This is a genomic window from Desulfovibrio sp. ZJ200 (assembly GCF_011039095.1).
GTDB lineage: Bacteria > Desulfobacterota > Desulfovibrionia > Desulfovibrionales > Desulfovibrionaceae > Desulfovibrio.
Genome location: NZ_JAAKEH010000018.1, coordinates 1 through 55,630 on the forward strand (window position 1 = coordinate 1; position 55,630 = coordinate 55,630).

The 55,630-nt window shown below is 59.3% G+C and carries 48 protein-coding genes; 34 read left to right on the forward strand and 14 right to left on the reverse strand.

All coding sequences use genetic code 11. The features are described from left to right. Together G7Y52_RS06940 and G7Y52_RS06945 are read right to left on the reverse strand one after the other, a co-directional pair. Window positions 1-230 (reverse strand): helix-turn-helix domain-containing protein (locus G7Y52_RS06940; RefSeq protein ID WP_165065509.1); only part of this gene is annotated, 230 nt, incomplete at its 3' end. 36 nt (window positions 231-266) lie between these two features. Beyond that, complete coding sequence (locus tag G7Y52_RS06945) at window positions 267-593, reverse strand: hypothetical protein (RefSeq protein ID WP_165068775.1); 327 nt, start codon at window positions 591-593, stop codon at window positions 267-269. A 101-nt stretch (window positions 594-694) separates the two neighbouring features. On the opposite strand from G7Y52_RS06945, the gene G7Y52_RS06950 reads away from it, so the two are divergent. The 4 genes from G7Y52_RS06950 to G7Y52_RS06965 all read left to right on the forward strand — a co-directional run bounded on the left by G7Y52_RS06950 (window position 695) and on the right by G7Y52_RS06965 (window position 5,387). Next, a complete protein-coding gene (locus G7Y52_RS06950; protein WP_165068779.1) occupies window positions 695-3,325 on the forward strand; it encodes a DEAD/DEAH box helicase in 2,631 nt (876 codons plus the stop codon). Window positions 3,326-3,327: 2 nt separating this feature from the next. Then, entirely contained in the window at window positions 3,328-4,335 is a 1,008-nt protein-coding gene (locus G7Y52_RS06955; protein WP_165068784.1) for a hypothetical protein, read from the forward strand. After that, window positions 4,332-4,757: a hypothetical protein gene (locus G7Y52_RS06960; protein ID WP_165068788.1), complete on the forward strand. Its 426-nt coding sequence runs from the start codon at window positions 4,332-4,334 to the stop codon at window positions 4,755-4,757. The genes G7Y52_RS06955 and G7Y52_RS06960 overlap by 4 nt, the downstream gene beginning before the upstream one ends. 378 nt (window positions 4,758-5,135) lie before the next feature. Continuing rightward, entirely contained in the window at window positions 5,136-5,387 is a 252-nt protein-coding gene (locus tag G7Y52_RS06965) for a GlsB/YeaQ/YmgE family stress response membrane protein (protein WP_165068792.1), read from the forward strand. 148 nt (window positions 5,388-5,535) lie between these two features. On the opposite strand, the gene G7Y52_RS06970 is transcribed toward G7Y52_RS06965, so the two are convergent. Beyond that, window positions 5,536-7,017: a sigma-54 dependent transcriptional regulator gene (locus G7Y52_RS06970; protein WP_165068797.1), complete on the reverse strand. Its 1,482-nt coding sequence runs from the start codon at window positions 7,015-7,017 to the stop codon at window positions 5,536-5,538. Between the two features lie 333 nt (window positions 7,018-7,350). On the opposite strand from G7Y52_RS06970, the gene G7Y52_RS06975 reads away from it, so the two are divergent. The 3 genes from G7Y52_RS06975 to G7Y52_RS06985 all read left to right on the forward strand — a co-directional run bounded on the left by G7Y52_RS06975 (window position 7,351) and on the right by G7Y52_RS06985 (window position 8,779). After that, window positions 7,351-7,560, forward strand: coding sequence for a hypothetical protein (locus tag G7Y52_RS06975; protein WP_165068802.1), 210 nt, complete (start codon window positions 7,351-7,353; stop codon window positions 7,558-7,560). Between the two features lie 20 nt (window positions 7,561-7,580). Further along, on the forward strand, window positions 7,581-8,366 hold the full coding sequence (larB, locus tag G7Y52_RS06980) for a nickel pincer cofactor biosynthesis protein LarB (RefSeq protein WP_241159633.1): 786 nt from the start codon (window positions 7,581-7,583) through the stop codon (window positions 8,364-8,366). 95 nt (window positions 8,367-8,461) lie between these two features. Further along, a complete protein-coding gene (locus tag G7Y52_RS06985) occupies window positions 8,462-8,779 on the forward strand; it encodes a hypothetical protein (protein ID WP_165068834.1) in 318 nt (105 codons plus the stop codon). A gap of 142 nt (window positions 8,780-8,921) precedes the next feature. Here G7Y52_RS06985 and G7Y52_RS06990 read toward each other — a convergent pair whose 3' ends face one another. After that, window positions 8,922-10,466 (reverse strand): M23 family metallopeptidase, encoded by a 1,545-nt coding sequence (locus G7Y52_RS06990; protein WP_165068840.1) that lies wholly within the window; start codon window positions 10,464-10,466, stop codon window positions 8,922-8,924. Window positions 10,467-10,936: 470 nt separating this feature from the next. Between G7Y52_RS06990 and G7Y52_RS06995 the strand changes: the two genes are divergently transcribed. The 6 genes from G7Y52_RS06995 (at window position 10,937) to purF (ending at window position 21,198) form a co-directional block, all read left to right on the forward strand. Beyond that, entirely contained in the window at window positions 10,937-12,283 is a 1,347-nt protein-coding gene (locus tag G7Y52_RS06995; RefSeq protein WP_165068845.1) for a DnaA/Hda family protein, read from the forward strand. Between the two features lie 149 nt (window positions 12,284-12,432). Then, complete coding sequence (dnaN, locus tag G7Y52_RS07000) at window positions 12,433-13,587, forward strand: DNA polymerase III subunit beta (RefSeq protein WP_165068849.1); 1,155 nt, start codon at window positions 12,433-12,435, stop codon at window positions 13,585-13,587. Window positions 13,588-13,655: 68 nt separating this feature from the next. Further along, window positions 13,656-16,064 carry a DNA topoisomerase (ATP-hydrolyzing) subunit B gene (gene gyrB / locus G7Y52_RS07005; RefSeq protein WP_165068853.1) on the forward strand — a complete coding sequence of 803 codons (2,409 nt, stop codon included), beginning with the start codon at window positions 13,656-13,658 and terminating at the stop codon, window positions 16,062-16,064. Between the two features lie 187 nt (window positions 16,065-16,251). Next, the gene (gene gyrA, locus G7Y52_RS07010; protein WP_241159634.1) at window positions 16,252-18,819 is read left to right on the forward strand and encodes a DNA gyrase subunit A; all 2,568 of its coding nucleotides are present in this window, start codon (window positions 16,252-16,254) and stop codon (window positions 18,817-18,819) included. A 17-nt stretch (window positions 18,820-18,836) separates the two neighbouring features. Then, window positions 18,837-19,754, forward strand: a complete 918-nt coding sequence (locus G7Y52_RS07015; RefSeq protein WP_241159635.1) for a hypothetical protein — start codon at window positions 18,837-18,839, stop codon at window positions 19,752-19,754. Between the two features lie 31 nt (window positions 19,755-19,785). After that, a complete protein-coding gene (gene purF / locus G7Y52_RS07020; RefSeq protein WP_165068858.1) occupies window positions 19,786-21,198 on the forward strand; it encodes an amidophosphoribosyltransferase in 1,413 nt (470 codons plus the stop codon). Between the two features lie 115 nt (window positions 21,199-21,313). Here the strand turns inward: purF and G7Y52_RS07025 are convergent, their stop codons facing one another. After that, complete coding sequence (locus G7Y52_RS07025) at window positions 21,314-21,541, reverse strand: hypothetical protein (protein ID WP_206215228.1); 228 nt, start codon at window positions 21,539-21,541, stop codon at window positions 21,314-21,316. Window positions 21,542-21,660: 119 nt separating this feature from the next. On the opposite strand from G7Y52_RS07025, the gene hisS reads away from it, so the two are divergent. The 7 genes from hisS (at window position 21,661) to G7Y52_RS07060 (ending at window position 29,037) form a co-directional block, all read left to right on the forward strand. Next, window positions 21,661-22,926, forward strand: a complete 1,266-nt coding sequence (hisS, locus tag G7Y52_RS07030) for a histidine--tRNA ligase (RefSeq protein WP_165068870.1) — start codon at window positions 21,661-21,663, stop codon at window positions 22,924-22,926. Next, window positions 22,919-24,796, forward strand: a complete 1,878-nt coding sequence (gene aspS, locus G7Y52_RS07035; protein ID WP_165068875.1) for an aspartate--tRNA ligase — start codon at window positions 22,919-22,921, stop codon at window positions 24,794-24,796. The genes hisS and aspS overlap by 8 nt, the downstream gene beginning before the upstream one ends. Window positions 24,797-24,811: 15 nt before the next feature. Further along, window positions 24,812-25,330 carry a peptide deformylase gene (def, locus tag G7Y52_RS07040; protein WP_165068878.1) on the forward strand — a complete coding sequence of 173 codons (519 nt, stop codon included), beginning with the start codon at window positions 24,812-24,814 and terminating at the stop codon, window positions 25,328-25,330. Between the two features lie 5 nt (window positions 25,331-25,335). Beyond that, entirely contained in the window at window positions 25,336-26,295 is a 960-nt protein-coding gene (gene fmt / locus G7Y52_RS07045; protein WP_241159636.1) for a methionyl-tRNA formyltransferase, read from the forward strand. Window positions 26,296-26,529: 234 nt separating this feature from the next. Further along, window positions 26,530-27,360, forward strand: a complete 831-nt coding sequence (locus G7Y52_RS07050) for a DUF116 domain-containing protein (protein WP_165068884.1) — start codon at window positions 26,530-26,532, stop codon at window positions 27,358-27,360. 68 nt (window positions 27,361-27,428) lie between these two features. Next, window positions 27,429-28,775, forward strand: coding sequence for a transcription antitermination factor NusB (locus tag G7Y52_RS07055; protein WP_241159637.1), 1,347 nt, complete (start codon window positions 27,429-27,431; stop codon window positions 28,773-28,775). After that, a complete protein-coding gene (locus G7Y52_RS07060; protein ID WP_165068890.1) occupies window positions 28,750-29,037 on the forward strand; it encodes a hypothetical protein in 288 nt (95 codons plus the stop codon). Before G7Y52_RS07055 ends, G7Y52_RS07060 begins: the two co-directional genes overlap by 26 nt. Here the strand turns inward: G7Y52_RS07060 and G7Y52_RS07065 are convergent. Together G7Y52_RS07065 and G7Y52_RS14945 are read right to left on the reverse strand one after the other, a co-directional pair. Continuing rightward, window positions 28,961-29,881 carry a ParB/RepB/Spo0J family partition protein gene (locus tag G7Y52_RS07065; protein WP_165068893.1) on the reverse strand — a complete coding sequence of 307 codons (921 nt, stop codon included), beginning with the start codon at window positions 29,879-29,881 and terminating at the stop codon, window positions 28,961-28,963. The genes G7Y52_RS07060 and G7Y52_RS07065 overlap by 77 nt on opposite strands. 248 nt (window positions 29,882-30,129) lie before the next feature. Further along, complete coding sequence (locus G7Y52_RS14945) at window positions 30,130-30,282, reverse strand: hypothetical protein (RefSeq protein ID WP_206215229.1); 153 nt, start codon at window positions 30,280-30,282, stop codon at window positions 30,130-30,132. Window positions 30,283-30,462: 180 nt separating this feature from the next. Here G7Y52_RS14945 and G7Y52_RS07070 point away from each other — a divergent pair, with 180 nt between their 5' ends. After that, window positions 30,463-30,867 (forward strand): hypothetical protein, encoded by a 405-nt coding sequence (locus tag G7Y52_RS07070; protein ID WP_165068896.1) that lies wholly within the window; start codon window positions 30,463-30,465, stop codon window positions 30,865-30,867. Window positions 30,868-30,892: 25 nt separating this feature from the next. Here G7Y52_RS07070 and G7Y52_RS07075 read toward each other — a convergent pair whose 3' ends face one another. Next, window positions 30,893-31,681, reverse strand: coding sequence for a ParA family protein (locus tag G7Y52_RS07075; RefSeq protein ID WP_165068899.1), 789 nt, complete (start codon window positions 31,679-31,681; stop codon window positions 30,893-30,895). Between the two features lie 342 nt (window positions 31,682-32,023). Here G7Y52_RS07075 and G7Y52_RS07080 point away from each other — a divergent pair, with 342 nt between their 5' ends. Next, window positions 32,024-32,422: a response regulator gene (locus tag G7Y52_RS07080; protein WP_165068903.1), complete on the forward strand. Its 399-nt coding sequence runs from the start codon at window positions 32,024-32,026 to the stop codon at window positions 32,420-32,422. A gap of 235 nt (window positions 32,423-32,657) precedes the next feature. After that, window positions 32,658-33,443, forward strand: coding sequence for a thioredoxin domain-containing protein (locus G7Y52_RS07085; RefSeq protein ID WP_241159638.1), 786 nt, complete (start codon window positions 32,658-32,660; stop codon window positions 33,441-33,443). A 51-nt stretch (window positions 33,444-33,494) separates the two neighbouring features. Here G7Y52_RS07085 and G7Y52_RS07090 read toward each other — a convergent pair whose 3' ends face one another. The 5 genes from G7Y52_RS07090 to G7Y52_RS07105 form a co-directional block, all read right to left on the reverse strand. Next, window positions 33,495-34,082 carry a MerR family transcriptional regulator gene (locus G7Y52_RS07090; RefSeq protein WP_165068911.1) on the reverse strand — a complete coding sequence of 196 codons (588 nt, stop codon included), beginning with the start codon at window positions 34,080-34,082 and terminating at the stop codon, window positions 33,495-33,497. A gap of 413 nt (window positions 34,083-34,495) precedes the next feature. Next, window positions 34,496-34,693: a hypothetical protein gene (locus G7Y52_RS14950; RefSeq protein WP_206215230.1), complete on the reverse strand. Its 198-nt coding sequence runs from the start codon at window positions 34,691-34,693 to the stop codon at window positions 34,496-34,498. Window positions 34,694-35,025: 332 nt separating this feature from the next. Next, window positions 35,026-35,523, reverse strand: coding sequence for a C40 family peptidase (locus G7Y52_RS07095; RefSeq protein WP_165068915.1), 498 nt, complete (start codon window positions 35,521-35,523; stop codon window positions 35,026-35,028). A 400-nt stretch (window positions 35,524-35,923) separates the two neighbouring features. Further along, complete coding sequence (locus G7Y52_RS07100; protein WP_165068920.1) at window positions 35,924-37,495, reverse strand: ammonia-forming cytochrome c nitrite reductase subunit c552; 1,572 nt, start codon at window positions 37,493-37,495, stop codon at window positions 35,924-35,926. Continuing rightward, entirely contained in the window at window positions 37,488-37,955 is a 468-nt protein-coding gene (locus G7Y52_RS07105; protein ID WP_165068924.1) for a NapC/NirT family cytochrome c, read from the reverse strand. The genes G7Y52_RS07100 and G7Y52_RS07105 overlap by 8 nt, the downstream gene beginning before the upstream one ends. A gap of 230 nt (window positions 37,956-38,185) precedes the next feature. Here G7Y52_RS07105 and G7Y52_RS07110 point away from each other — a divergent pair, with 230 nt between their 5' ends. The 11 genes from G7Y52_RS07110 (at window position 38,186) to traI (ending at window position 55,055) form a co-directional block, all read left to right on the forward strand. Beyond that, entirely contained in the window at window positions 38,186-40,510 is a 2,325-nt protein-coding gene (locus G7Y52_RS07110) for an ATP-binding protein (protein ID WP_165068927.1), read from the forward strand. 63 nt (window positions 40,511-40,573) lie between these two features. Then, the gene (locus tag G7Y52_RS07115) at window positions 40,574-42,001 is read left to right on the forward strand and encodes a sigma-54 dependent transcriptional regulator (RefSeq protein WP_165068931.1); all 1,428 of its coding nucleotides are present in this window, start codon (window positions 40,574-40,576) and stop codon (window positions 41,999-42,001) included. A 103-nt stretch (window positions 42,002-42,104) separates the two neighbouring features. Beyond that, window positions 42,105-42,902: a tetratricopeptide repeat protein gene (locus G7Y52_RS07120; protein ID WP_241159639.1), complete on the forward strand. Its 798-nt coding sequence runs from the start codon at window positions 42,105-42,107 to the stop codon at window positions 42,900-42,902. 379 nt (window positions 42,903-43,281) lie between these two features. Beyond that, window positions 43,282-47,955: a HAMP domain-containing sensor histidine kinase gene (locus G7Y52_RS07125; RefSeq protein WP_165068939.1), complete on the forward strand. Its 4,674-nt coding sequence runs from the start codon at window positions 43,282-43,284 to the stop codon at window positions 47,953-47,955. An 85-nt stretch (window positions 47,956-48,040) separates the two neighbouring features. Continuing rightward, complete coding sequence (locus G7Y52_RS07130; protein ID WP_165068943.1) at window positions 48,041-48,208, forward strand: hypothetical protein; 168 nt, start codon at window positions 48,041-48,043, stop codon at window positions 48,206-48,208. A gap of 265 nt (window positions 48,209-48,473) precedes the next feature. Then, window positions 48,474-48,899: a universal stress protein gene (locus G7Y52_RS07135; protein WP_165068946.1), complete on the forward strand. Its 426-nt coding sequence runs from the start codon at window positions 48,474-48,476 to the stop codon at window positions 48,897-48,899. 26 nt (window positions 48,900-48,925) lie between these two features. Continuing rightward, a complete protein-coding gene (gene cls, locus G7Y52_RS07140) occupies window positions 48,926-50,341 on the forward strand; it encodes a cardiolipin synthase (protein ID WP_165068993.1) in 1,416 nt (471 codons plus the stop codon). Window positions 50,342-50,523: 182 nt separating this feature from the next. Then, window positions 50,524-51,690 carry a site-specific integrase gene (locus G7Y52_RS07145; protein ID WP_165068951.1) on the forward strand — a complete coding sequence of 389 codons (1,167 nt, stop codon included), beginning with the start codon at window positions 50,524-50,526 and terminating at the stop codon, window positions 51,688-51,690. A gap of 296 nt (window positions 51,691-51,986) precedes the next feature. Then, window positions 51,987-52,865 (forward strand): Rha family transcriptional regulator, encoded by an 879-nt coding sequence (locus G7Y52_RS07150; RefSeq protein WP_165068955.1) that lies wholly within the window; start codon window positions 51,987-51,989, stop codon window positions 52,863-52,865. 1 nt (window position 52,866) lies between these two features. Continuing rightward, a complete protein-coding gene (locus tag G7Y52_RS07155) occupies window positions 52,867-53,196 on the forward strand; it encodes a conjugal transfer protein TraJ (RefSeq protein WP_165068959.1) in 330 nt (109 codons plus the stop codon). Further along, window positions 53,193-55,055, forward strand: coding sequence for a TraI/MobA(P) family conjugative relaxase (gene traI, locus G7Y52_RS07165; protein WP_346773711.1), 1,863 nt, complete (start codon window positions 53,193-53,195; stop codon window positions 55,053-55,055). The genes G7Y52_RS07155 and traI overlap by 4 nt, the downstream gene beginning before the upstream one ends. A 161-nt stretch (window positions 55,056-55,216) precedes the next feature. Here the strand turns inward: traI and G7Y52_RS07170 are convergent. Next, window positions 55,217-55,630, reverse strand: a 414-nt coding sequence (locus tag G7Y52_RS07170; protein ID WP_165068458.1) for a transposase, incomplete at its 5' end; no start/stop codon positions are given.

Genomic DNA, 55,630 nt, shown 5'->3' on the forward strand with positions numbered 1-55,630 from the left:
TTTTTATCAAGAAGGGCTTGCAATTCCCGAATCTCCTCGCATGAGAAACAACTTGGGCGATGGCCATTGGGTTTGGCTGATAATCGTTGGTTTTCACGGTAAGCTCTGACCCAATTGCAGATGCTAGCCGGGGTATAACCTAAAATATCTGCCAATTGCCTGGCTGTTGCTTTTCCATCAAGATACGCATGAACAGCCTTGGTTCGGATTTCTTCAGATGCAAATTTCATCTCTGCAATCTAAACGATTTTTAAATAAAATAAAAGTCAAATTGCTCTAGGCCCGGCGTAGGTTTTGCGAAAATCCTCGGGCAGCTTTTCGCCCGATTCAAGCTGTTCACTGTCGATAAGCAGCGTGCGGCTGTGGGCGAGCGCGTTGCCGTTTTCGTCAAAATTGCGGAAAAGTTCAAAACGCCCGTTATGGAATTGCCCGGCCGCGTCCACATAGCCGGAGACAAAATCATAGATCAGCTTTGAGGTCGCCGTGTTGTTGCAGACGATGATAAAGCAGGGATCGACGCCCATCTTTTCCGCCTGCCATGCGGCATAGGTCTCCCTGTAATGCCCATACAGGGCATCCAGGGCATTCTGCAACAGGGTCGGCAGCTTTTGCGGGTTGTTGGCTGTTCTTCTGAGCCAGTGAAGGGCTCTCTTGCGGATATGTGTTTTCTTGCCGTATAAGCAGACACAGGATTATGACCAATCATCAGCAAAAAATTTTCCTTTCTCCGGCGGGTCGGTTGCGCTGGGAAGGCGAGAACAGCTCCGTCTGGCAGGAACAGTGGTTCCGCCTCGGAGCCAGTCGCCGCACGGATACAGATGCGGTTCGGGCCTTTTGGCACACTGTCAGCGCGGCCTGCATCACCGCCCTGTGCCATGTGGCTTCTCCAGACAGCGCGGTTGACGATGAGGCGCGGGGTATCCCGGCCATTCCTCTGCCTGCGGTGTCTGAACAATGGCTGGCCGCCGCTCCCCCCATGCCTGGAGGCGAGTACCTGAACCTGGAAATGCTCCAGACGCTGTGGAAGAAACTGCTCGCCTGGTGCGCCGAAGCAGCGGCGGCACAGGGCGGCATTGCCGCTTTTCTTCAGAAAACTGCGCCGCAGTGGCGGCATGTCGGGCGTCTCTTCTTTCATCTCGCGGAAAACAAGATGGATGCCGAGCGCCCCTTCGCCTTCCTGGCCACCTACGCCACAGGGCTCAATGAAAAAGGGCAACCCCGTCATGTTCCTCTCTCCCATGCTCTGCGACAGTATGCCTCGGCACAGGACAAGCCTGCCCTTCTGCGCCTGCTGGAGCCGTTGCACAAAGCTGCCCGGGCACTGCCCTGGGTGCAGGGTATGGTCGATGACGGCAGCATTTACCAGCCCTGGCCCTGGCGCCCCGACAAGGCCCACATTTTTCTCAAAAGCGCCGACACGCTTGAAGCCTGCGGCATAGGCGTCCGCCTTCCCGACTGGTGGCGGAAGCGCCGTCACCCGGTTGTGAATGCCGTGCTCAACATGCGAGAAGGGGCAATGCTGGGCGCGCAGGCACTGGTGGATGTGGACATCCGGGTCGCCATCGGCGAAGTGGAATGCTCTACAGAAGAACTCGCTCGCCTGCTCAATCAGGCGGAGGACGGGCTTGTCCTTTTCAAGGGGCAGTGGGTTGAGCTGGACAAGGACAAGCTGCGGCAGGCGCTGGATCACTGGAATACTGTGGAAAAATACGCTGATGGAAATCTCACCTTCGCGCAGGGTATGCGTCTCCTTGCCGGTTTTTCCGACAGCGCGGCATCAGACGCGGAGGACGAGGTCATCCGCGCATGGTCTTCGCCCCTGCCGGGAAAAGGTTTCAGGGAACTGCTCTCCGCCACGCGAAGGGAGGCCAGGGCACAAATCCATGGGCTGCGGGCTGCGCTTCGCCCCTATCAGGCCTGCGGCGTGGAATGGCTGTCCTTTCTCGGCAGGCTTGGGCTTGGGGCCTGCCTTGCCGATGACATGGGGCTGGGCAAAACCATGCAGATTTTGGCACTGCTTCTGAAAGAACGCGGCAAGGGCGTCAGCCTGCTCGTTGCCCCGGCTTCCCTGCTGGACAACTGGCAGGCTGAAGCGCGGCGCTTCGCTCCGGCCCTGCGGTGCCTCGTCCTGCATGGTATGAGCAAGGGGGAGCTGAACTCCTGTGCCGCCCCCGGAGCCCTGGACGGCTATGACCTGGTGTTGGTCAGCTATGCAGGGTGCGCTGGCATACCCTGGCTGACCAAACGCGCCTGGAGGCGTGTCATCGCCGACGAGGCGCAGGCCATCAAGAACGCGGCCACAAGGCAGAGCAAGGCCGTCCGGGCGCTCACAGCGGACACGCGTATCGCGCTGACAGGCACGCCTATAGAAAATGGTCTCTCTGATCTCTGGGCGCTGTTTGACTTTCTCAATCCCGGCTTGCTGGGCAGCGCCAGGGCATTTACCGCACACGTCAAAAAAATGAGGCGCTCCGAAGCGCAGTTTTCGCCACTGCGCCGCATCATCGCTCCCTACATCCTGCGGCGCATGAAGACGGACAAATCCGTCATCGATTCCCTGCCCGACAAGACCGAAGTGCCCCTGTACTGCCACTTAACCAGGGGACAGGCACGCATCTATGTTGGCATAACTGCCAGACTGCGCAACACTCTTGAACGCCTGGATGCCTCCTCTGAAGCCCCGCAACAGCGGCGTATGGTGGTTCTGCAAAGCCTCATGCTGCTCAAACAGGTGTGCAACCATCCCGCGCAGGCTGAGGGTGGCGCATACACCCCGGAGGCGTCGGGCAAATTCCAGGCGGTGGGCGACTTGTGCGCAACCCTCGCCGCGCGCCAGGAAAAGTTGCTGGTGTTCACGCAATTTCGGGAAATCGTCGAGCCGTTGGCCCGATACCTGACCGAAATTTTCCATGTGGAGGGTCTGACCTTGCACGGCGGCGTGCCTGTCAGAAAACGCCAGGCTGCGGTGGAAGCCTTCCAGTCGCCGGACGGCCCGCCGTTCATGGTGCTGACTCTCAAGGTGGGCGGCACGGGGCTGACGCTGACGGAAGCCGGGCATGTCATTCATTTTGACCGCTGGTGGAACCCCGCTGTGGAGGATCAGGCCACAGACCGGGCCTATCGCATAGGGCAAAAAAAGAATGTGCTTGTCCACAAGTGCATCACCAGGGGCACGCTTGAAGAAAAAATTGATGCTCTCATTCGAAAAAAACGTGAATTGGCGGATGAAGTTCTCGGAAGTAATGCCGAGTTGAACGTCACGGCCCTGAGCGATGAAGAACTGTTCGATCTGGTTCGCCTGGATGCGGCGCAAGTGCTGGAGTAGGTATGTCGTTTGATTTTCCCGCCTACGTCTCTGTGCAGGAAAAGAGAAAGAAGGCGGAAAAGATGCTTGCCAGGCTGCATGCCAAGGGTATGCAGCCACAGCCTGTAGGCGCTTTCACGGGAGCCCTGGCCAAAACTTTCTGGGGCAAAAGCTGGTGCTTCAATCTGGAGCGCTATGCGGATTTCGCCAACAGGCTGCCCAGGGGGCGTGGCTATGTGCGCCACGGTTGCATCTGCCATCTTGAGATTGCGGTCGGAGAGGTCAGGGCCAAGGTGCTTGGCAACAGCCTCTACAATGTCACAGTCCATATCGCTCCCCTGCCCGCCACGCGCTGGCAGGCGCTCCGCGCCGGATGCGCCGGCCGGATTGCCACGCTGATTGAGCTGTTGCGCGGCAAGCTGTCAGGCGAAGTCATGGCGATCATGTGCGACCCGGAGGCGGGCATGTTCCCTTCCCCGAAGGAGATACTGTTTTCCTGTTCCTGCCCGGACAGCGCCCGCATGTGCAAGCATGTGGCCGCCGCTCTTTACGGCGTCGGTCGCCGTCTGGATACCGTGCCTGAGCAGTTGTTCACCCTGCGCGGCGTCGATGCAAGCGGCCTTTTGCCGTCGACGCTGCATGTCGCCCCAACGCACATGGCAGACACCTTGCAGGTGGAGGATATGGGCACTCTTTTCGGCATTGATCTGGAAATGGACGCTCCCAGGCCGGCTCCAGATCCCGGGCAGGTTGCATCTGTCATGGCCGCGCACAACTCGGGAACGGCTCATCCCGCAACCATGCCGCGCGGTCTCGTCAAGGCTGAACGCCCTACCGGCACGGCCATCCGCACTCTGCACCGTCTTTCCAAACTTGACGAATCCGCTTTCGCAGAGGCTCTTGGCGTCACCCCCGCCACATTGCGGCGCTGGGAAGCAACGCGGGGCGCACTCCGTCTCAAGGTTGATTCCATCCTGGCCCTGATGCGTTTTCAGGAACAGTTACTCCGCACTAGAGCATTTTTTGATTGAAAATATTCATTTTCAATCACTTCGCTGCCATCATTTCGCGTCCAGGCTTCAGCCGTTGCGACGAAGGAAGCTACGGATGGAGACAGCAATTAGAGCATTTTCACTTTGAAAATGCTCTGCTGACGCGAAAGCGTCAGCCGCCGCAACGCAGCGTACATTCAGGCGAAAACCGCGTTTTTTGCCTGAATGCCACCTTTGACTTTCAGAAAAAGTCAAAGGTAATCTGCTCTAATGAAGCGGGTGCGCCTCTCGGCGGTGAGCATTTCGGTTTTGACATTGTTCAGACGCGGCATCTCAAAGTGAAGTTGTGCGGGCGACTGCCAGGGGCACAGCCCCTTTTTGACGCCAAAATTGATGATGCGCCGCAGAATCTCCAGCACATTCTTGACGGTTCCGGCTTAGCTGTGCGGATCTTCATATAAGCATGGCTTGCCGTGAGGGGAGCTGCCCGCAACATTGATGACCAGAATATAGATTTTGACTTTTCGTAACGTCCAAGACTATACTACATCCCAGCATGAGACTGCGCGGGCGGTTTTCAGATAAAAATATTCTGAAGATTGTCGAGAGCAGCGGAATTATGAATTTACTCTTTGTGCAGGGAGACAGGCCATACAATGCTTTGCAGGTTTCTCCACTGTTATTTGCAGTGCCGACGGCAAATTTTTGCGAGTGCCGTTTGTGGTTTTCGCAGGCGGTGTTGCCCGGCGGCATTCTTGCCGGAGCCAACGCCGGCAAGCAACGGAAAAATCCGTCAGGCTCCCGCGCACTGAATACAAGCAAAAAAGAAGGAAATGAAAATGGGCATTATATCATGGATCATTTTCGGCCTGGTGGCCGGGGCGATAGCAAAATTCATCATGCCGGGCCGCCTGGACAGCGGCATCATCCTGACCTCGCTGCTCGGGATCGTCGGCGCGGTCATCGGCGGCTTCATCGGCACAATGCTCGGTTTCGGCCGGGTGGACGGCTTTAACCTGCCGAGCTTCGTGATAGCGGTCATCGGCGCGCTTATCTTTTTGTTCGTTTATGGCAAACTGAAATCGCGCTAGAGCGCTTTGCCAGAGCGTTTAGCTAATTTCATTGGCAAAACGCTCTGGCATGTTTTTTCTCAACGCCTCCGTAAGCGTCAGATGTGACCGTATCCACCAGGGCATGCCGGCCGGGCCGGAGCTTGCAGCCCGCATATCGGCCCGCGCGTCAATCCACGGGATGCCCAAGAGAACGGTATTCGTTGAGCTTGTTGCGCAAGGTGCGCACCGAGATGCCCAGCAGTTCGGCAGCCTGGGTGCGATTGCCGGAAGTGGCTTCCAGGCCTTTGATGATCATGATCCGCTCCATTTCATGCAGCGGTATCACGGGCCCGGAAAAATGGCTTTGCCCGGCGGCATTTGCCGCCATGCCCGAAGCGCCGCCCTGCGCCGGGGAAGAAGCTGTTGCCCCGGGCTGCGCGGCCTGCTGCTCCGCGCCGTCCTCCCGGGCATTGTCTTCCTCAAACAAGGGCCAGTCTTCATTTTCAAGCAGAAAATGGCGGGGTTCGATGGGCTTGCCGTTCGCCAGAAGCACGGCGCGTTCCATGAGATTTTGCAGCTCGCGCACATTGCCGGGAAAATCATACTTTTTCAGCCAGGCTATGGCGGATTCCGAAAGCGGCGCGGGCGGCAGCGCATACTCGCGCACATACATATCCACAAAAAAGCGGGCCAGATCCAGCACGTCGTCGCCGCGCTCGCGCAGAGAGGGCAGGCGCAGGGGGATGACATTCAGGCGGAAATACAGATCCTGGCGGAACTTGCCCTGTCTGACCCAGTCTTCCAGGTCGCGGTTGGTGGTGGCCAGCACCCGCACATCCACGCGCACGGTTTCCGCGCCGCCCACCCGGTCGATCTCGCCTTCCTGGAGCACGCGCAAAAGTTTGGCCTGCAGGGCCAAATCCATTTCGGAAATTTCATCCAGCAGAAGCGTGCCGTTGTCGGCCAGCTCGAACTTGCCCAGCTTGCGGGCAATGGCTCCGGTAAAGGCCCCTTTTTCATGGCCGAACAATTCACTTTCCAGCAAATGCTCGGGCAGGGCCGCGCAGTTTACGGCTACAAAAGCCTTTCCGGCCCGCTTGCTCATGGCGTGCAGATAGCGGGCGAACATTTCCTTGCCTGTGCCCGATTCGCCGGTAATCAGCACTGTGGCCTTGGAGCCGGCCACCTGCCGGGCCAGTTGCAATACTCTCGCAATGGCCGGATGCCGCCCCACAATGCGCGGCCCCGTCTGGCCCTCCACAGGCTGCGGCCTGCGGCCGCCCAGCGTTGAGGAAGCCGGAACAGGCGCCGCTTTGCGCGGCTCGCGCGCCACAGCCATGATCCTTTCCACGTTCAGAGGCTCAAGCCAGTAGTCGCGCGCGCCAAGGCTCATCAGGCGCTCGGCCTCTTCCGGGCTGCCCTTGTCGGTGGTGACGATCACCGGCGGAAAATCCGGGTCTCCCGCGCTCACGGCCAGCAGATCTTCCACCCGGAAACCGGGCAGCGTCGGGCGCGCGAAAATCACGCCGGGACCGGACTTGCGAATAAAGAGCGAAGCCCCTTTCAGGTTTTCGGCAATGCCCAGCTCGTATCCGGCATCGCGCAAGGGCGCAAAAACCGCGGTTACGGCCTGGGCCGGAGCAAGAAAAAGCAAACGGCGCGTTGACATGGTGCTTTTTGTACCGTTTCGCGCCTCACAATGCAACCGCGTCTTCCGTGGGCGTCAGGGCAAACGCAGACAATGCGCCTGGCCCGAAGAGATACGAAAGCATTGCCCAGGCCTCAGGCTTCACGAGAAGGAAGTGCGGCATTTACCGGCCTTTCTGCCAGCATGCCGCTCTTTTTGCCTGGATTTTTCCGTTGCCTCAGCCCTCCGGGAGCACAGGGCAGACGCATCTAAATATTAAATTCAATAATTTTATTATGTTATCATATTTTCTGGGCAGAGCTGCTTCGGCGGCGGAGCCGCACTTCGCTCCCACGAAGCCTGCGGCTTCGGGCGATGCTGTCGCATCGCCGGCAGGGCTGCCGCATAGAGCATTTTCACTTTGAAAATGCTCTGCTGACGCGAAAGCGGCAGCCGCCGCAACGCGGCGTACATTCAGGCGAAAACTGCGTTTTTCGCCTGAATGCCACCTTTGACTTTTATAAAAAGTCAAAGGTAATCTGCTCTAGGATGCGTCAGCCCTGCCGGGCGCATGAAAAAAGCTGACAACAGCATTGCTTTGCCCTATGCATAAACTCATGCAGAAAAGCATTATTCGCCATATTCTGGATCTGGTTGCGCAAGGTCGTCTCGGCGCGGACGAAGCTCTGGAGCGCATGAGTTTTGAAACCGCGCGGGACGCCCTGCACGGCCTGGATCTGGACCCGCAGCGCGAATTGCGCTCGGGTCTCGGCGAAGTGGTTTTTGCCCAGGGCAAAGGTGACGAGGTTCTGCTGGCCGCCGTGGAAGGGCTGCGCCCTCACGGGCCGGTGCTGGTCAGCCGTGTAGCCGCGGCACAGGACCGGCTGCTGCGCGCGCATTTTCCCCAGGGCCTGAGCTGGCCCCAAGCGCGGCTTTTCGTGGTGGGCGACGCGCCCCGATTGAAAGCAAACATGACGCCGCCCTGGCCCCGGCAGGGCGAGATAATGGTGGTTTCCGCCGGAGCCGCGGATATCCCCGTGGCCCTGGAGGCCTTTGGCGCGCTGTCCTTCTGGGATCATGACTGCGGCTGCGTCACGGACGTGGGCGTGGCCGGGCTGCACCGGCTGACCCCGCATCTGGATGCCCTGCGCAAGGCCAGGGCGATCATTGCCGTGGCAGGCATGGAAGGCGCGCTGCCGGGCGTGCTGGCCGGTCTCGTGCCCTGCCCGGTGGTGGCTGTGCCCACCTCGGTGGGGTACGGCGTGGGCGCGCACGGTTTCGCAGCTCTTTCCACCATGCTTTGCACCTGCGTGCCCGGCGTGGCCGTGGTCAATATCGACAACGGCTTTGGCGCGGCGGCCTTTGCAGCCAAAATGCCGGGAAAACAATGAGGACTGACCCCAGAGCATTTTTCGATTGAACATATCCATTTTCAATCAAAAATGCTCTGGGAAAAAGCTTTTCTGTTTCGCGCTCCTGGCGCGCTTTGCCGCCAGAGCATTTTCTCTTTGAAAATGCTCTGCTGACGCGAAAGCGGCAGCCGCCGCAACGCGGCGTACATTCAGGCGAAAACCGCGTTTTTCGCCTGAATGCCACCTTTGACTTTCATAAAAAGTCAAAGGTAATCTGCTCTAAAGGCGCCTCAACGATAAACATTTACCCGTATGCGCTGATAATCGTGCCCATGCCCAGCATATTTTCCGCCACGGCCCGCCATTCATCCTGCATAAAGGATCGCGTGCTGGCCGAATCCGTCAGTTGGGCCACTGCGGCCGTGCTGTCGCTGAGCACTGAAGGCGGGTAGGAAATCACCGTGACCTGATCCGGGGGCGTCTTCTGAATGATCGCGGTTGTCTGTGAAATGGGATCATACAAGACCATATAGGCCTCCGCGGAGCGGGGCGCAGCCCGCTCCGGCCTGCCACACGTTGGATGCTACGACGTACTCAACTCCGGCGGCGTTTTTTGCGCCGTTCCGGTTTCTGATCTTTGCCGGTGTCGGGCGCGTTTTCCGTGAGTACGATTTTTTCCGGCACCACGCTGTCCACGGTATATCCGGCCAAGGCTTTCTGCCCTTTGAGATAGGCCAGCTCCTGGGCCATGACTTTTTCAAATTCAGCCCGGCGTTTTTTGGAAACCGGCGCGCTGCGCGGGTTGATGGCCTTGGTGGGATTGATGAACCTGCCGTTCTGGCGCAGGCGGAAGTCGAGATGAGGGCCGGTGGAAAGCCCTGTGCTGCCCACAAAACCAATGACCTGGCCCTGACGCACTTTCTGGCCCTGACGCAGCCCGCGGGCATAGCCCGAAAGATGCGAATACATGGATTCCAGTCCGGCAACGTGTTTGACAATGATCTGATTGCCGTACCCGCCGGCCCAGCCGCGCCTGGTCACCACGCCATCGCCGACAGCCTTGACCGGCGTGCCGGTGGGCGCGCCGTAATCCACGCCCATGTGCGGCCGAGTATGGCCCAAAATGGGATGCCTGCGGCGCATGGTAAAGCGCGACGTCAGGCGGGTAAAGGCCAGGGGGGCCTGCAACAGCGTCTTGTGCAGGTTTTCTCCCTTGCGATTGTAGTACTGGGCCCTGGCATTGCCGTCGCGAAAAAGATAGGCCTCAAACGTTTTGCCCTTATTGGTGAAATGCGCGGCCAGAATGCGGCCGTAGCCTTTATATTCGCCGTCGCGGTAGCGTTTTTCAACCAGTACGGAAAAGCTGTCGCCTTCCTGCAGATCGCGGATGAAGTTAATCTCGGATCCAAAAAGCTCGGCCAGGTGCAGGGCCATCTGCGGGCTTTCGCCCGCATCGGCCACGGCCTGAAACAAATTGTCGCTGATCGTTCCTTCCACCGCGCCGAGCAGGGTAACGTAGTCAATGAGCTCCACCCTGGCCACGGGTTCTTCAATGCCTTCCACAACCAGCCTGCGGCTGTTGTCGATTTCGTATTCAAAGCGTTTGACCCGCCCTGAAGCAGAATCCGTGATGATCACATAGGGCTGACCTTCCCGAAAGGAACGCATGGAAAAAACCTGCCGCGCCGCGCTGACATATTGGTAAACGCCCTCGCTGCCCGTGTTTTCCAGAATTTTGCTGACCGTGTCGCCCTTTTCCACCGTGCCTTTGACGACTTCCTCGCCCACGGCGGCTGCTGCCGGATCGCTCAGGGAAGCAGCGGATTCGGCGGGCAGCGGCCGGGCAGTGGGCAGATCCCGATTTTGCTCCTCTGCGGTCGATGCTTCAGCCTGTGGCTGGGGCAGCCGCGCATGCGCGCCATCCCCGGATGCGGCGGGCATCCGGTCGGGCACGTTGCCCGGCAGAGCCGCATGAGGCTCATGAGCATTGTCAGCCTTGGCCTCCAGGGACAAGGCCGGGACTTCTTGAGGATTGACTTCCTGGTTTTGCGAGGAAATATCCGTTTTTCCGGTATGCCCCACCAACACGACGCCCACCAGCAAAACCAGTAAAACCCCCACCAGCCAGAGTCGTTTCATCGGCAACTCCATTTGATCACTATATCCGGCACTCCTGGCATTGTCCAGCGTGGCTCTTTTTACGACCAGGGCTGCGCAGAAGATGCGTCAGCCCTGGCGGCAATGCGACAGCATCGCCATTCCCCCACTGGCTTGCATTCCGCGCTATCCACAGGCGTCCACAGGTCCGCGTCGTGCGCGGTGTGGATGGGACCGCAGAGCATTTTGCTTTTGAAATTATTCAATTTCAAAAGCGGCGCTGCCATCATTTCCCCGCAAGCGGGACAAGCGCCTGAAAAGCGTGGTTTTCAGGCTCATTCGGCGCGGGGGTCCGGTCTTGCGCCACTTGTTGAAAGCAATATTTTGTGGTACATAAATCCCTTGTTCCCGCACTGCGGGGGGAGGAAGCATCCGTTGCCCGCGTCTTCCGGACGCCCGGCCCCACTGTTTATCCACAGGACCACGCGAGGGCGCACGCCGCTGCCGAGGCCATGCTGAAAAACCTATTGCGGGACATACTCACGCCGGACAAAAACCGGGAACCGGAAGACTGGTTTGAGTGTCTGATCCTGCGCGAAGAAGAAAACAGGCTGCGGGTCGTTTTCCCTCACGTTTTTTTTGCCGCCTGGTTCGCGCGCCATAAACGCGCCATGTTTGAAGAAGCCGTGCGGCGGCATTTCGCAGGCAAGCCGCTGCCGGAAATCGTCTATGAGCAGGCTTTTTGCAAAACAGGTTGCGGCAATCCGGCTGAAGCGGCTCCCCCGGCTCTGCCCCGTTTCGGCGGCCAGGCACAAGGGCAGACAGCTTGTGACGGATTCCGGCCATCCGGGCCGCAGACAACGGAAAAACAGGATTTCAGCACCTTCATCTGTAACGGAAAAAACGCCTTTCCTCTGGCCGTAGCCAGGGAAATAGCCGAAAAAAAGGCAGGCGAGGCCTATAATCCCTTTTTGCTCTGCGGACGCAGCGGCACGGGGAAAACCCATCTTTTGCAGACCCTGGCGGCCGCTTTTGAGCAAAAAACCAAACCGGGCCGCGTGATTTGCCGCAGCGCGGCGCGCTTTTGCGCTGAAAACCCGCAGTGGACGCGCTGCCCGGAAGTCTTCTGGCAACAATGCGACGTGCTTTTGCTGGACGACATGCAGGATCTGATCGGCCAGACACTGTGGCAACAAAAGATGATAGCCTGCATGGACGCCTGCCCTGGCGCAACAACAGCGGAACCGGGGCGCCAGATGGCTTTTGCCTTTGCCGGTTCCGCGCAGGCCCTGAAAGCCCTGGACGAACGCCTGCGCTCCCGGCTGGAAAGCGGCCTTGTGGTGGAACTCATGGAGCCTGACCTGGAAGTGCGCCTGCGGTATTTGCAGACCCTTTGCAGACAACGGCATCTGAGCTTCAGCCGGGAACAGCTTCTTTTTCTGGCCCAGCGTTGCGCCCAGTTCCGTCTTTTGCAGGGCCTGCTGCTGAAAGTGGAAGCCTTTGCCGCCATGCACGGCAGGCCCCTGACCCCGGCGGATCTGGAGAACATCCTGCGCACCGGCGGCGCCGAACGACTGCCGGGTTGCCGGGAAATACTGGCAGAAGTGGCGCGCGGGCTCAATCTCCGGCCTGAAGACATTCTGGGCGCCAAACGCCGGCCGGATCTGGTTCTTGCCCGGCAGGTGGCCATGTATGTCTGCCGCCAGAAGCTTGGCCTTTCCTATCCGGAGCTGGGCAGGGCATTCGGGGGCAGGGATCACAGCACTGTCATTCATGCCATTAAAAAAATTAAGAAATTGCTCATTAGCGACAAAGATGTGCAACGCCTGGTGACAGAGCTGGAAATCAAGACCGTCTGAGCCGGAAAAAAAGTTCGACTGCGGCCGGGAATGTGCGCCCCGTTCCTTTCCCGCGCGTCGGATCTGATCTAAAAAACGCTGTTTTTTCAAAAGGCTGGGGCAGTTGCTCACAAAGGAACAGAGCTCAATAATATTCAAGGAAAAAATGTATGAAACTTATTGTCAATAAAGAGCAAATCATTGAAGGCCTGCAAAAAGCCGCGGCGATTATTCCGGCCAAGGCAGGCGCCGCCTATTTGCGTTCCATCTGGCTCAAGGCCGAGCAAGGCAGTCTTTCCGTGATGTCCACGGACGCCAATATTGAATTCACGGGCCGTTATCCGGCTGAAGTGAGCCGGCCCGGGCTGATCGGCGTGCAGGGCAGGGCATTTGTGGATCTGGTGCGGCAACTGCCCGCGGGCGTGCTCAACCTCACCCTGGATGAAGCCTCGGGCAATCTGCTGCTGGAGCAGGGACGCCGGGTTTACAAACTGCCGGTGAGCGGTTCCGAATGGTTTCAGAATTTTTCGGAATTCCCGGCGGAAAACATTGTCACCTGGTCCGGCGATTTCTTGCAGGACGTGCTGGACAAAGTGACCTTTTGCATCAGCGACGACGACGCCATGGACGCCATCGCCTGCCTGTGCATGAAGCCGCGCGAGAACGGTCGCATTGATGTCTGCGGCCTCAACGGCCATCAGTTTGCTCTGGTTTCCTTCACGCATGACGAATTGGCTGCGCGCCTGCCCGCCCAGGGCATTCTGATCCAGAAAAAATATTTGCAGGATATCAAAAAATGGCTGGGCCTGGACGAAATTGAACTTAATATTACAGAAAAGCGCCTCTACCTGCGCAGCCTGGACGGCGCTGAAACCCTGAGTCTGCCCCGCGCGGCGCATGAGTATCCCGATTACAATGTTTTTATGGATAAACTGAGCGGCGAGGGCGTGAGCGCCATGACGCTGGATCGCAAGGAAGGCATGGAAGCCCTGGGGCGCATCCTGATTTTCAATACGGAAAGCGACCGCTGCACCTACATGGATCTGCACGAAAACGAAGCCCGGCTCTCGGCGCAAGGCCAGGATGTGGGCTCGGCCTCGGAAAGTCTGGAAGTCAGCTACAAGGGCGATATTTCGCGCATTGCTTTTCCGACCCGCAATCTTCTGGACGTGTTCGGGCATTTTGTTTCCGCCAGGGCGGATATGCTGCTGACCGGCGCGGAAGGGCCGTGCGGCATCCGGGGCGCCGAAGATCCGGACTACACGGTGATCATCATGCCCATGAAGGTTTCCGAAACGACGTATTACAGCGAGGAAGACGTTTAGGGACTGATTCCGGTTTGAAAACAGCCCCAAAGGCGTCTTGGCAACACTGATTGCAAAAGGAAAGATGAATGGTTCCCGAAACTTCCGGCAGCGGCGGCTATAACGCTTCTTCCATTACTATTCTGGAAGGGCTTTCGGCCGTGCGCAAGCGCCCGGCCATGTATATCGGCTCCACGGACAGCCGCGGCCTGCATCATCTGGTGTATGAGGTTGTGGACAATTCCATAGACGAGGCCATGGCCGGCTACTGTTCGCGGATTACGGTCATCCTGCATGCGGACAACAGCGTCACGGTTCGCGACGACGGCCGCGGCATTCCGGTGGACATTCATCCCAGGGAAGGCGTGCCCGCGGTGCAGGTGGTCATGACAAAACTGCATGCCGGCGGCAAGTTCGACAATTCCAGCTACAAGGTCTCCGGTGGGCTGCACGGCGTGGGCGTATCCTGCGTCAATGCGCTTTCCGAAGAATTGACCGTCACGGTGCGCCGCGACGGCAAGCGTTACCGTCAGCATTACGCGCGCGGCGTGCCGCAGGATCAACTGGTCGTGATCGGCGAGGATGTGGAAGGCCACGGTACAACGGTGCGTTTCAAGCCGGATGAGGAAATTTTCGAGGTCCTGGAATTTTCTTATGAGACGCTGAAAAAGCGTTTTGAAGAACTGGCCTATCTGAACAAGGGCCTGAGCATCGAATGCGTGGACGAGCGCAGCGGCGAAACCCATATTTTTCACGCTGAAGGCGGCATTCGTCAATTTGTGACGGATCTTAATTCCGGCGAGCAGGGCATTCACGGCATCATTTCCGGCGAAGGCGTGGTGGACAACGTCACTGTGGAATTCGCCCTGCAATACAATGCCGGCTACAAAGAAAATATTCTTACCTTTGCCAACAATATCCGCACCAAGGAAGGGGGCACCCATCTGGTGGGCTTTCGCACAGCCCTGACCAGGGCCATTAACGGCTACATCAAGGGCCAGCAGGATCTGACCAAAAAGCTCAAGGGCACCCAGCTTTCCGGCGATGACGTGCGCGAGGGCCTGACTTCGGTGATCAGCGTCAAATTGCCGCAGCCGCAGTTTGAGGGCCAGACCAAGACCAAACTCGGCAACAGCGAAGTGGCCGGGGTGGTGGCAGGCGTGATTTATGATCGCCTCACTGTTTTTTTTGAGGAAAATCCCAAGGATATCCGGCTGATTATTGATAAGGCCGTGGATGCGGCCCGGGCCCGTGACGCGGCGCGACGCGCCAAGGAGCTGGTGCGGCGCAAAGGCGCGCTTTCGGACAATGCGCTGCCTGGCAAGCTGGCCGACTGCCAGAGCAAGGATCCCTGCGAATCCGAACTTTTCATTGTGGAGGGCGATTCGGCAGGCGGCTCGGCCAAGCAGGGGCGCAATCCCAAAAATCAGGCCATATTGCCTTTGCGCGGCAAAATTTTGAATACCGAGCGGACCCGCTTTGACAGAATGCTGGCCAACAAGGAAGTCAAAGCCCTGATCACGGCCATGGGCGCGGGCATCGGCCAGGACGACACGGATCTGGAGAAATTGCGTTACCACAAAATCATCATCATGACCGATGCCGATGTGGACGGCGCGCACATCCGCACGCTGTTGCTGACCTTCTTTTTCCGCCAGTATCAGGAAATGGTCAAACGGGGCTTTGTGTATATCGCGCAGCCGCCACTCTACCGCGTGCACAATGCGCGCATGGAAAAGTTCATCAAGGACGATCCCGAACTCAATGAGTTTCTGCTCAACAGGGTCAGCGAGGATGTGACCGTGGTGGCCCAGAACGGCAAAACCTTCACGGGCAAGGCTCTGATTGAGCTTATGGAGCGTATTGAAAAACTTTCCGGCCGGGTGAATGACGCGGAAGGCAGCGGCACGCCGCGGGATCTTTTTCTGGCCCTGACCACCTACCCCGTGCGGGTGGAGGCAGGCATGCTGGAAGATCAGAACAGCGAATTTACGGCCTGGCTTAATGAGCACGGTTATCTTTTGACCCTGGAACATGAGCGCAGCGAGGAAGACGACGAGGATCGTCTTTTCGCAGTCTTTGAAAATACCGGCAGCCACCATACCCGGCGCGGCATGGAATTTTTTGCTTCCCGTCTCTATAAGCAGACCTGGCAGATGTTCCGGGAATTGCGCGACGAATGCGGCGGCCTGCGCTTCACCATGCAGCGCAAGGAAATCGAAATACCCGCGGGCGATGTCTTCAGCCTTATGCAGCTTGTGCTGGATGAAGCCCGCAAGGGCATTAACATCCAGCGCTACAAGGGATTGGGCGAAATGAATCCGGAACAACTCTGGGTGACCACCATGAACCCGGACAATCGCATTCTTCTCCAGGTTTCCGTGGAGGATGCCATTTCCGCCTCGGACGCTTTTGAGGAATTGATGGGCGACAGGGTGGAGCCGCGCAGAGAGTTCATTGAGCGCAATGCCCTGGCCGTGCAGGATCTGGATATTTAGAGCATATTATCTTTGAAACGCGACTTTTTTTCAAAGGCTTTTTCAGCCGAAGCGAAGGAATCCACGCCGCATCGTATGCGGCATCAGCCATTGTAAAGCTGAAGTGTTCTCAAAAGGCGACAATCCGTGGCCGCAGAAGAAATTTCTCAAAGAATTTCTCTAATTTTTCCTCAGCAGCGAGGCAAACGTGTCTGAAGAACAGCCGCAAATCAACATCGAAAAAGAACTGCGCCAGTCCTATCTGGAATACTCCCTTTCGGTGATCATCGGGCGCGCCCTACCCGACGCGCGCGACGGGCTGAAGCCCGTGCACCGGCGGATCATGTTTGCCCAGTATGAGCTGGGCAACAGTTATAACCGCCCGCATAAAAAATCCGCGCGCATTGTGGGCGACGTCATCGGCAAATATCATCCGCATGGCGATTCCGCGGTGTATGACGCGCTGGTGCGTTTGGCCCAGGATTTTTCCATGCGCGATCCCCTGGTGGATGGCCAGGGCAACTTCGGCTCCATTGACGGCGACTCGGCCGCGGCCATGCGCTACACGGAAGTGCGCATGTCGCGCCTGGCCGGGGAGTTTCTGGGCGATCTCGACAAGAATACCGTTGATTTTCGGCCCAATTACGACAATACCCTGCAAGAGCCCGCGGTGCTGCCCACCAGGGTGCCCAATCTGCTGCTCAACGGCTCTTCGGGCATTGCCGTTGGCATGGCCACGAATATTCCGCCGCACAATCTGGGCGAACTTTGCGACGCCTTGCAGCTTTTGCTGGACAATCCCCAGTGCAGCATCGACGACCTCATGGAGCATGTGCAGGGCCCGGATTTTCCCACCCGCGGCTTTGTCTACGCGGGCAAGGGTCTTTACGACGCCTATCACACCGGTCGGGGCACCGTGAAAGTGCGCGGCCGCCTGGAGGTGGAGGATCGTAAAAAAGGCCTGCAAGCCATTGTGATCAAAGAAATTCCCTATGGATTGAACAAATCCTCCCTGGTGGAAAAAATCGCGGCTCTGGTCAATGAGCATCGGATCGACGGCATTGCGGATTTGCGCGACGAGTCGGACCGCAACGGCATCCGGATCGTCATTGATCTCAAGCGCGGGATGATTCCGGACATTGTGATCAATGCCCTGTACAAGTTCACGCCCCTGGAAACCAGCTTCGGCATCAATATGCTGGCCGTGGTGGACAACCGGCCGCAGTTGCTCAATCTGAAGACCGCCCTGACCTGCTTCACGGATCACCGGCGTGAAGTGGTCATCCGCCGCACGCGCTATGATCTGGAAAAAGCCGAAGCCAGGGCGCATATTCTGGAAGGCCTGCGCATTGCCATCGACAACATTGACGCCGTGGTGGCCCTGATCCGGGCTTCGGCCAATCCGGACGAGGCCCGCGCCGGTCTGATGGCAAAATTCTCGCTCTCCGAAGTGCAGGCCAGGGCCATTCTGGAAATGCGCCTGCAACGGCTGACCGGCTTGCAGCGTGAGGAATTGCTGGCTGAATACAAGGATCTTCTGCAGAAAATCGAATTTTTCAAATCCGTGCTGGACAATCCGGAAGTGCTGCGCAACGAAATGAAGCGCGAACTGCGCGAACTGCGCGAAACCTTTGCCACGCCCCGGCGCACGGAAGTGCTTGCCGAGGCTCTGACCGGCATCGACATTGAAGATCTGATCCCGGACGAGGAAGTGGTGATCACGCTTTCCCGGCGCGGCTACATGAAGCGCACCAATCTGGAAAATTACCAGCAGCAGAAGCGCGGGGGCAAGGGCATTGCGGCCCTGCATACCTCGGAAGACGATTATGTGCAGGAATTTCTGACCACCACCAATCATCAGTATTTGTGCCTGTTCACCAATAAGGGCCGCATGCATCAGCTCAAGGTCCATCAGGTGCCCGAGGGCAGCCGCACGGCCAAGGGCGTGCATATCAACAACCTTCTGCCCCTTGAGGAAGGCGAATGGGTGACCACGGTGCTGGCCTTGCGCGAGTTTGCCGAAGACAAATACTTCATGTTCGTGACCAGGCGGGGCATGGTCAAGCGCTCCTCGGCTTCGCTGTACGCCCGTTGCCGCAAAACCGGGCTGATGGCCGTTGGCTTGCGCGAGGATGACGAGCTTGTGCTGGTGCGCCCCATGCGGGAAGACAGCCATATCGCGCTGGTCACGGCCGACGGTTTTGCCATCCGCTTTCCTTGCGCCGACGTGCGGCCCATGGGCCGTGTGGCCACCGGGGTCAAGGGCATTGCCCTGCGCCGCCAGGACAGCGTGGTGGCCGGCGTGATTCTCAAAGACGTGGATCAAACCACGGAAATCATGTCCATTTCCGCCAAGGGCTACGGCAAGCGCACCAGAGTGGATCTCTACCGTTTGCAGTCGCGCGGGGGCAAGGGCATCATCAACTTCAAGGTCACATCCAAAACCGGGCCGGTCGTGGGCGCCATGCCCGTGCGCGACAATGACGGGCTGGTGCTTCTGACATCGACCAACAAGATTGTGCGCATCAGCGTGGACGAGGTGCGCAGCAAGGGCCGGGCCACCATGGGCGTCATGCTGGTGCGTCTGGATGAAGGCGCGCGCGTGGTGGGCTTTGACCGTGTGGATGAAGGCGGCCAGACGGGACGCAGCCTGGAGCTGGAAGTGGACAATGCCCTGAGTGAGAACGATGCGGCAGCATCCGCCGCCAGCATGCCCGTCCCGGACAGGGCAACTCCGGCGGAGGATGACGGCCGGGATCGGGAAGATGAGGCGTAACGCGGGGGGTCTTTGAAATGTTCGGCATTTCAAAGACTCTGTTGTGCCGCAAGCCGCGTATTCTGCCCGAATCCGCGCAACCCCGGGGCCTGTGTCCTTTGCGGGCGACACAACAACATTCCCGGAACAGGCGGCCCGCGGCCGCGTGGCGGCTTGTCGCGCTTTGTTGCTCTCTGGTTCTGGCAGCTCTTGTCGGGGCGTGCAGTCAGGACTCCCTGATCAGCGACGATCTTGAAGCCGCGCGCGCGGCCGTGGGCAAGAGGGACTGGCCCCTGGCCGAGCGCCTGCTGGAGCGTTATCTGCGCGAAGAGCAGAAGCCGGACAAACGCTGGGAGGCCTGGCAACAATTGCTGACCGTCATCAACTTCTCGGGCGTGGAGCCCCGCGCAAGCCTGGAATATCTGGAAGCCATGCTGGAGGAGTTTGCGGACAACGACGCCCGGAACAAGGTCATTCTCAAGCGCATCGGCGAGCTTCATGAAAATCTGCGGCATTACGAGCACGCCGCCGACGCCTGGAGCGCCTATATCGGGCTGGCCGGCCTGACTGCGCCGGAAACCGTGGAGGCGTACAGGCATCTGGCGGGCACGCAGTTCAGCCTGCGGCGCTTTGAAGCCGGGGAGGAAGCGTTGCAGCAATGCCTGGCGTTGCCGCTGCCGGATCATGACAAGATCATGTGCATGTATGATCTGGCGGATCAGAACATGGCCCGTGAGCACTGGCAGGAAGTGGCGGATCTCTCCCAGCAGATCCTGGACAGCGAGCCGGATGCGAACGTGCGCGGGCTGGCCGGGTATCTGCTGGCTGATGCGCTGGAACAACTGGGGCAGAAAAAGGAGGCGCTCAAGCAGTTTGAACTGGCGCGTGACGATTATCCCAATCCCGCGGTTATTGATAATCGCATTGCGCATTTGCGCAAAAAATTGAAACAATAGACCGCCGCGCGGCGGTTGAGGTTGAGCTGACATGATTCGGCATGAATGCGGTCTTTTCGGTATTTACGATCATGAGGATGCTGCCCGCCTGGCCTATTTCGGTCTCTACGCCCAGCAGCACAGGGGTCAGGAAAGCGCCGGCATCGTCACCCTGAATGCGGACGGCGTGCACGAGCACAAGGGCATGGGTCTGGTGCCCGATGTTTTTTCGGAAAGCATTTTGCGCGCGCTTCCCGGCCGGATCGCCGTGGGGCATGTGCGTTATTCCACCACCGGGCGCTCCTCAAGCTGTAACGCTCAGCCTTTTCTGGCCCGCTACAAGGGCCGGGACATCGTGCTGGCCCACAACGGAAATCTGGTCAATGCCGCCGAGTTGCGCGCGGAGCTGGAAAACGAAGGGGCCATCTTTTCTACAGGCAACGATACGGAAATCTTCATACATCTTCTGGTGCGCTCTCTGCGCCGGAACAGCCTGCCCGAAGCCCTGCGCGAAGCCTGCTCCCGCGTGCGCGGGGCCTATTGCCTCCTTGTGCTGGCCGACTCGACCCTGATTGCCGTGCGCGATCCCTTTGGTTTTCATCCGTTGGCTCTGGGCCGTCTGGACGGCAGGCCCGTCTTCGCGTCCGAGACCTGCGCCTTTGATCTGCTGGAAGCCGAGTACGAACGCTCGGTAGAACCCGGCGAAATGATCATTGTGGATGAAAAAGGCGAGCGCAGCGAGCAACTCCGCGGGCCGCTGCCGCAAAAACCGCGCCAGTGCATTTTTGAACTGGTCTATTTCGCCCGGCCCGATTCCTATGTCTTCAACGAGCAGGTCTACCTCTGCCGCAAGCAGATGGGCTGGCAACTGGCGCATGAATCCACGCCGGATGTGGATTTTGTGCTGCCGTTTCCGGATTCGGGCGTTTACTCGGCCGTGGGCTTTGCCCAATGCGCGGAACTGCCTTACGAACATGCCATGATACGCAATCATTATGTGGGCCGCACCTTTATCCAACCGACGCAGAGCATGCGCAATTTCGGCGTGCGCGTGAAGATCAACCCGGTGCGGGCCATGATCCAGGGCAAAAAAATCTGTATTGTGGATGACTCCATTGTGCGCGGCACGACCATGATCACCCGGGTCAAAAAGCTGCGCGAACTGGGCGCCAAAGAAGTGCATATCCGCATTTCCTGCCCGCCGGTGAAATATCCCTGCCATTACGGCATTGATTTTTCCTCGCGCGGCGAGCTGATCGCGGCCCAGTGCAGCCTGCCGGAGATCGTCAGCCGCCTGGATGTGGATTCCCTGCATTATCTGAGCATTGACGGCTTGCTGCGTTCGGTCATGCATTCGGACAGTTATTGCCTGGCCTGCTTCACGGGTGAATACCCCGTGCCCTGCGGCGAGTGCGGCAAGTACCGCCTGGAGGGACAGCAGCCAATTAGAGCATTTTGCTTTTGAAATTATCCAATTTCAAAAGCGGCGCTGCCATCATTTCGCGTCCAGAACGCGGTCTGGACGCTCATTCTGCGCGGGCGTCCGCTCCCGCGGCCGCCAGAGCGTTTAGCTAATTTTATTAGCAAAACGCTCTAGAGCAGATTACCTTTGACTTTTTCTGAAAGTCAAAGGTGGCATTCAGGCGAAAAACGCGGTTTTCGCCTGAATGTGCGCCGCGTTGCGGCGGCTGCCGCTTTCGCGGCAGCAGAGCAATTTCAAAGTGAACTTGCTCTACTGTGGCGTGATGCCGCGCCGGGCTTTGTTGTTTGCTCCGGTGGCGGGCCGAAGCGCCTGTTTCCGTCGCCAAAAAGGTGTTTTTCGAGCGGGCGTCGGCTTTCGCGCCCTGCTTTCTCCCGGGCAACTTGACGCCCGCGCGCTTCCACGATAGAGGCCGACCCGGAACCGGTCGCGGCAGCAGAGGACAGTATGAGCAGCACAGGTTATACGCGCAGTAAAGGCTTTGCGGACATGTTTCCGCCGGAGAGCGACAATTTCACGCGCATGGAAAATTGCGCGCGGGAAATTTTCGGTCGTTACGGTTTTGTGGAATTGCGCACGCCGCTTGTGGAGTATACCGAGCTTTTCCAGCGATCCATCGGCGCGGAAACCGATGTGGTGCAAAAGGAAATGTATACCTTTCCCGACCGCAAAGGGCGCTCCCTGACCCTGCGTCCCGAGGCCACGGCCGGGGTCATGCGGGCCTATATCGAAAGCGGCCTGCACGCCCGCGAGCCGGTAAGCCGCCTGTTCACCACCGGGCCCATGTTCCGCTATGAGCGGCCGCAGAAGGGCCGCATGCGCCAGTTTCATCAGATCAACTGCGAATGTCTGGGCACACAGAGCCCCTTGGCGGATGCCGAATTGATCGGCATGCTGATGTCTTTTCTGGGCGCCCTGGGTCTGGGGGAGCTGACCCTTAAACTTAATTCCCTGGGCTGTGCCGAGTGTCGCCCGCGCTTCACGCAGGCTTTGCTGGACTATCTGCGCAGCGTGGACCCGGCCGGGCTCTGCCCGGACTGCGCCCGCCGCGCGAAAAGCAACCCGTTGCGCGTGCTGGACTGCAAGCAGCCGGGCTGTCGCGCGCTCACCGACAATGCGCCCAAACTTCTGGAGTATACCTGCCCGGAGTGCAAAGCCCATTTTGAGACCGTGCTCGGCCTGCTGCGTGCCGAAGATCTGCCCCTGGAGCTGGATCACCGTCTGGTGCGCGGCCTTGATTACTATTGCCGAACCACCTTTGAGGTGGTAAGCGGGAGCATCGGCGCGCAGTCGGCTGTGGCCGGCGGCGGTCGTTATGATGGCCTTGTCAAAAGTCTGGGCGGGCCGGATGTGCCCGGCGTGGGCTTTGCCTGCGGCATGGAGCGGCTGGCGTTGCTTCTGGGCGGGGCCCCGGCCCGTGGTTTGGATTTTTATGTGCTGGCCCTGGATGAAAGCGGGCAGGCGCAGGCTTTTGACCTGGCGCGGAAGTTGCGGGCGCAGGGCCTGGCCGGGGAAATGAATTTCAGTACGGCGGGCTTTAAAAGCCGGATGCGTCAGGCCGGCAAGTCCGGCGCGCGTTTTTGCCTGATCATCGGGCCGGATGAAGCGGCGCAAGGCGCGGTGACAGTGAAAAATCTGAACAACGGCGAGCAGACGGGCATGCCGCAGGCCGACGCCATCCATTATCTTGTCAACGGGAAGAGCAATGACTGAACAAACGCAGGATGTACAGCAGGAACACCGGAAATTCATTGAAGATCTGGGCGGCTGGCAGCGCAGCCACAATTGCGGGGAGCTGACCCTGGCCGAAAACGGCGCGGAGGTCTGCCTGATGGGCTGGGTGCAGTACCGGCGCGACCACGGGGGCTTGATTTTTGTGGATTTGCGCGACCGCGAGGGCCTGACCCAGGTGGTCTTCAGCCCGGATATTGCGCCCGCGGCGCATGAAAACGCGCACATCCTGCGTTCCGAGTATGTGCTGGCGGTCAGGGGCAAGGTGCGCCCCAGGCCCGAGGGCATGGTCAATGAAAATATGGTCACCGGGGCCATTGAAGTGGTGGCCCATGAGTGGAAGCTCCTGAACACCTCCAAAACGCCGCCCTTTGCCATTGAAGACCGTTGCGAAGCCGGTGAAAATCTGCGTCTGGCCTGGCGTTATCTGGATTTGCGCCGCCCTCGCATGCAGGCGAATCTGCGTCTGCGTCACAAGGTCACCCAGAGCGTGCGCCGTTATCTGGATGAGGGCGGTTTTGTGGAAGTGGAAACCCCGGTGCTCACCAAATCCACACCCGAGGGCGCGCGCGACTTTCTGGTGCCCAGCCGTCTGAATCCCGGCGAGTTTTACGCCCTGCCCCAGTCTCCCCAGCTTTTCAAGCAACTGCTGATGGTGGCCGGCCTGGATCGCTATTTTCAGGTGGTGCGCTGCTTCCGCGACGAAGACCTGCGCGCGGATCGCCAGCCTGAATTCACGCAGATTGATTTGGAAATGAGCTTTGCCGACGAAAACCAGGTCATGAGCATAGCCGAAGGCCTGATGGCCCGCGTGTTCAGGGAGGTCATGGACCGGGATCTCCCGCTGCCCTTCCCGCGCATGTCCTGGGACGAAGCCATGCGGCGTTATGGCGTGGACAAGCCGGATACCCGCTTTGGCCTTGAACTTGTGGATATTACGGACATTGTGCGCAACTCCGGCTTCAAGCTTTTTGCCACGGCCCGGCTTGTCAAGGCCATGAAGGTGCCGGGCGGCGAATCCCTGACCCGCAAGGAAATCGACGCCTTCACCGAATTTGTGAAAATTTACGGCGCGCAGGGGCTGGCCTGGATCAAGATTAAACCCGCGGAATGGCAATCGCCCATTGCCAAGTTTTTGTCCGAGGCCGAGCGCAACGGCATTGCGCAAGCCCTGGATCTGACAGCAGGCGATATTGTCTTTTTCCAGGCCGGTGAGCCGGAAATGGTCAATGCGGCCCTGGGCAATCTGCGCGTGCATCTGGCCGAACACCTTGACCTGATTCCCAAAAACAGCTTCAATTTTCTCTGGGTCACGGACTTTCCGCTCTATGAGTATGATCAGGAAGAAAAGCGTTATGTGGCCTGCCATCACCCCTTTACCGCACCCGCGCCGGGTCATCTGGAATTGATGCGCAGCGATCCTTCCCGGGCCAAAGCCCGGGCGTACGATATGGTGCTCAACGGCAGCGAGGTGGGCGGCGGTTCCATTCGTATCCATTCCGGCGAAACGCAGCGGCGCATGTTTGAAGCCCTGGGCTTTACGCCGGAACAGGCCGAAAGTCAGTTCGGCTTTTTGCTTCAGGCCCTGGAACAGGGCGCGCCGCCGCACGGCGGTCTTGCCTTTGGTTTGGATCGTTTGATCATGCTCCTGGCGGGCGCCTCCAGTATTCGCGATGTGATAGCTTTTCCCAAAACGCAGAAAGCCACCTGCCTGCTGACCGAAGCGCCCGCGCCCGTGGCGGCCAGGCAATTGCGCGAACTGGGGCTGCGCCTGCGCGAGCAGCCCGCCAGGGAGGCGGAAGCCGGAAACGAGGCCAAAGCCCGGCCCGGCAGCGCTCCAGTGCAGGCGTAGCGCAAGGAAGGGCGCATGATTCTTGATATTGTCACCTATCCTGATCCCCGTTTGCAGCAAAAGTGCGAACCTGTTGCGGAGATAAGCGACGAGATCCGCCGCCTGGCCGCCGATATGCTGGAAACCATGTACGCCGCGCCCGGGGTTGGTCTGGCCGCGCCCCAGGTCGGGCGCAACATGCGTCTGCTGGTTATGGATCCTGCGGCCCAGGATGCCGAAAAGCGCCCCCGCGTCCTGATCAATCCCGAACTGACCCTCAGTGGCGAGGATCTGCTCAGCGAGCAGGAGGGCTGCCTTTCCGTGCCGCTGAATTACCGTGCCGACGTGCTGCGCAAAAGCCGTGTTCTTCTTCGGGCAAGGGATCTGGACGGCAAGCTCATTGAGGAGGAGCTGACGGGTTTTCCGGCCATTGTGGTCCAGCATGAGGCGGATCATCTGGACGGGATATTGTTCATTGACCGCATCAGCCGCTTGCGGCGCACCATGTATGACAGCAAGGTAAAGAAATGGCTCAGGCGCAAAAAAGTCGCATAGTCTTCATGGGCACGCCGGATTTTGCGGCGGCCATTCTGCACAGGCTTGCGCACTGGCCGCGCGGGGAGATCCTTGCCGTCTACACGCAGCCGGATCGGCCGGCCGGGCGGGGTCACAAACTCAGGCCCGCGCCGGTCAAGCTGCTGGCGCAAAAGCTCGGCTTTCCCGTTTTGCAGCCGCAAAGCCTCACGCGCCCGGAGGCTCAGGCAGAGTTGGCGGCCTTTGCGCCCGACCTGCTGGTGGTGGCGGCCTATGGCCTGATCCTGCCGGCTCCGCTGCTTGCCGTGCCGCGGCTTGCCCCGATCAATGTGCACGCCTCGCTTTTGCCGCGCTATCGCGGGGCTGCTCCCATACAGCGCGCCATACTGGAAAATTGGCAGGATGACGCGCAGACCGGGGTTTCGATCATGCGCATCGTCAGCCGCCTGGACGCCGGGCCCGTCTATGCCGAGGCCGCCATACCCATTGGCGAGCACACGGCCGGCAGCCTGCACGACGCTCTGGCCGACCTGGGGGCGCAGGTCTTGCTCGGCGCTCTGGACACGATCGTGTCCGGCACGGCGCGCGCCAAAGAGCAGGATGAATCATTGGCCAGCTATGCGCCCAAGATCGGCAAACAGGACGGCGCCATTGTCTGGGACCGGCCGGCAGCGGCGGTGCATGCGCAGATCCGCGCGGTTACGCCCTGGCCGGGCGCGCGGGCGCGTTTCGCCTTTCAGGGTCGGGAAGAGCCTGTTGTGCTGCTTTTGTCGCCCGGAACCGTGGGAGAACCTCTGAGGGGCGAAGCGCCGGGCCTGATGCGCCGCGGCCCTGACGGTCTGAGCGTGGCTTGCGCGGATCGCTGGTACCACCTGTCTTCGGTCCGACCGCAAGGACGCAAGGATATGCCGGCACTGGATTTTGTGAACGGTTTTTTGCGCGGGCTCCCCGAAGGCCTTTGCGCTTCGGCCCTGCCGGTTGAGTAGAGCATTTTCTCTTTGAAAATGCTCTGCTGACGCGAAAGCGGCAGCCGCCGCAACGCGGTGTGCATTCAGGCGAAAACCGCGTTTTTCGCCTGAATGCCACCTTTGACTTTCATAAAAAGTCAAAGGTAATCTGCTCTAGAGCGGTTGCCTGACGGATTGCAGCGGGCGTTGTGCGCCCTTTTTTTATATTTAGCGCCATGCTCTCATCTCACCCCGAATTTGCTGCGAGGCCGTATGTTGTTGCGCAAATCTCCCCATTCCCTGCCGCCCGACCATTACGGCGGCGCGCGCAAGCGGCTTTTCATCGGTCTGATGCTGGCCTCCTGCGTTTTGCTCTGCCTGGCGCTCTGCTTTTTTCTGATCCTTCCCTGGTCCTCGTTTGGCGCAGGCATGAGCTGGTTGCCGCTGATCAGCATGGGCGTGGGCATTGGCGGCATTGTTGTTCTGACCTGGATGTGCCTGACCCTGGTTTTTCATATTTATACCGGGCTGCGTCTGCCGGGCGTGCGCGGCGTGCGGCATGTGACCATTCGTTTGTTTTTTCCCCTTATGGAATTGCTGGCCAGGGCCCTGGGTCTGGATCGCAGAAAGGTGCGCCGCTCCTTTGTGAAGGTCAATAATGAGCTTGTTCTGGCGGATCGCAAGCCGGTTGCGCCCCGGGATCTGCTTTTGCTCCTGCCGCATTGCGTGCAGCGCAGCGCCTGCCCCCGGCGTTTGACGCACAATGTGGAGTTGTGCGAACGTTGCGGCCGTTGCCCGGTAGGCGCCTTGCTCGATCTGCGCGATGCTTTGGGCATCCGGCTGGCCATTGCCAGCGGCGGAACCATAGCCCGGCGCATTGTGGTTGAAATCAAGCCCCGCTGCATTGTGGCCGTTGCCTGCGAGCGCGATCTGGCCTCCGGCATTCAGGACAGTTATCCGCTGCCGGTCTTCGGCGTGCTTAACGAGCGGCCCTGCGGCCCCTGTCTGGACACGCTTGTGCCCCTGGAGCATCTGAAGGCCATGCTCCGGCTCTTTTTGCAGCGACCGGAGGAAAAACCTTTGCCGCCAGCAGGGCCCCGCTGATGCTCGCCGCAGCGTCCCGACAACCGCATCCGACGGCATCCGGTCAGACCCGCGCCGTACTGCGCGCCTTGGAAAAGCTGCCTGCGTCGGGCCGCGCCTCTGCCCTGGCGGCGATCATGCTGGTCGAGGCCGGGCGCACCGCGCAAGAGGCCCTTGCCGAGGTTCTGCGTGCCGGGCCGGGCAGCAGGGAACTTGCCGCGCAGGATCGGCATCTTTGCGCTGAACTGGTTTACGGTTGTTTGCGCGCTGAACTTCGCCTGACGCATATTCTGGCCAGGGTTTTGCCAAACCCGCAGCGGCTTCCCCGGCCTTTGCTGCTTCTTCTCCATCAGGCAGTGTATGCCATGCTTTTTCAGGCGCGCGTGCCGGATCACGCGGCAGTGCACAGCGCCGTGGAGCTTGCGCATCGCCTTTTCGGGCGGAAGCTGTCCGGAGTCGCCAACGGCGCATTGCGCTCAGTGCAGCGTTTGGGCAGGGACGTGCTCCTGCCGGAGTTTTACGCAAGCAAAAGGAACGGCAAAGGCAGCGCGCAGACCCACTGGGAAGCGCTCTGTCGCTATTACAGCCTGCCTGTATGGCTTGCAGACATCTGGCTGTCTGCCTATGGCCGCGAGGCTGCCCTGGCCTTGATGCGCCGCTCCTTTGAGCGCCCGCGGAGCGCTGTTCGCGTCAATGCCCGGCATATTTCGGCCCGGGCCCTGCGCGTTGCTTTGCTGGCCTGTGAGGGCAGCGCCGCGGCAGGGGAGTGGGGCGTGGCTTTTGCGCCCGGCGCAGTGCCTCAAGCAGCGCTGGGCCAAAGCATTGCGCTTTGGCAGGAGCAGGGCGCTCTGTCCTTTCAGTCGGCCGGTTCTCAGGTAGTGTTGCATGAACTGGGCCTGACCCGCTGGCAAGGCCCGGTGTGGGATGCCTGCGCGGGCTATGGGGGGAAAAGCGCGGCCTTGCTTGAGCGCGGCGTTACGGTGGCCCTAAGTTCCGATTGTGCTTTTGCGCGCTTGCGGCATTTGCCCAAGCTCTGCCGTCGCTTGCGCCTGCCTGTGCCGGGCGTGTGCCTGGCCGATGCCGGAAAGCCGCCGCTGGCCCGCTGGCCCGGCCCGATTCTTGTGGATGCGCCGTGCAGCGGCCTGGGCGTGCTGGCCCGTCGCCCTGACATCAGACGCGGGGATCGGCGGGGACCGCAACAGCTTGCGCAACTTGCGGATTTGCAGCTTCGCCTGCTTCACGCGCTTGCTTCCCGTCTTGTGCCGGGGCAGGAACTGGCCTATCTCACCTGCACCCTTAACCCGCAGGAAAATGAGCACGTTGTTGATCGCCTGCTTGGCATGAGGCCTGAACTCCGGGCAGTGCGGCAGTGGCAGACCCCGCATGAGCATCCTTGGCTTGAGGGCATGTATGGGGCGCTTCTGGTCCGAATTTGAGATGATCTGCCCCGGCGCATGCACGCGCTCCGCGTTAGAGCATTTTCTCTTTGAAAATGCTCTGCTGACGCGAAAGCGGCAGCCGCCGCAACGCGGCGTACATTCAGGCGAAAACCGCGTTTTTCGCCTGAATGCCACCTTTGACTTTCATAAAAAGTCAAAGGTAATCTGCTCTAGCAAACGCTCTAGGCCTCGGGCAAACCTACGCCAAGCCGCTCAAGCAATGTTTGCAGCTCATCATGACTGGCATACGACAGGTTGATCCGCCCTGTATGCTCATCCCCGCTTATGGTGGCCTTGCAGGCAAGCTTTTGACTGAGATTTTTTTGCAGGTCGAGCAGTTGCGGAGCTTTTTTGCGGCCGGTTCCGGCTTTGGGGCGCGCCGCCGTCTTTTCACGTTCCGCCTGTTCTTGCCAGGGCAGAGTATGGGCGCTGCGCCAGTGAGCCACGGCTTCTTCCGCCTGGCGGACGGTCAGGCTGTGGCTGAGAATGCGTTGGCGCAAGGCATCAGCCGCTTCGGCCATATCAATGCCCAGAAGGCAGCGAGCATGCCCCGCGCTGATCCGTCCTGCCTGAAGATCTTCTCTGGCGGCCGGGCTCAGTTGCAGCAATCGCAAGCTGTTGGCCACGGCCGGACGGCTTTTGCCAAGACGGGCGGCCAATTCTTCCTGCGTCAGCCCCAGGGTTTCTCGCAAACTTTGCAAGGCCAAAGCTTCTTCAATGGGATTTAAATCCTCGCGTTGCAGATTTTCAATCAGCGCAGCGGCCATGACTTCTTTATCGCTCAGAGCGCGCACGAACACTGGCACCTGTGCAAGCCCGGCAAGCCGGGCGGCTCGCCAACGGCGTTCGCCGGCCACGATTTGATAGCTGCCGCCGTCGCCCTGAGGACGCACCAGCAGGGGTTGGATGATCCCCTGCGCCTTAATGGAGTCGGCCAGCTCCTGTAAGGCTTCGGCGTCAAAATGCTGTCGGGGCTGGCTCGGATTGGGATGCAGGGCCGCAACCGGCAGCAGGCTTATCTCGCCGCCTTGCTGGCGCTGTGAGCCGGAACCGCTGAACAGGGCATCCAGGCCTCGCCCCAATCCTTTCTGTATGTTGCTCATGCTTCCTCCTTAGAGCATTTTGCTTTTGAAATTATTCAATTTCAAAAGCGGCGCTGCCGTCATTTCCCCGCAAGCGGGACAAGCGCCTGAAAAGCGTGGTTTTCAGGCTCATTCGGCGCGGGCGTTCGCTCCCGCGGTCGCCAGAGCGGTTGCTGTTTTCAACAGCAAACCGCTCTAATGACCGGTCTTGACAAGCGGCCTGCATGCGCGGCACCCTGTGCCGTGCGGTCTTGCGGCACGGGCGTGCGTTACGTTCGCATCCGGGCGCTTCGCATTTTGTTGCGGCCGAACTGCTTTTGCTGTGTCAGCGTTTTTTGCTCCACGGCTGCTGCCATGGGGCCTGCCTGGATGCGAATGACATCTTTGTTCCCTTGCTGTGGCGCGATGGCCTCGGCACTCACGACTCACGCTGATCATCCGGCAAAGCCTGTTTTCAGGGCACGGCGGAGCTTGCGGGATCTCTTCAGTGGAATTGCCGTTGCCGGTCGCGGAGCCTTGCGGCATTCAGGCCGATTATAAGGCAACACAACTTTTTGACTGTTTTTTCTCAGGATATGCCGGTCAATCACAAAGGAAGGACCATGTCAGACGCAATGCAAATTTTCTATCTTCGGGATGCCGACGGGCATCTGCAGGCCGTGCAACTTTCCGCAACGCTCTGGGAAAAAGTGGAGCATGTCGTACAGCCGTTTCTGCAAGAGGCAGACGTTTCAAAACCAGCAGCCGCGACGCCGGAGCCGCTGGAAAGTTTTGCTGAGTTTTTGCAATTCTGGGATTTTGCCTATCCCTACAGTCCGGCTGTTTCCTGCCCGCATTGCGGCCAGTCTGTCAAAGATTGGCGCACTGCGCCGGATCACCCCTTTGTGCTGGTCAACGCCAACCTGGGGGGGCTTTTGGTTTTTCATTGTAAAAACTGTCAGACAACCATTCGGCAAAAACATTTTCGCGATCATCTGGCTTTGGAGCACAGTACGCCCCACTACTGAACCGGAACGCGCAGGATCGACCGCTTTATGGCAACACCGTATTTTTTTTTGAAGGACGCCGCAAGACGACTTCTTTGGCCAGCCCCAGGTAGGCTTCCGCTCCTTTGGATTTGATGTCGTAATGGATGATGGATTTACCGTGGCTGGGGGCTTCCGAAAGGCGGACATTACGGGGGATCACGGTCTCAAAGAGATGATCCGGAAAACAGCGACGGACTTCATTTTTCACTTCACGGGTGAGCCTGTTACGGATGTCGTACATGGTCAGCACCACGCCGAGCAGCGAGAGCTCCGGGTTGAGCCGTTTTTTGACCTGTTCGTATGTTTGAAGAAGTTTTACAATGCCTTCGAGCGCAAAAAATTCACATTGCAGCGGTATCAGGAGTTCTTTTGAGGCGCAAAGCGCGTTGAGCGTCAACAGACCCAATGAGGGGGGGCAATCCAGAATTATGTATTCGTAGTCTGCGGCGATTCGCTTCAGACATTCATCCAGGTAGAACTCGCGCGCCATTTTGTCCACCAGCTCCAGCTCCACCGCCACCAGATTGGTGCTGGCCGGCAAAATATCCAGAAAAGGCGTGCGGGTTTTTGCGATGCTTTGCCGGATAGAGTCCGGCGAGTAGATGGCGCTGTACAAATCACCCTGCAAGTCTTCCAGGCTCAGGCCGATGCCGCTGGTGCTGTTGGCTTGCGGATCGCAGTCCACCAGCAGCACTTTTTTTTCCATAACAGCCAGTGCTGCGGAAAGGTTGATGGCTGTGGTGGTTTTGCCCACGCCGCCTTTTTGGTTGGCGATGGAGATGATGCGCGCCATTGAGTACCTCCCTGTCCTCGCTCCGGCATACTTGTGGATCTGCCTTGCCATCTGCTTTTGAGTGAACTTGGGCCGCGCTTTTTTTGAAAGTTTCACATGAAACAGTCTTTACCAAGAAGCGGCAGCATAGCGTTCATGCTGTTTGTAAAAGAGGGACCCAGGGGCGTCAAGGCGAATTTCTGCCATTGAGCGGAACTTTTTATGGATCTGCGGCTCATGCCCCATGAACCTGCGTGAAAGGCTGCTTGCCTGAAAGCAGCGAACTGGGTATGCATAGCAAGGCATGGAATGCGCACGCTTTTCTTGCCGTGAAAAAATGATGTGTTTGTCGCAGGAGGGCCTATGCGCCTGGCACGGATTCTTTTGGTGGATGATGAAGAAGATGTTACGCGCATTTTATCCAAACGCCTCAGCCGCCGGGGATATACATGCACCACGACTTCCAACGGATATGAGGCTCTTGAGGCTATGGCGCATGAGCCTTTTCCCATTGTGGTCATGGACGTGAAAATGCCCGGGCTCGACGGCATGGGCGCATTGCTGCAAATAGCCGAACGCTGGCCCGGCACGCAAGTTATCCTGCTTTCCGGTCATGCCGATATGCAGCTTGCCGTGCAGGCCATGCGCCAGGGCGCATTTGGGTATTTAATGAAACCGGTGGATTTTGAAGAGCTTCTCTTTAAGATTGAGGACGCTGCGGCGCAAAGCCGCTTAGAGCGTTCTGCTAATGAAATCAGCTAAACGCTCTGGCAGGGCGAAGCCATGCCCGCAGCGCGTCAGCCGTTGGCGGCTGTGCCGCCTTACGGATGACGACAGCAGAGACAGACGCAGGCGAAATTTCCTTGCGCCGTTACGCGCCGGAGCGAGCGTTTCAAAAGCAATAGACTCTAGAGTCCAAGGGCAGCACGACGCGCCCGTGGTTGTAAACAAAATGAGGTAGAGCGGAATGAAAGGCAAAAAGAGTTCTTTTCCCCTGATGGCAATCCTGATGCTGAGCTTGGGAACCGGGAGTTTTTTGTTCGGGTGGCAAGCTACGGCCAACGCTCAGGTAACGGAAGACAACTTCCCGCAATTACTGGAAAAGACATTGCGGGAGCATCCTGATATTGTCATGGATGTCTTGCGGCGGAACAGTGAAGCCGTGCTGGACATCGCGCAACAAGGCTCCAATCTGCGGCGGCAGCACAATCTTGAGGCGCAATGGCGTGAAGATATGAAAACGCCCAAGAGCGTGCATCTGAAGGGCAGGCCAGTGCTGGGCTCGCCCGACGCCAAGGTGCGGATTGTGGCCTTTTCCGATTTTACCTGCCATTTCTGCCGGCAGGCCTCGCATACAGTGGACGCCCTGCTCAAGGAATACGGCAAAAACGTCAGCCTGGTCTTTAAAAATCTGCCTCTGGATGAAAAGGGGCCGGGCGGCCAGGCTGGGGCATATTTTGTGGCTATTGCGCAGCAAGACGAAGAGAAAGCCTGGAAATTTTATAAGGCCATGTTCGCTGAGCGGGACCGTCTCGTCAGTGAGGGCGAGGATTTTTTGAAAAAGACCGCCCAGGGTCTGGGCGTGGACATGAAGCGTCTTTCGCGGGACGTTCGCGGCAAAAAAGTCAGCGAAATTCTGGCTGAGGATCAGCAGGACGCGCAAAAACTGGGCGTGGAAGGGACGCCGTACTTTTTGGTCAACAATCTGGTTGTGCGCGGGGCGCTGCCGCTGGATCTGTTCAAAGGCGCCGTGGACATGGCCGCCAAACAGGCCAAAAAGTAAGATGCGGATCAGCAGTGCGCGGCGGGCCGACCCTCCGGGCAGTCCCAGTCGTCAGATTGCTTCCGCATCGCTGACGCGGCGTTGAATGACACGCGTCATCCAGCGGCGTAATTGTTCCAAATCCGCCTGCTGGTTTTTTTCAGAGGCAAGCAAAAGAGTGCGCAAGGTTTCGACTTCTTTGTGCAAGCGCAGATTGTCTTCGGCCATTGCGGGCTCGGCGTCGGCCAGCGGCAGCCGCTCGACAACCAGACGTATGAGATCGGAAAGGCCTTCCAGGGCCAGGGCTTGACGTTCCAGCAATTGCAAGGCGGCGGTGGGGAAAAATTCCGGCACAGGATTGGACAAGTGTTGCGCCGGCATTTCCGGGTTGGAGACAGCAAGCGCATTGCGGGGAAATTGGGCCTGCAGGGCTTCTTCCACAGCGGCGGCAGTGCGCGATTTTTGCATTTGTTCCAGAATGGCGGCGATCACGTCCAGCGTTTCCCGGCGATACCGTCGTCTGCGCCCTTCGCCGACGCTGGGAATGAACGCAGCAAAACGCTTGCAATAATAGCGGGTTGTTGATTCCGGCAGAGAAAAATGTCGGGAAATGTCCGCAATGCTCAACAAAGCTTCATTCATGGATGCCTTGCGCGTCATGTGTCCTCCTGCCTGCGTTAGAGCATTTTGCTATGAAATGAGCTAAACGCTCTGGCAGGGCGAAGCCATGCCCGCCCGCGAGCGTCAGCCGTTGGCGGCTGTGCCGCCTTACGGATGACGACAGCAGAGCCAGGCGCGGGCGAAATTTACTTTCGCCGTTACGCGCCGGAGCGAGCGTTTCAAAAGAAATATGCTCTGGACAGCATTGCCGTCCGAACCACTGTCGGACAAATATGCCAGGTTGCGCCGGACCGCAAATAGTATGCGATCCGGCGCTTGGCACAAACCATGGGAAGGCAAAACGCATACGCAACGGCTGATGCAAAACGGCAAAGTATAGTCTCACGCAGCCTGCTTTTTCGGGTATCGCCAGGAAAGGATCTCCGTTGGCGCAGCTTGCGTTACTATGTATTTTAGACATACTCCCAAAAAACTATAATAGCAAGCTGCGTTGTTGCGAAAAAAGGCTTGCGCCAATTTTCGCGCAAGCCTTCAAGATCATATAGAGCACTTTTTGATTGAAAATATCCATTTTCAATCACTTCGCCGCCATCATTTCGCGTCCAGGCTTCAGCCGTTGCGACGAAGGAAGCTACGGATGGAGACAGCAATTAGAGCATTTTCTCTTTGAAAATGCTCTGCTGACGTGAAAGCGGCAGCCGCCGCAATGCGGCGCACATTCAGGCGAAAACCGCGTTTTTCGCCTGAATGCCACCTTTGACTTTCATAAAAAGTCAAAGGTAATCTGCTCTAGTTGCCACAAAAAACATTCAACGAAACCGCTGTCGCCATCCGTAAGGCTCGCAGACTCGCCAACGGCTGGCGCAAGCAGGCAAAGCTTGCTAACGGCTACCGCCGGCGCGGGTGCCAGCTAACGCTGTCGCCAGAGCGTTTAGCTAATTTCATGAGCAAAACGCTCTAAAAATGCCAGAGAAGCGCCAATTCAGTAAACGACCCGGCGCACAGCGATCAGTTTTTTGCGCCAATACGGTATGTTCATGCTTTCCATACGCACGCGCTCCCCGCGGCGAGGGCTGTGAATAAAAGCATTGCCACCGGCGTAAATGCCGGTGTGCAGGCCGCGCGGGCTTTGCCCTGTGCGGAAAACCACAATATCGCCGGGCCTGGCCCGATTTTTGGGAACCGCGTGACCGGCTTTCGCTTGTTCGGTCGTGATTCTGGGCACCTTGAGGCCGTTCTGGCGATAAACCCACCAAATCAGCCCCGAGCAATCGAAGCCCTTTTGCGGTGACGCTCCCCCAAGGCGGTATTTCTTGCCCATCTGAGCGTATGCGGTATGAACGACTTTTTGCGCCTTGACCGGGGTAGGGCCGTTGCCGGTCGGTTTGAGCAGTCCGCAGCCTGAAAGCAAGAGCAGAAAGAACAACCCCAGAACGCAGATGCGCGCGACAATGTAATGTCTGACAGATGTACCAGGCATATACTTTCTCAATAAAGTATAGAAAATTTTTTGTATTACACTAAACTTTGGGGAACGCCGCTTCTTTCGGTATATACGGCTTTCTGCATGAAAACTTAAGGCAAAAAAATGTACTGATGATGATTATACCAGTCAATAGATGCGTAGCGCCGCAGTCCAAAAAGAATCTGGTTAGAGCATTTTCACTTTGAAAATGCTCTGCTGACGCGAAAGCGGCAGCCGCCGCAACGCGGCGTACATTCAGGCGAAAACCGCGTTTTTCGCCTGAATGCCACCTTTGACTTTCATAAAAAGTCAAAGGTAATCTGCTCTAGAGCATTTTCTCTTTGAAAATGCTCTAAAAAAAGCCCCCGCATAGCGGGGGCCTCATGCACGGAAAAGCCTTGCAGCTTGCTTGAGTTTAATTTGTCGAGGTCAGCCGCTCCTGCCCGTCCCACGCCGCGTCGGCCTTGGGCAAAGCAGGCAGCAACTGAAGCCAGGGATTGGTCTTCAGGTGTTCGGGGTCCTGTTGCAGCTTGCGGCTCATCTCCAGAATGGGCGGCACGATCTTCCTGATGTCGCCGGCAAGGGCCGGAGCAATGCCGTACTGCGTGGCCTGCGAGGCCAGATCAACGGCCTTCTGGCTGCATTCGGCAGAGGTCATCAGAGTATCCAGGGTCTTGGCCGGATTGTGGAAGCCCACGCTGTTCTCGGCCGAGACGTAATCCCAGAAGAGCTGGCCCTTGCGCACCATCTCGCGGGCCTCAGCCATCAGGGCGTCGTAGTCGGGCGCTCGCTCGCCCGTGTAATTGTTGGCCAGGCGCACAGCCTCATGCGCCCTGACCGAGAGGTCCTGGGCCCTGAGCAGTTGGTCAAAGGACTTCTTCTGGGTGTAAAGCACGCGCTCGCGCAAATAGTCGGCCGTCTTGTCCGCATGGCACTGGCGGCAGGCGCGCATTTCCTTGTCCTTCATGGGCGAGGTCATCCAATGGCTGGAAACCTTTTTGCCGTCCTCGCGCTGATACTGCATGTGACAGTCCGCGCAGGAAACCCCGGCCGCGCCGTGCGGGCCGTCCTGGAACATTTCGTAGTCGGGATGCTGCATCTTGATGATGCCCACCCTGGAAGCGCCATGCACAAAGTCCACAAAGGGACCCGGCTTGCCGGCGGCGTCCTTCTTGCCGTGCCCCTTGTAGTACTGGTACATGTCCTCGGGGTTCATGCCATTGTCCCAGGGAAAGACAGGACGCGCGGCCGGGCCGTTATCCTTGTGGGTGAAATAGTATTCCACATGGCATTGGGCGCAGACCAGACTGCGCTTTTCATTGCGGGACAGCCTGGCCCAGTCCTGGCCGGAGCGCTTCAGCCAGTCCTTGAGCGGCTCGGAATAGAGGCGCAGCTCCATCGTGGCGGGATTATGGCAATTGGCGCAGCCGATGGTTTCGTCCATGGCGTCGATCTTGTCCTTGCCGCGGAAGGTGTTGACATCCATGGACCAGAACTTGTCGCCGTATTCCTTGATCCAGTTCATCATTTTGGGCGTCTTGCAGTTCCAGCAGGTGGCCGGCATCTTGCCCTTGCCGTCCGCGCCCCAGCGGTTGAGGCGGTCGATATGCACAAAGTCCTCCACCGCGTAGGTGTGGCCGCGGGCTTCGTTGTATTCGTACATGAACGGGTAGCCCAGCCAGAGATTTTTCAGATAGGGCTGGGCATGCCTGAAGCCCTTGGGCAGAGGATTCACGTTGTCGTTCTTGCGGTAGGGCACGGAGCCCTTGTACTCGGTCATCACCTCGGATTCGTTGTTTTTCTGATACGAGGCGTGCTGCGAGGGAAACTCGGCCTTGAACGCCGAGAGGCGCGTTTCGTCTTCCTTGATGCTGGTTTTATAGGTCGGGGTCTTCAATGTCGTCGAAACATCGTCGCAGCCGCTGAGCAGCGCCGCTCCCAACAGCGCCGAGGCGGCGACCGCCAGGCTCAAGATCCGCTTATTCATACGCTACCGTCCTTGTGCTGATGGGCTTTTGGCGCATGTGGGCCACATTGCGGTGACAATCCACGCAATACGGTTTGGCGTCCATGCTGGCCACAGTGACATTTGTCCTGGCATGACAGGCCTTGCAGTTCTCGTTGACCACGTCGCGGGTGCTCGCGCTGGCCGGATAAGGCACGTCATTGCCCGCCAGGTTGCCCATGAAGTCGCGCAGGCCCTCCTGCGCCTTGAAGGGCAGTTTGGCCAGCAGATTGTGCGGGGCGTGACATTCATTGCAGGATCGGTCGGCGTGCGTGCCCATTTTGTGGGTCACCGCCGCCTCCTGCATGATATGACAACTGGCGCAGAACGGGCGCTGATCCGTTGCCGTCATGGCATAGGCCAGCACGCCGAAAAGCGCCGCGCCCGCCGCAACGCCGCCCAACAACCATTTGAGCCAGGGTCCATTGCGGGGTGTTCCCATAAAAAGCCTCCTTCACTCACTCCAGAACGTGCCGCCCCCATGACGGCAGTATTGACTTTGTGAATCAAGAAACATGCCAGGGAGCGTAAAAAAAGATATTCATAAGAGTCAGCTGGTTTGAAAGATATTCATAATGGTTATCAATACTGTGCTTGCAGGATTCAGAAAAAACAGACAAAAAATCAGAAAAAACAGACAGCAGCGGGCCCATGCCGCCTTCCGGAGATGTCATGCAACAGCTTTTTGGAAGCCGCCCTCTCCATGTGCTCTGGCTGCCCGTGCTTGCCTGCCTGCTCTGGCTGGGCCTGACTGTGGGCCTCTACAGGCATGCCGCGCAGGTGGAAGAAGCCCATCGCCTGGAGCTTGAGCACACCCGCCTGGCCACTGTGGCCCAGCAGCATCTGGACGCGCGCAACTGGAACGCAATTCACGGCGGCGTTTATGTGCCGGAAAGCGCGTACGGCAAGCCCAACCCCTGGCTGCCCGTCAGGAAGCGCACCCTGAAAACCGTTGACGGGCGCACTCTGGTGCTCGTGAATCCGGCCTATATGAGCCGGCAACTGGCTGAGCGCAACAGTCAGCCGGGCATCCGCATCGCGGTGATCAGCAACAGGCCTTTGCGCCCGGAAAATCAGTCCGACGCCTGGGAAAAGGAGGCCATCACCCAATGCGCCGAAGGGCGCGTGGAAATTTTCAGCCCCCCGGACGCCAACGGGCAGCGGCGTTTGCGGTTCTTGTCCGTGCTCATCGCCCAGAAAAGCTGCCTGCGCTGCCATGCCGACAGCCAGGAAGGGGAAGTGCTCGGCGGCATCAGCGTGAGCCAGGAGGCGGAACCGTATTTCCGCAACGCCGCAAGGCAGGAACGCAATATGCGCCTGGTCTACGTTCTGCTGGGCCTGACCGGCGTGCTGGGCATCGGCGGCCTGACGCTCAATCTGGCGCAGCGGCGCTGGCAGGCCGAGGAGACAAGCCGGATGAAGAGCGCGTTCATGGCGCGTTTAAGCCATGACATGCGCACGCCGCTCACAGCGATCCTGGGCATGAGCGAGCTGCTGCTCAAAGGCGGAGCCTCGCCCCGGGAAAACAAGCGCGTCCTGCGGTATCTGACGCAGGCAGGCGGCGCTTTGCTGGAAATGGTCAGCGACATAAGCGATCATGCCGCTCTGGAGCAGGGCGGCCTCACCTTGCGCGAAAAGGCTTTCGGCCTGCGCGAAACGCTTGCGCAATGCCTGGATATTTACCGCCCGGCCGCCGAGGCCAGGAATATCAGGCTCAGGCTGAGCGTGCCCGGTGATCTGCCTGATGATCTGCTCGGCGATGCCTTTCGGCTGCGCCAGGCTCTCGGCAACCTGATCAGCAATGCGGTCAAGTTTACGGAGCAGGGCGAAGTGCGGGTCACTGTACGGGCCGGGAATACGCGCCATACCCGTCTCACCCTGCAAATCAGCGTGCAGGACAGCGGCCCCGGCCTGCAACCCGAGGAAAGGGAGCGGATTTTTGAGAGCTTTCAGCGCGGTTCGCGCGCAGGCGGCGAACCGGGCACGGGCCTGGGCCTGAATATCGCGCGCACTATTGCCCGGCGCATGGGCGGGGATGTGCGGGTCGATGCCAGGCCCGGGCCGGGCGCCTGCTTTGTGCTGGAAGTGGTGCTGCGGCAAAACACGGCGCAGCGCAAGGAAAATGCGGCCAATGGGCATACAGCAGGCAAAGGGGACGCGCGATCCGCGGGCCTGCTGCGCGGGCGGCGGATCTTGGCGGCCGAGGACAACGCGACCAGCCGCTCTTTTTTGGAGCACGTCTTGCAAGGCGAGGGCGCGCACACGCATATAACCGCTGATGGCGCGGCCACCTTGGCCGCGCTGGCTGAAGGCCCGTGGGATCTGGTGCTGCTGGATGCGCGCATGCCCGGGCCGGACGGGCTGGAAGTCCTGAGGCGCATCCGGCAGGGTTTGGCCGGGGTGCCTCCGAACCAGCGGGTGATCATGTATACCGCGGCTCTGGACGCCGCTGATCAGGATCGCTGCCGCCGCCTCAAGCCGGACGGCATTCTGCTCAAGCCGGTGAGTTTCGCCAGACTTCGCAGCGAGCTGGAAAGTCTGCTGGCCCCCGAGCCGGCAAAAGAATCCGGGGCACACGAAGCCTGCGGCAAACAACCGCGCAAGCAGAATCCGCGTGAGGAGGCCGAGCCTGCTACGAACGCGCTCCCCGTCTGGGATCGGGAGGCTGCTTTGGCGGCCGTGGATAATGACCGGGAGTTGCTGGAGCACTTGCTTGCGGTTTTGCGCGTGGATTTGCGTGAAACGGCCGCGCAACTGCGCGCAGCCGTTGAGGCCGGGGAAGTCATGACCATCAGGCGGCTGGCGCATTCCTGCAAAAATTCGGCCGCAACCCTGCGGCTTGCGCGCCTGCAACAGGCTGCGGCCAGGACGGAAAAAGCCGCATCCGCAAGCCTTGCGGCAGCGGCAGATGAGTTGCAGGCAGCAGTGAGCGAGGCGCTGGCCCTGCTGCATGCGCTTGAGCAGGGGCAAGGAGGAGGCAACGGTGAACGGTTCTGAAAGCCCGCGGCAAAGAGCGCAAGGGCATGGCCTGGCAGCGGCGCGCCAGGGCAGGAGAACATAGTGGCGCGCATACTGGTGGTGGACGATGAGGCGCTGATGCGCACCATGGTTGAAGTGGTCTGCAAGCGCATGGGGCATGATGCGCTTGCGGCGTCCACGCTCAAGGAAGGGCTCAGCCTGGGTCGCCAGGGGGCTGACGTGGTTCTGCTGGACGTCTGGTTGCCGGACGGCAACGGGCTGGAGTTTCAACGGGAGTTCGCGCAACTGCCGGGCGTGCCGGACGTGGTGATCGTCACCGGACGCGGCGACGGTGACGCCGCCGAGGCCGCGTTGCGCTCCGGAGCCTGGGAGTTTCTGACCAAACCCCTGCAAATCCGCGATATCGAGCAATCATTGCGGCATATTCTGGCTTTTCGCCAGGGGCGAACGCCCGGCCCGGAAACGCTGCAAGTGGACAGCGGCCACATCCTGGGCTCAAGCCCGGGCATGAGCCAGGCCCTGAAGCATTTGGCGCAGGCTGCCCAGAGTGAGGTCAACGTGCTCATTCTGGGCGAAACCGGGGTGGGCAAGGAACTGTTCGCCAGGGCGCTTTTCCGCAACAGCAGCCGCGCGGCGCAACCTTTTGTGACCGTGGATTGCGCCTCCCTGCCGGAAACACTGGTGGAAAGCCATCTCTTCGGGCACAGCCGGGGCGCGTTCACCGGCGCGGAGCGAGCCCGCGAAGGGCTTTTGCTGGCTGCCCACAAGGGCACGCTTTTTCTGGACGAAGTGGGCGATCTGCCGCTGGCCATGCAGGGCGCTTTTTTACGGGCTCTGGAATTGCGGCGCTTCAGGCCGGTGGGCGAGGTGCGGGAAGTGGACAGCGATTTTCGCCTGGTGGCAGCCACCAACAGGGATCTGGAAAACATGGTGCGCACGGGCCAGTTCCGGGGCGATCTGCTCTACCGCCTCCAGGGCATTACCATTGTGGTGCCGCCGCTGCGCGAGCGGCGGGACGAAATCCCGGCTCTGGCCCGGCAGGCCGTGACCGGCTTTTGCCTGCGCAATGACCTGCCCGAAAAGGCCCTGGCCGAGCCGGTGCTGGACATGCTCCTGGAGTATCCCTGGCCCGGCAATGTGCGCGAGTTGATCCACGCCCTGGAGCGGGCCTGCCTTGCAGCGGGGCAAGGGGATCTGATTTTGCCGCAGCATTTGCCCACTCAGATGCGGGTGGCTGTGGCCAGACGCCGCGTGGGCAACGACCGGGAGCAAAGCCGGGTGCAGGAAGCGCCGGTGCGCGACGAAATGCCGGGGTACAACAGCGGGCTCGGCGCCGGGCTCGCGGAAAAAGCGGAACTGCCCAGCCTGCGGGCCTGGAAAGCGCAGGCCGAAGAGGAATATGTGCGGCGGGTTATGGCCGTAAGCGCGGGCGATGTGCGCCGGGCCGCGAGCATGGCCGGAATCTCGCGCGGCCATTGGTATGAGTTGATCAAAAAGTATCGGCTTTAGAGCGTTTTGCTCATGAAATTAGCCAAACGCTCTATGCGACAGCCCTGCAAGCTGCGGGCTTGCCTCTTTTTTTTTCAGGTTGTAGGTTGTACTCCCTTTTACCGTGGCTCTTCTCATCTGCAACGAGGATCACATGGCCCGCCGCAAGACAAAAAAGCCTCAGGACAGGCCCGGAACTCCCCCGCAGACCAAGTCTGCGCGCGCGCCCGGACAGACCGCGCCCGCCCCCCAGGATAGAGGGGACCGCGCCCCCCAGGCGCAGCCCGCCTCAGGCGGCATACGCAAAAGCACCTGCCTGATGGGCATGCTGGCAACGCTTGTGCTCGGGCTCTATCTGGGCAGCCTGCTGCCCGGCCTGCTCAACGCTCCCGAAAGTCCCCAGCCTGCCGCCCGCCAGACCGGGGCGACGGCACAGGCGCAACAGCCTGCGGCCTCAGGGCCGTCTCCGGCGTCCGCCAAAGACAATCAGCTCCCCATGCCGCCGGAGCTGGCCCAAAAAATCGCGGAGCTGGAAAAGCACGTTTTGGCCGATCCCCGCAACGCCGGGAGCTGGGCTGCCCTTGGCAATCTCTATTTTGACACGGGCCAGGCCAAACAGGCCGTATCGGCCTATGAACGCTCTCTGTCCATCGTGCCGGACAATGCCGACGTGCTGACGGATCTCGGCATCATGTACCGTGAGACCGGAGCCTTTGAAAAAGCCGTGGACAGCTTTCGCAAGGCCGTGGCCATCAAGCCCGACCATGAGAATGCGCGTTTCAATGAAGGCGTGGTGCTTTACTACGATTTGCACCGCAAAGACGAAGCCGTCGCAGCCTGGAAGCAACTGCTTGCCGTTAATCCGGGCGCGCTTTCGCCTGACGGAAAACCTGTTTCCGAGCTGATCAAGCATCTGCATTAGAGCATTTTCTCTTTGAAAATGCTCTGCTGACACGAAAGCGGCAGCCGCCGCAACGCGGCGTACATTCAGGCGAAAACCGCGTTTTTCGCCTGAATGCCACCTTTGACTTTCATAAAAAGTCAAAGGTAATCTGCTCTAGAGCGTTTTGCTCATGAAATGAGAGCATATTGCTTTTGAAACGCTCGCGGCGGCAGGAAAGCCGCGCCGCAAAACGTCAGGCAGTATACCGGCCTGCCTGCGCGAGCGATGCGGATGGGCGGCGCTCCGGTTCTGCGCCCGCAAAATTTCCGGTCGCAGGCGTTGTTTTGCGGATGAACAAGCGCATTGTGACGGCCGCAGGCTGCAAAAGTACCCAGGCTTACATACAGGCGGAATACTTATGGCAGATATCTTTCCCGGCAAGGCCTTCCTCTGGGGCCGAATCGCCGTCTTTTTGCTGTGTCTGGCCTGCTTCTGCCGGGGCGTCGACATCCAGGCGGCACAAGCCATGCTGCCCGCCTCGCCGGATGCCCCCAGCATGCCTCTCCTGCCAGGCCTTGACTGTTTCATCGACGAAACCGGCACCATGGATGTGGAAGAGGCCGCGGCCCCTGAAAACGCAGCGGCTTTTCGCCCCCTGGCGCTCAAGGAACTGCCGCGCGAATCCGGCGTCACCTGGCTGCGTTTCACCCTGGCGCCCTTGCCCGCGGGCCAACACCCCGCCACCATGCTCCTGGACATGGGCGAAAGCGTGCCCGGCGAGCCTGTCCTCTACGAGCCTGTTCAGAACAGCCTGAGCGGCGCGCTGGAATGGCGCGAAACCAGCCCGGCGCAACGCAACGTCCTTTTGCTGCCCGAGGCGGGCAAGGAAGCTCTGACCTGTTACATCCGGCTGGACGGCTTGCCCGGGCTGTGGTTTTCGCCCATAGTGCGCACTCCCCAGGATGCGGCAACCAACTGGGACAGCCTTGCGCGCACGGCGGCCATGCTGGCGCTTGGCGTGGTCATGCTGCTGTGTCTGCTGCGCGGTCTTTCCGAAAAAGGCCAATGGCGCATCTGGACGGCTCTGTATGTGGCCGTGGCCCTCGCCCAGGGGGTGATCGGCATGCCCGCCTTCGGCTCCGGCCATGTGGGCCCCGGCGACGCCTTCGGCGTGCTGGCGCCGGGCCTTGCCCTGATGCTGCTGCCGCATGTGGGCCGCCATTTGATGCACACCCGGAGCCGCTCACGCGCTCTGGACATCCAACTGCTGCTGCTTTCCCTGCCCGGCGCCGCCCTGGCCCTCTTGCCGCTGCTGCCCGGTTTCGCCTGGCTCATCCGCTATCTGAATCTCTGGCCTTTGGGCGCCCTGCTTTTTGTGCCCAGCGCTCTCGGAGCCTGGATCATGGGGCTTGGCGGGGCAAAGCGCTTTCTGCTGGGTTGTCTTTTGCCGCCCCTGTTCGTGGCCGCGGGCATCCTGGGCCTGGACAGCGGCTACGCCGCCAACCTCATGGCCTCGGCTCCACTTTGGGGCACGGCCTTGAGCGCGCTGATCATTGCCGCCACGAAAACGCCCCGCGACGCGGCGGAAAATGAAACCGACGCCGCCACAGGCAAAGGCGCGCGCGCCCCGGAAAACGCCGAGGCAATAACGGAAGAGGATGTCCTTACGCTGGAGCAGCCTCTTGACGATCCCAATCTGCGGCTGATTGCCGCCATGCCCGCCGCTCCCTCCCCGCACAACAGGGGAGAAAGCGACCTCACGCCCCCATCGCCGGCCTCGGCGGACCGCAACGCGCCTTCTGCGTCCGCCTCCCTGCCCGAATTTCTGGAAGACGCGTTGCGACTGCCCCTGGATCGCCTGCTGCGCGAGGGCGCGGCGCTTGGCCATTGCGCCTTGCCTCCGGCAGTGCGCCAATACGCGGAAAATATGCTGGACGCGGCTCGGGAGATGTCCAAAATACTCAGCAACCCCAATCTCTTGCATCAGGAGCAGGGGGAGAGCGAGCCGCGCGCTCCCTTTAATTTGCAGCACCTCATGCGCGAAGTGCATGATTTTGTGGCTCCTGACGCGGAATCCGCGGGCATCGGCCTGGCATGGTATATGCCGCCGCATCTGGGGCACATGTACGAAGGCGAGGCTCATGCCCTGCGCGACACGCTCTGCCTGCTGCTGGAAAGCGCGGTGCGGGCCACGGAGCACGGCGCCGTGCATTTTTCCGTGCGCCGCGCGCCCGAAAGCGCCGACGCCGGGCATCTGTTGTTCACAGTCACGGATACGGGCTCGGGCATGCCGCCGCAAAACCGTTCCAGCCTGGCCCTGACCAGAGCCTGGGAACTGGCGGGCGCGCACAAGGGCTTTTTGGGCGTGGAATGCACTCCCCACGGCACAAGCATCGCCTTTACCCTGCACCTCACATATCTTGAGCCGGATGCGTCCGCAGAATCCGGAGGGGAAAAAAGCGCCCAGGCGCATGTGATCATTGCGGCCCAGGGGGCCACGGAGCGGCAAGCGCTGCTCCGGATGCTTGAAGCCTTGCCCTGCCGCGGCAGCGCAGCCCGCAATGTGGATGAGGCATTGGAATTGAGCGCCACGCAACCGGCCCTGCTCGTGGTTATGCAGTATCCGTCCCACAGCACGGCCACGGTTGACGCACTGTGCCGGTTTCAGGAGGATGCCCTGGCCGGGGGGCTGCCTTTCTGCAAGGCTCTGGCAATCACCAAAGACGACAGCGGCTGGGATGCCCTGGCCGACGTGGGCTTTACGCACGCCCTGCTGGAACCGGTGGAGAGCGAGGCCTTTTGCCGTACCGTACAGGAAATTCTGGATGAGGCGGCTCTGTCCGTTCCCGCAGGGCCCGTGCCGGAGCGGCCGTTGTCCGAGCCGCCCCCCCCGGCTCCCGAGTCCGGCGCAAAGGAATTTGAGAGCATGTCCGGTGCGGACGCTTTTGCGCCGCAGGCTGCAACCATGCCGTCTGAGAAGCCGGAAACCCAGGCCGGGCGGTCGCCTCTGCCGGATCTTTTCGGGTCCGAAAGCGGCGGCGACAGCGGCGCATCCCTGAAAATCCCTGACCTTACGGCTCTGCCTGACCTGCTGAGCTTCGCGGAATCCTTGCGCGGCCCTCTGGAAAGCGCGCCGGGCCCCAGCCGGAGCCGGCCCCAGGGCGGCTTGTCTACCGATCCGCCGGCCGATGCCGCACCCCTGCCGGACATTGACCTGCCCTTGCCCTCTGCATTCCCCGATGATCTGAGCGCGGCTCCTGCGCGCCTGACGAGTTCACAACAGGAACCAGGCCTGCAAGAGCTCACCTTGCCGGGACTTTTCGCCAATCCCCATGCGCCCGGCGATCCGGTGACGGGCGCGGCCCTCACGCCTGAAAAAGACACAACCGGGACCGGGAATGCAGAGCCGCGGGAGCCGCTGCCCGGCACAGAGGAGCCCACGGAAACGGCAGCAGCCGTGCAGGCGGAGTTTTCCGCCGTTGCGGGCCTGGAAGGCCCGCTCTGGGCCGCAGAAGACCTCCAGGCGCAACAATCCGAAGCGCCCGGCGGCAGGCAGGAACCGCAGCACGGCTGTGAAAAGCCGCTCCCGGCCGCAGCGGAAAAAAAGACGCAGCGCGAAACCCAAACGCCGTCTTTTGCAGCAGCAGCCGAGGCGGCCGCTCCCCGAACGTCCGGCGAGGCTCAAACCGCTGCCCAGGCCGCCGCCCCGGAAGCCGCAGCGACGTCTTCTGTCCGTCCCCATGACCGCCCTGCGGCAGAAACGGCTGCGCATACGGCGTCGCCGGCTCCAGCTCCTGACGCTGCCGCGTCCGCCCCGGCGGCAAACACGGTTGCGGAGCTTGCCGAGCCTGACGCGCCTCAGGCGCGGGCGAGCGAGGCCACTGTGGAAAGCGCGGCGGCATCTCCGGCATTGCCGGTCACGACCGAATCCAGGAAGCCTTCCTGCGCGCCCACAGTTGCAGCTTCACCTGTGCCGCAGCCGGGAACGCCCCCCGAATCCGCAGCGCGCGCGGCTTCGGCGCGGGACTATGTCGGCCCGGGTCTGGCCGGGCCCGACGAATGGGTAGGCGAACCCATGCCCATCGGCAGCGCCCTGCCGGCCGTACCCCCCGGGTCGCAGGCGTCGACAAGCGAATCCGCGGCGCAGACGGCGGCGCGCAAGCCTTTGGGCTTTGCCGCGCGCGCAGCAAACTCCGGGTCACGCGTGGCTTGCAGCGTGAGCCCCAAAGCAGCGCGCCCCACAGCCGAAGGCTATATCAGCCCCAGTTTGTCCACGCCCGGCGAGTGGGTGGGCGAGCCCGTGCCGGTTCCCCCCAAAAACACCCCCCCCGAATCTGAGCCGGCCAGACGTGAGCCGCGCGCTGCAAGCGCCAAGGAGTCCGGTCAAGAGCGTGTGGGAGTCGGTTTGAGCTTCAAGCCGGCCAACGCTCAGGCCGTCCAGGGGCAGCTCGTCTCGGGGGCGGTCGGCACGCAGCCTTCAGCGACCCGGCCCGAAACTCCCGGCTTTGAAACCCTGTCTGCCCCCACGGAGGACGCTTCTGCGGCCCCGGAGACCGGGCAGCCGGGCGCTGCGCCGATTTCCGGGGCGCCTCCTGAGCCCGGCGCGGCTGCAAGCTCCTTTATGGATTTTATTGCCGGGGCAGCGCCTGCCCAGGGCGCAGGCACAGGGGCCGGCGAGGCTCTTGCGGCTTCGCCGTCTCGGGACCCAATCCAGCCCGACTCTGCGCCCATTCCCGAGCCGCAGCCTGCCGCTGCGGAAAAGCCTGCGGCTTTGACCCCGAATGACGCAGGCCGCAGTCTATGCCCGTCTCAGGAAAGGGACGACGCCATCCTGCTTTTGGTGGAGCGTCTGGACGCGGCCCTGCAAGATGCCCAAAAAGGCTTTCAGAGCCGTCGCGGCGCTGTGGTGGGCGAGGCTGCCGGGCGCATTGCCGCGGAATCGGAATCCTACGGCTTCCGCGTTCTTGCCCGCATGGCCCGCTGCGTGGAGCGGGCGGCCAAAGCCAACGACCTGAATGCGCTTGAGGATTTGCTGCCGGAACTCGCCGTGGCCGTGGAGCGCAACCGGATCGCCCTGACCCCCCGTAAATGAGCCCTGGCTTTCGGAATACATTGGACATTGCCCCTGACTTCCTGAAAACGCCCGTTCTCGCAAGAGCGGGCGTTTTTAGAGCGTTTTGCTGATTTCATTAGAGCATTTTCACTTTGAAAATGCTCTGCTGACGCGAAAGCGGCAGCCGCCGCAACGCGGCGTACATTCAGGCGAAAACCGCGTTTTTCGCCTGAATGCCACCTTTGACTTTCATAAAAAGTCAAAGGTAATCTGCTCTAGCAAAACGCTCTAAAAGCAATGGAGAAGCACAGGCAAATGGCTTGCGCAAAACGCTGCCTCATGCAAAAATGTGTTCCCCGGTCAGGACAAAACTGCCGACCGATCAGGCAGGTTTCTGTTCCTGCATCTGCGGTATGCCGCGAGAACCGTTCCGGTTTGGCATTGCTTGCAACCGTTTTTGCGTCGTCTGTACTCACAAGCGTCTCGGGACGAGGCGTTTTTTCGCGGCAACCTGCCGAAAGGCGAACATTCTTCTGCACAGTCAACAAGGAGCACTCATGAGTTACAGCAAAATTCTTTTGCCGGTGAGCGGCAAAAACCGCGGCGAACGCGCGAAAAAAGCCTTGCAGCATGCCATGCAGCTTTGCGCGGGCGAGATTATCCTTCTGCACGTCACGCCGCCGCTGTCCCAGATGGTGGGCGGCGAGGCCCACGCCCAGTTAAAGCGGGAAGAAAACGCCCAGGGCCAGACCTGCCTCGGCCCGGTGATCCAGGAGCTGGAAAAAGCCAAAATCCCCTTTCATGCGCGCGTGGAAGAAGGCACCCCCGCAGAAACCATTGTTCGTGTGGCTCACGAGGAAAACGCGGATCTGATTATCATGTTCACTGACGGACGGGACGGGCTTGAAGATCTGCTCATTGGCTCCATAACCGAACGGGTTCTGCGCAATACCGACACCGCGCTGCTGGTCGTGCGCCGCTAGCGGCCGGGCCGGGAACGACGATCTTGCTGATCCTGCTGCTGGAAGTCCTGGGCCTGTTGGCCGTCCATGCCCTTTCCTGGGTGGCGGTGAGCCATGCGCTGTTGACCAAGCGCGATCCGCGCTCGGCGCTGGGCTGGACAGTCACGGCGCTGCTCCTGCCCATCCTCGGGCCCCTGCTCTATGTTCTGTTCGGCATCAGCCGGGCCGAGAGCCGCGCCAGCCGGATCATGCGCCAACAGGCCGCCATTGAGCCGGAATACGCGCATCCTGTCTGCCCGGCGGAACCGCCGGAGTTTGTGCCTGAAAATATTGCGTTTATGGAGCATCTGGGCCGCCGCCTGACGGATCAGCATTTGTGCGGCGGCAATGCCCTTACGCCCCTGCACAACGGCAACGAGGCCTATCCGGCCATGCTTCAGGCCATCCAGGAAGCCAGGCGGCAGGTTTTTCTCGCCACATACATTTTCAATGCCGGAACCACGGGCGCGGCCTTTGCCGAAGCCCTGGCCGCAGCGGCCGCGCGCGGCGTGGACGTGCGGGTGCTCGTGGACGGCATCGGCACGCTCTATTCCTGGCGCAAGCCCTGGAAAAAACTCCCGGAATACGGAGTGCGGGTGGCTCTTTTTCTGCCACCCAAGCTTTTTCCCCCCAATCTGAGCATCAACCTGCGCAACCATCGTAAAGTCCTGGTGTGCGACGACATCGGCTTTACCGGCGGGATGAATATTTCCGACGACAATATCCTGAGCAATCGGAAAAACTGTGTGCAGGATGTGCATTTCCGCTGCCTGGGACCCGTTGTCAACCAGTTGCGCCGCGCTTTTCTGCTCAACTGGGGCTTTTGCACCGGCGAATACGGCTCGCTGCCCCCGTTTTGCCCCAGCCCCGTGGGGGACAGCCGCTGCCGCATCCTCATGGATGGCCCCGGCTCCCAGGCGGATATCCTGAATGATCTCTTTTGCGGGGTCATCAACGGCGCGCGGCGCTCCGTGCGGATTATGACGCCCTACTTTCTGCCCTCCCACGAGCTGATGTCCAGTCTGCGCTCCGCAGCCCAGCGCGGGGTGGACGTGCGCGTGGTGCTGCCCGGCAAGAACAACCTGCCCTATGTGCACTGGGCCACCTTCAGGATTTTGCCGGATCTGCTGTCCGCCGGGGTGCGCATCTGGTACCAGCCGCCGCCCTTTGCGCACACCAAGCTGCTCGCTGTTGACGGCTACTACAGCCAGATCGGCTCGGCCAATCTGGACGCCCGCAGCCTGCGCCTCAACTTCGAGCTGAATATGGAAGTCTTTGATCCCTCCTTCCACACGCTGGTGGCCGGGCATGTGAACAGCACCATTGCCCGCAGCCGCGAAATCTGTCTGCGGGATCTGCAACGTCAACCCTTGTGGGTCAAGTTGCGCAACGCTGCCTGCTGGATTTTTTCACCCTATCTCTAGAGCATTTTGCTTTTGAAATGTAAACACATTAAAAGAAGAGAGTGTTAACGTATTGGAATAACTCTATTTAATTTTTTTTGTCAAAATTCTTTCTAAAATATCTCTTGTCTGGCATCCGCAAATCAGCTTAAATTGAGGGCTATCACAGTCTCCAAGAGTTAGCAAGTAAAATGGAGGCCAGCATGGCCGAGATTCCCCAGCCGACCGGAAAGCGTATCAAGAGCCAATACATCGGCGTCTATTTCCGTTACGGCAAGGGCCGCATGTGCCCTGACGGCAAGCCGGACAGATGTTACGACATCACCTACAAGGACAAGAGCGGCAGAGTGATCTTTGAGAAAGTCGGCTGGCGCTCCGAGGGCTACACGGTCCAGGATGCTCTGGATCTGCGGGGGGAGCGTGTGCGCAAGCTCCGTCATCCCGAATTGTTCGGAGGAACGCCGCCGTCTCTTCCTTCCGGCATAACGGTTGACGAAGCCTGGGCGGTCTTCAGGAAGAACTGGCTGCCGAATCTGAAAGATCAATATATCATTGCAAGAAACTATGAAAATCATATCCGGCCCCGTTTCGGGGCCAAGCATATTCTTGCCCTTTCGGAGCTGGATATTGAGAATTTCAAGCAGGAGCTGTTGAGCAGGGGCGGCAGGCAGGGCAAAGCCTTGAAAGCCGCGACAGTGGCAAAAATCCTTTCCGATTTCAAACGGATTGTGAGCAGGGTCTTCAAATGGAATCTTGTGGAGGGGAAAAATCCGCTTGCCGGGGTTACGGTAAAAAACGCCTTTGTAAAAAGGGAGCGGTATCTGACCCACAAGGAGGCCGAGCAGATTCTTGACGGGCTCAGCCTTGTGTCATGCAACCTGTACCACATAGCAAGAATCGCCCTGTACACGGGGCTCAGGCTGGGTGAAATCCTGAATCTGCGGGGAAGCGACATCAATATCTCCCAGGGAATTATGCGTATCAGAGACGGTAAAACCGGCGAGAGAACCGCATACATTCCGAAAAATTTTGAAAATGACCTCAGGAAGCTCATACCCGCCGACACTTCCGCATTTCTGTTTACAGGCAGCAGAGGCCAGAAACTATCCGGCCATGTCACATCCAACGCTTTTGCAAAGTTCATGGAAGAAACCGGCCTGAATGGTTCGACCGTTGATAATGAGCACAAAATCGTCTTCCATACGTTCAGGCATACGTTTTGTTCCTGGCTGGCCATTGAGGGAGTGCCGTTATTTACCATTGCCAAGCTGGCCGGGCACAAGACCATCAGCATGACCGAGCGGTATGCGAAACTTTCCCCAAGCATTCAAAAGGAAGCCTTGAATCATCTGGGGAAATTTTTCGTTTAGTTCTAAACATATCCCGTAATCTCTCGCTCACATTCGTCTATTTTCGTATTCTTGCGTATACTGTCGTAAGAATACCCTATCTTTCATACACTCTCATATTTTCCCGTAATCTCTCGTATATCGCAAAAAATTATTGAAGTTTTTCCAAAAAATACGATAGACTACGAGTAGCAATGGAGACAGGACAGGTAAAGTGGTACCACTTTTCAAGTGGTCCACTTTACGTCCTGCCCCCTCAACGCCGGGGGTGGCTTGCTTATTCGCCTTCGGCTCAACGCTAAAGACAGGAAAACATCATGGAAGACAGTCGGACCAATGGACAGGAAGTCACCGCGCAACCTATTGAAAACATTGTGCGGATTGACGACGGCAAGATGTTCACCACCTCGCTGATCGTGGCGCAGGCGTTCGAGAAGGAGCATAAAAACGTGCTTCAGAGCATCCAAAACCTGGAGTGCTCTACGCAGTTTAACCAGCTCAATTTTCAGCCCGTTGAATACAAGGATGCCAAGGGGGAACTGCGTCCCGCCTATCGCCTGAGCCGCGACGGCTTCGCGTTCCTGGCAATGGGCTTCACGGGCAAAAAGGCGGCGACCTGGAAAGAGAAATTCCTGGAGGCCTTCAACGCGATGGAAAGGGCACTGTTGGTCCAGAGAGGTGAAGAGAGCGCCTCACTTGCCCACGATGAGGCTCCTTCCTTGCCCGAAGAACCACATCCCAGCCGTTTTTTCAGGCCCAGAAGAAAAATCGGAAAGAGCGAGCTGGCAGCGCTTAACGGCCTTCTTCGCTTGGAAGCCCTGATCCAAAAGGATACATGGGAAAAAGCCGTTGAGCGGCTTTGCCAACGAATGCACATTGAAAATATTGTGGAACTCCCCAAGGGCAAATTCCATGAAGCCATTGTTCAGATCTTTGAAGTTCTCTTCCTTGTAAAAAAAGACAAGCATCAGGAAGTAATGGCCTCCACAGATGAATTGCGCCTTACCTTGCAGGGCATGATCAGCTTTTGGAATACTTTATCAGAATATAAAGAAACAGAGATTCGTACCTACGTTTTCAATCGTTGCGGCGTGGACAGTTTGGACGAGCTTGGGACGGAGCGTGATCTGTTCAAAGCGATTCTGGCGGTCTGGAGCGGCTTCTCCAATCATAGCCTGAAATGGAAATACTGGTAATATGTCGTCTCCCGAGAAAAGGCCCAAACGCACGGAGCAGATCAAGGCCTATGTGACGCCCCGGGAGTTCACTCTTATCATGGAGTCCAGCGAGCGCGCCGGGCTGAGCATGTCGGAGTTTGCCCGGCGCGTGTGCCTGGGCTTCCGGGTTGAGAGTCGGGAAGACCAGCAGGCCAGGCGGGAACTGCTCAAGGTCAATGCCGACTTGGGACGGCTGGGCGGCCTGCTCAAGCAGGCCCTGACCAGCGGCCACAAGGAACAGATTTATGGCCTGCTCCACAAGATTGACCAGCTTCAAGCCAATCTGAAGGCAAAGATCAGGGCATTATGATCAGCAAACGCATTCCGTGTGCGCCCCAAAATGATAACTACGCCCGGCTGGCAACGTATATTGCCGCCGGGCGTGAACATGACATGCAGCAGGAGCTGAGCGATGGACAACGGCACTACGATCCGCAGCGCCACTTTGAAGCAGATCAAGGCCTTGCCGGAAACCGCCTGCGCAGGCTGTCCGAATGCAATCTGGCATCGTATTCTCAAGGGCAAAAAAGAGGAGTTGCGAGTTTTCTGTCTGTTGATGCACGCGCTGATCGACGAGCCGCTGAGCGCGTGCGACGGGACACAGATTTTCCCGAAGATGTAAAGCCTGAAAAATGCCTTATGAGCTGGTGCGCCGGTTGCTGGGCCGGGGATGATTACGAGCTGGCCATGCAGGAAGTGGCCGATACCCAGGCGCTTAATACACGCACCAGCCAGGAGAAAACCTATCACCTGATTGTGAGTTTTCGGCCGGAAGATGAAAGCAGGCTGACGCCGGAAGCGTTCAGGGCCATTGAGGATCGCTTTGCCCAGGCCTTGGGTCTGTCCGAGCATCAACGGCATTGCGGCGTGCATGTGAACACCGAAAACATGCACATGCACGTGGCCTACAACCTGATCCACCCGGAAAAGCTGACGCGCGTGGAGCCCTGGCGGGACTACATCAAGCGTGACAAGCTGTGCCGGGAGCTGGAACGCGAATACGGCCTGGTTGTGGATAACGGCCGCGATCCGGCCCAGGCGCGCGGGCTTGGCGTGAAGGCCGCAGCCGTGGAGGCGCACTCTGGCCAGCAATCCTTTGAAGGCTATGCCCGCGACCAGGGCGAAAGCATTCTGGCCATCCTGGAAAATGCGCGTTCCTGGGAAGACGCGCATCAGGCTTTTGCCCGGCATGGCCTGGAGCTGAAGCCGCGCGGGGCCGGGCTGGTGATCAAAAACCGGCATGGCCGACACACGGCCAAGGCCAGCGCCGCGCATCGGGACTTGTCCCTGAAGAAGCTGGAAGCCCGCTTCGGAGCCTTCCAGCCGCCCAGGGAAAAGCTGCCGGACAGCGAGCGGCGCTATGGCGCGGATCCTCTTCAGAAAGCGCCGAACCGAAACCGGCTTTGGCAGGAGTTCCAGGAGCAGCGCCAAGAGCAGAAAGCGGCCCTGGAAGCTATACGCCAAAAATGGGAACGGCAGCGGAGGGAATTGCAGCGCAGGCCCATTGCGCGCAGAACCCGCGCAAATCTTATGAAAATGGCCCGCCAGTATGAGGCCGAAGAGATCCACGCCGCGCGCATGAAACAGGGAGCGGGCAACTGGCTGGATTTTCTGCGGCAGAAAGCCGGGCAAGGCGATGAAACCGCTTTGGCCGTGCTGCGCTCCAGAAAAGAGGAAGTCGCGCCGGATCTGCCTGCAATTTCCCAGGAACAGGAGCGCGTGCAGGCCCGCGCGGCCTATCTGGCCCACAAGACCGTGATTCTGGAGAACGCCGTTTTATCGGCCAGGGCAAAAAATCGTCTTGTGGGCGTGGCCCTGATGCAGAGCGTGGCCAGCGGAGCCACGGCCAGAATCAGCAAGCAAGGCAGCGTGATCTACACCCTGCCTGACGGCGGGAAAATCTGCGACACAGGGCGCAGCATCAGCTTCAGCCCTGAGGCCAGGGAAACGGCCCTGGCCTACATGGCCGCCAAGTGGGGCGTAAAGAGCCGCGCCCAGGATCGGACGTCAGGGGAGAGTGTGTACATTTTGGCCAGTGGCCAGAAGGTTTTTGAGCGGAAAGGGCGGAATGTCTTTGAGCGGCCTGCCGCCGTGCAGCGGCAGCGGGGGTTGGAGCGGGGTAAGAATCAAGGAGGTATAGAGCGGCAACAGGCAAGATCATCAAGTTAGCGTGACATCTCAATATGTTTCACACGAGATTTATGCATCAGAACCGTTCCACCACCAAAACTCCATGAACGGCTAGGAATGCCCGCTTGAGTTATTTGCTCCATTGCACATCAAAAGAGCTTCTTCCATGCATCATGAACCATTATTAGAGCATTTTGCTTTTAACTTTTTACATAGCCACAGGATTTAAACCATCCTTCAGCGTCTTTTTGTGTGATACAACTTAATGCTTTTCCAATGGACTTGTACAGTTCATCACATGTTTTTGCTTTCATACCCCGAAGTAATTGTTTCACTTTGCTCCACATCTTTTCAATGGGATTTAAATCCGGGCTGTATTCTGGAAGGAAAATATACTTGCAGCCTTTTTCCCTTATCAAGTTTTGGGCTGTTTTTGATTTATGGACATTCAAATTATCCATTATAACAACATCGTTAGCTTTAAGCGTTGGAAGAAGAAATTTTTCAATATAAGCATTGTACATTTTTCCATCCAGTGCCCCATCAAAAACAACACTGCAAGTTTCTCCCGTTACCCGGATTGCTGAAAGTATGCTTATCCTTTCCCAACGTCC

Bases quoted from the DNA above. Each gene is read 5' to 3' on its own strand.
- G7Y52_RS07090 (WP_165068911.1), bottom strand. From the start codon at position 34,082: ATGACGCGCAAGGCATCCATGAATGAAGCTTTGTTGAGCATTGCGGAC.
- G7Y52_RS07105 (WP_165068924.1), bottom strand. From the start codon at position 37,955: ATGGGAACACCCCGCAATGGACCCTGGCTCAAATGGTTGTTGGGCGGC.
- traI (WP_346773711.1), top strand. From the start codon at position 53,193: ATGATCAGCAAACGCATTCCGTGTGCGCCCCAAAATGATAACTACGCC.
- G7Y52_RS07060 (WP_165068890.1), top strand. From the start codon at position 28,750: ATGGGGCGCTTCTGGTCCGAATTTGAGATGATCTGCCCCGGCGCATGC.
- def (WP_165068878.1), top strand. From the start codon at position 24,812: ATGATTCTTGATATTGTCACCTATCCTGATCCCCGTTTGCAGCAAAAG.
- G7Y52_RS07125 (WP_165068939.1), top strand. From the start codon at position 43,282: ATGGCAGATATCTTTCCCGGCAAGGCCTTCCTCTGGGGCCGAATCGCC.
- G7Y52_RS06950 (WP_165068779.1), top strand. From the start codon at position 695: ATGACCAATCATCAGCAAAAAATTTTCCTTTCTCCGGCGGGTCGGTTG.
- fmt (WP_241159636.1), top strand. From the start codon at position 25,336: ATGGGCACGCCGGATTTTGCGGCGGCCATTCTGCACAGGCTTGCGCAC.
- G7Y52_RS07155 (WP_165068959.1), top strand. From the start codon at position 52,867: ATGTCGTCTCCCGAGAAAAGGCCCAAACGCACGGAGCAGATCAAGGCC.
- G7Y52_RS06975 (WP_165068802.1), top strand. From the start codon at position 7,351: ATGCTGTCGCATCGCCGGCAGGGCTGCCGCATAGAGCATTTTCACTTT.
- G7Y52_RS07085 (WP_241159638.1), top strand. From the start codon at position 32,658: ATGGCAATCCTGATGCTGAGCTTGGGAACCGGGAGTTTTTTGTTCGGG.
- G7Y52_RS06955 (WP_165068784.1), top strand. From the start codon at position 3,328: ATGTCGTTTGATTTTCCCGCCTACGTCTCTGTGCAGGAAAAGAGAAAG.
- G7Y52_RS06990 (WP_165068840.1), bottom strand. From the start codon at position 10,466: ATGAAACGACTCTGGCTGGTGGGGGTTTTACTGGTTTTGCTGGTGGGC.
- G7Y52_RS07070 (WP_165068896.1), top strand. From the start codon at position 30,463: ATGTCAGACGCAATGCAAATTTTCTATCTTCGGGATGCCGACGGGCAT.
- G7Y52_RS07080 (WP_165068903.1), top strand. From the start codon at position 32,024: ATGCGCCTGGCACGGATTCTTTTGGTGGATGATGAAGAAGATGTTACG.
- hisS (WP_165068870.1), top strand. From the start codon at position 21,661: ATGAGCAGCACAGGTTATACGCGCAGTAAAGGCTTTGCGGACATGTTT.
- G7Y52_RS07095 (WP_165068915.1), bottom strand. From the start codon at position 35,523: ATGCCTGGTACATCTGTCAGACATTACATTGTCGCGCGCATCTGCGTT.
- G7Y52_RS07100 (WP_165068920.1), bottom strand. From the start codon at position 37,495: ATGAATAAGCGGATCTTGAGCCTGGCGGTCGCCGCCTCGGCGCTGTTG.
- G7Y52_RS06995 (WP_165068845.1), top strand. From the start codon at position 10,937: ATGCTGAAAAACCTATTGCGGGACATACTCACGCCGGACAAAAACCGG.
- G7Y52_RS07135 (WP_165068946.1), top strand. From the start codon at position 48,474: ATGAGTTACAGCAAAATTCTTTTGCCGGTGAGCGGCAAAAACCGCGGC.
- G7Y52_RS07150 (WP_165068955.1), top strand. From the start codon at position 51,987: ATGGAAGACAGTCGGACCAATGGACAGGAAGTCACCGCGCAACCTATT.
- G7Y52_RS07050 (WP_165068884.1), top strand. From the start codon at position 26,530: ATGTTGTTGCGCAAATCTCCCCATTCCCTGCCGCCCGACCATTACGGC.
- purF (WP_165068858.1), top strand. From the start codon at position 19,786: ATGATTCGGCATGAATGCGGTCTTTTCGGTATTTACGATCATGAGGAT.
- G7Y52_RS07110 (WP_165068927.1), top strand. From the start codon at position 38,186: ATGCAACAGCTTTTTGGAAGCCGCCCTCTCCATGTGCTCTGGCTGCCC.
- larB (WP_241159633.1), top strand. From the start codon at position 7,581: ATGCATAAACTCATGCAGAAAAGCATTATTCGCCATATTCTGGATCTG.
- G7Y52_RS06965 (WP_165068792.1), top strand. From the start codon at position 5,136: ATGGGCATTATATCATGGATCATTTTCGGCCTGGTGGCCGGGGCGATA.
- G7Y52_RS07145 (WP_165068951.1), top strand. From the start codon at position 50,524: ATGGCCGAGATTCCCCAGCCGACCGGAAAGCGTATCAAGAGCCAATAC.
- aspS (WP_165068875.1), top strand. From the start codon at position 22,919: ATGACTGAACAAACGCAGGATGTACAGCAGGAACACCGGAAATTCATT.
- G7Y52_RS06970 (WP_165068797.1), bottom strand. From the start codon at position 7,017: ATGTCAACGCGCCGTTTGCTTTTTCTTGCTCCGGCCCAGGCCGTAACC.
- dnaN (WP_165068849.1), top strand. From the start codon at position 12,433: ATGAAACTTATTGTCAATAAAGAGCAAATCATTGAAGGCCTGCAAAAA.
- G7Y52_RS07015 (WP_241159635.1), top strand. From the start codon at position 18,837: ATGTTCGGCATTTCAAAGACTCTGTTGTGCCGCAAGCCGCGTATTCTG.
- G7Y52_RS07065 (WP_165068893.1), bottom strand. From the start codon at position 29,881: ATGAGCAACATACAGAAAGGATTGGGGCGAGGCCTGGATGCCCTGTTC.
- gyrB (WP_165068853.1), top strand. From the start codon at position 13,656: ATGGTTCCCGAAACTTCCGGCAGCGGCGGCTATAACGCTTCTTCCATT.
- G7Y52_RS07075 (WP_165068899.1), bottom strand. From the start codon at position 31,681: ATGGCGCGCATCATCTCCATCGCCAACCAAAAAGGCGGCGTGGGCAAA.